This is a genomic window from Mesorhizobium amorphae (genome assembly GCF_014843845.1).
Classification (GTDB): Bacteria; Pseudomonadota; Alphaproteobacteria; order Rhizobiales; family Rhizobiaceae; genus Mesorhizobium; species Mesorhizobium amorphae_A.
Genome location: NZ_JHQS01000051.1, coordinates 229,457 through 285,813 on the forward strand (window position 1 = coordinate 229,457; position 56,357 = coordinate 285,813).

Annotated in this window: 50 protein-coding genes, 1 other RNA gene and 4 pseudogenes (2 of these 55 running past the window's edge); 27 read left to right on the forward strand and 28 right to left on the reverse strand. The window is 64.4% G+C overall.

Features of this window, described 5'->3' with window-relative positions:
- On the forward strand, positions 1–801 hold the 3' portion of the coding sequence (locus DH08_RS19470; RefSeq protein ID WP_192180873.1) for an ABC transporter permease. The gene continues 249 nt to the left of window position 1, outside the view; the window shows 801 of its 1,050 coding nt (coding positions 250–1,050); its start codon lies beyond the left edge, outside the window; it ends in the stop codon at positions 799–801.
- Between the two features lie 42 nt (positions 802–843).
- On the opposite strand, the pseudogene DH08_RS19475 reads toward DH08_RS19470, so the two are convergent.
- From DH08_RS19475 to DH08_RS19495, 4 genes and pseudogenes are all read right to left on the reverse strand, one after another.
- A pseudogene (locus DH08_RS19475) lies at positions 844–2,622 on the reverse strand (ATP-dependent helicase); the annotation flags it as partial.
- Between the two features lie 453 nt (positions 2,623–3,075).
- Positions 3,076–3,960: pseudogene (locus tag DH08_RS19485) on the reverse strand (ATP-dependent helicase); the annotation flags it as partial.
- A gap of 142 nt (positions 3,961–4,102) precedes the next feature.
- Positions 4,103–5,383, reverse strand: coding sequence for a flavin-containing monooxygenase (locus DH08_RS19490; protein WP_246800930.1), 1,281 nt, complete (start codon positions 5,381–5,383; stop codon positions 4,103–4,105).
- Between the two features lie 159 nt (positions 5,384–5,542).
- Positions 5,543–7,183: a response regulator transcription factor gene (locus DH08_RS19495; RefSeq protein WP_192180874.1), complete on the reverse strand. Its 1,641-nt coding sequence runs from the start codon at positions 7,181–7,183 to the stop codon at positions 5,543–5,545.
- A 265-nt stretch (positions 7,184–7,448) separates the two neighbouring features.
- Between DH08_RS19495 and DH08_RS19500 the strand changes: the two genes are divergently transcribed.
- Entirely contained in the window at positions 7,449–9,761 is a 2,313-nt protein-coding gene (locus tag DH08_RS19500; RefSeq protein ID WP_192180875.1) for a glucose/quinate/shikimate family membrane-bound PQQ-dependent dehydrogenase, read from the forward strand.
- Positions 9,762–9,974: 213 nt separating this feature from the next.
- Here the strand turns inward: DH08_RS19500 and DH08_RS19505 are convergent, their stop codons facing one another.
- Positions 9,975–10,772, reverse strand: coding sequence for an SAM-dependent methyltransferase (locus DH08_RS19505; RefSeq protein ID WP_192180876.1), 798 nt, complete (start codon positions 10,770–10,772; stop codon positions 9,975–9,977).
- Between the two features lie 9 nt (positions 10,773–10,781).
- Positions 10,782–12,140: a cytochrome P450 gene (locus DH08_RS19510; protein WP_210328790.1), complete on the reverse strand. Its 1,359-nt coding sequence runs from the start codon at positions 12,138–12,140 to the stop codon at positions 10,782–10,784.
- Positions 12,141–12,400: 260 nt separating this feature from the next.
- On the opposite strand from DH08_RS19510, the gene DH08_RS19515 reads away from it, so the two are divergent.
- Positions 12,401–13,303, forward strand: coding sequence for a dienelactone hydrolase family protein (locus DH08_RS19515; RefSeq protein ID WP_192180878.1), 903 nt, complete (start codon positions 12,401–12,403; stop codon positions 13,301–13,303).
- An 11-nt stretch (positions 13,304–13,314) separates the two neighbouring features.
- Here DH08_RS19515 and DH08_RS19520 read toward each other — a convergent pair whose 3' ends face one another.
- The gene (locus tag DH08_RS19520; protein WP_192180879.1) at positions 13,315–14,220 is read right to left on the reverse strand and encodes an EamA family transporter; all 906 of its coding nucleotides are present in this window, start codon (positions 14,218–14,220) and stop codon (positions 13,315–13,317) included.
- 89 nt (positions 14,221–14,309) lie between these two features.
- On the opposite strand from DH08_RS19520, the gene DH08_RS19525 reads away from it, so the two are divergent.
- On the forward strand, positions 14,310–14,789 hold the full coding sequence (locus DH08_RS19525; RefSeq protein WP_192180880.1) for an Lrp/AsnC family transcriptional regulator: 480 nt from the start codon (positions 14,310–14,312) through the stop codon (positions 14,787–14,789).
- 134 nt (positions 14,790–14,923) lie between these two features.
- On the opposite strand, the gene DH08_RS19530 is transcribed toward DH08_RS19525, so the two are convergent.
- Both DH08_RS19530 and DH08_RS19535 read right to left on the reverse strand, forming a co-directional pair.
- Positions 14,924–15,121, reverse strand: a complete 198-nt coding sequence (locus tag DH08_RS19530) for a hypothetical protein (protein WP_192180881.1) — start codon at positions 15,119–15,121, stop codon at positions 14,924–14,926.
- A 143-nt stretch (positions 15,122–15,264) separates the two neighbouring features.
- On the reverse strand, positions 15,265–15,750 hold the full coding sequence (locus DH08_RS19535; protein ID WP_192180882.1) for a thioesterase family protein: 486 nt from the start codon (positions 15,748–15,750) through the stop codon (positions 15,265–15,267).
- 101 nt (positions 15,751–15,851) lie between these two features.
- Between DH08_RS19535 and DH08_RS19540 the strand changes: the two genes are divergently transcribed.
- Both DH08_RS19540 and DH08_RS19545 read left to right on the forward strand, forming a co-directional pair.
- A complete protein-coding gene (locus DH08_RS19540; RefSeq protein ID WP_192180883.1) occupies positions 15,852–17,264 on the forward strand; it encodes an FAD-binding oxidoreductase in 1,413 nt (470 codons plus the stop codon).
- 90 nt (positions 17,265–17,354) lie between these two features.
- Positions 17,355–21,353, forward strand: a complete 3,999-nt coding sequence (locus DH08_RS19545; RefSeq protein WP_192180884.1) for an AsmA family protein — start codon at positions 17,355–17,357, stop codon at positions 21,351–21,353.
- Positions 21,354–21,440: 87 nt separating this feature from the next.
- Here DH08_RS19545 and DH08_RS19550 read toward each other — a convergent pair whose 3' ends face one another.
- From DH08_RS19550 to DH08_RS19565, 4 genes are all read right to left on the reverse strand, one after another.
- Positions 21,441–21,671, reverse strand: coding sequence for a ribbon-helix-helix domain-containing protein (locus DH08_RS19550; protein ID WP_192180885.1), 231 nt, complete (start codon positions 21,669–21,671; stop codon positions 21,441–21,443).
- Between the two features lie 10 nt (positions 21,672–21,681).
- Complete coding sequence (locus tag DH08_RS19555; RefSeq protein WP_192180886.1) at positions 21,682–21,879, reverse strand: DUF4169 family protein; 198 nt, start codon at positions 21,877–21,879, stop codon at positions 21,682–21,684.
- 18 nt (positions 21,880–21,897) lie between these two features.
- Positions 21,898–22,431, reverse strand: a complete 534-nt coding sequence (locus DH08_RS19560; protein WP_192180887.1) for an SspB family protein — start codon at positions 22,429–22,431, stop codon at positions 21,898–21,900.
- A gap of 118 nt (positions 22,432–22,549) precedes the next feature.
- Positions 22,550–23,239, reverse strand: coding sequence for a TetR/AcrR family transcriptional regulator (locus DH08_RS19565; protein ID WP_192180888.1), 690 nt, complete (start codon positions 23,237–23,239; stop codon positions 22,550–22,552).
- A gap of 208 nt (positions 23,240–23,447) precedes the next feature.
- On the opposite strand from DH08_RS19565, the gene DH08_RS19570 reads away from it, so the two are divergent.
- Positions 23,448–24,653: a multidrug effflux MFS transporter gene (locus DH08_RS19570; RefSeq protein WP_192180889.1), complete on the forward strand. Its 1,206-nt coding sequence runs from the start codon at positions 23,448–23,450 to the stop codon at positions 24,651–24,653.
- Between the two features lie 137 nt (positions 24,654–24,790).
- On the opposite strand, the gene ssrA is transcribed toward DH08_RS19570, so the two are convergent.
- Positions 24,791–25,150: a transfer-messenger RNA gene (ssrA, locus tag DH08_RS19575) on the reverse strand.
- 168 nt (positions 25,151–25,318) lie between these two features.
- Between ssrA and DH08_RS19580 the strand changes: the two genes are divergently transcribed.
- Both DH08_RS19580 and DH08_RS19585 read left to right on the forward strand, forming a co-directional pair.
- Positions 25,319–25,630, forward strand: coding sequence for a DUF2853 family protein (locus DH08_RS19580; protein WP_192180890.1), 312 nt, complete (start codon positions 25,319–25,321; stop codon positions 25,628–25,630).
- A gap of 251 nt (positions 25,631–25,881) precedes the next feature.
- A complete protein-coding gene (locus DH08_RS19585; RefSeq protein WP_192181045.1) occupies positions 25,882–26,676 on the forward strand; it encodes a thymidylate synthase in 795 nt (264 codons plus the stop codon).
- 211 nt (positions 26,677–26,887) lie between these two features.
- Here the strand turns inward: DH08_RS19585 and DH08_RS19590 are convergent, their stop codons facing one another.
- The gene (locus DH08_RS19590; RefSeq protein ID WP_006204920.1) at positions 26,888–27,094 is read right to left on the reverse strand and encodes a TOBE domain-containing protein; all 207 of its coding nucleotides are present in this window, start codon (positions 27,092–27,094) and stop codon (positions 26,888–26,890) included.
- A gap of 163 nt (positions 27,095–27,257) precedes the next feature.
- On the opposite strand from DH08_RS19590, the gene modA reads away from it, so the two are divergent.
- The 4 genes from modA to DH08_RS19610 all read left to right on the forward strand — a co-directional run bounded on the left by modA (position 27,258) and on the right by DH08_RS19610 (position 30,303).
- Positions 27,258–28,046, forward strand: coding sequence for a molybdate ABC transporter substrate-binding protein (gene modA / locus DH08_RS19595; protein ID WP_192180891.1), 789 nt, complete (start codon positions 27,258–27,260; stop codon positions 28,044–28,046).
- A gap of 16 nt (positions 28,047–28,062) precedes the next feature.
- Positions 28,063–28,767: a molybdate ABC transporter permease subunit gene (gene modB / locus DH08_RS19600; RefSeq protein WP_192180892.1), complete on the forward strand. Its 705-nt coding sequence runs from the start codon at positions 28,063–28,065 to the stop codon at positions 28,765–28,767.
- Entirely contained in the window at positions 28,764–29,876 is a 1,113-nt protein-coding gene (gene modC / locus DH08_RS19605; protein WP_192180893.1) for a molybdenum ABC transporter ATP-binding protein, read from the forward strand. The genes modB and modC overlap by 4 nt, the downstream gene beginning before the upstream one ends.
- 85 nt (positions 29,877–29,961) lie before the next feature.
- On the forward strand, positions 29,962–30,303 hold the full coding sequence (locus DH08_RS19610; RefSeq protein WP_006204924.1) for a winged helix-turn-helix domain-containing protein: 342 nt from the start codon (positions 29,962–29,964) through the stop codon (positions 30,301–30,303).
- An 87-nt stretch (positions 30,304–30,390) separates the two neighbouring features.
- Here DH08_RS19610 and DH08_RS19615 read toward each other — a convergent pair whose 3' ends face one another.
- From DH08_RS19615 to cobF, 8 genes and pseudogenes are all read right to left on the reverse strand, one after another.
- Positions 30,391–31,350 carry a D-ribose ABC transporter substrate-binding protein gene (locus tag DH08_RS19615; protein WP_120012648.1) on the reverse strand — a complete coding sequence of 320 codons (960 nt, stop codon included), beginning with the start codon at positions 31,348–31,350 and terminating at the stop codon, positions 30,391–30,393.
- 32 nt (positions 31,351–31,382) lie between these two features.
- Positions 31,383–32,485, reverse strand: a pseudogene (locus tag DH08_RS19620) (ABC transporter permease).
- Positions 32,472–34,052 (reverse strand): sugar ABC transporter ATP-binding protein, encoded by a 1,581-nt coding sequence (locus DH08_RS19625; protein ID WP_192180894.1) that lies wholly within the window; start codon positions 34,050–34,052, stop codon positions 32,472–32,474. Before DH08_RS19625 ends, DH08_RS19620 begins: the two are co-directional and overlap by 14 nt.
- Positions 34,049–34,708 (reverse strand): DUF2291 family protein, encoded by a 660-nt coding sequence (locus tag DH08_RS19630; RefSeq protein ID WP_192180895.1) that lies wholly within the window; start codon positions 34,706–34,708, stop codon positions 34,049–34,051. Before DH08_RS19630 ends, DH08_RS19625 begins: the two co-directional genes overlap by 4 nt.
- Positions 34,709–35,026: 318 nt before the next feature.
- Entirely contained in the window at positions 35,027–36,769 is a 1,743-nt protein-coding gene (locus DH08_RS19635) for a glycerol-3-phosphate dehydrogenase/oxidase (RefSeq protein WP_192180896.1), read from the reverse strand.
- Positions 36,766–37,542: a DeoR/GlpR family DNA-binding transcription regulator gene (locus DH08_RS19640; protein WP_192180897.1), complete on the reverse strand. Its 777-nt coding sequence runs from the start codon at positions 37,540–37,542 to the stop codon at positions 36,766–36,768. The genes DH08_RS19635 and DH08_RS19640 overlap by 4 nt, the downstream gene beginning before the upstream one ends.
- Complete coding sequence (locus DH08_RS19645) at positions 37,539–39,074, reverse strand: FGGY-family carbohydrate kinase (RefSeq protein ID WP_192180898.1); 1,536 nt, start codon at positions 39,072–39,074, stop codon at positions 37,539–37,541. Before DH08_RS19645 ends, DH08_RS19640 begins: the two co-directional genes overlap by 4 nt.
- A gap of 341 nt (positions 39,075–39,415) precedes the next feature.
- Entirely contained in the window at positions 39,416–40,192 is a 777-nt protein-coding gene (cobF, locus tag DH08_RS19650) for a precorrin-6A synthase (deacetylating) (RefSeq protein ID WP_192180899.1), read from the reverse strand.
- 151 nt (positions 40,193–40,343) lie between these two features.
- Here cobF and DH08_RS19655 point away from each other — a divergent pair, with 151 nt between their 5' ends.
- From DH08_RS19655 to DH08_RS19680, 6 genes are all read left to right on the forward strand, one after another.
- Entirely contained in the window at positions 40,344–40,487 is a 144-nt protein-coding gene (locus DH08_RS19655; RefSeq protein ID WP_192180900.1) for a hypothetical protein, read from the forward strand.
- Complete coding sequence (locus tag DH08_RS19660; RefSeq protein ID WP_192180901.1) at positions 40,487–40,999, forward strand: dihydrofolate reductase; 513 nt, start codon at positions 40,487–40,489, stop codon at positions 40,997–40,999. The genes DH08_RS19655 and DH08_RS19660 overlap by 1 nt, the downstream gene beginning before the upstream one ends.
- 155 nt (positions 41,000–41,154) lie before the next feature.
- Positions 41,155–42,273, forward strand: a complete 1,119-nt coding sequence (gene hflK / locus DH08_RS19665; protein ID WP_120013041.1) for an FtsH protease activity modulator HflK — start codon at positions 41,155–41,157, stop codon at positions 42,271–42,273.
- Complete coding sequence (gene hflC / locus DH08_RS19670; protein WP_192180902.1) at positions 42,273–43,214, forward strand: protease modulator HflC; 942 nt, start codon at positions 42,273–42,275, stop codon at positions 43,212–43,214. Before hflK ends, hflC begins: the two co-directional genes overlap by 1 nt.
- Before the next feature lie 6 nt (positions 43,215–43,220).
- Positions 43,221–43,406 carry a DUF2065 family protein gene (locus DH08_RS19675; protein WP_192180903.1) on the forward strand — a complete coding sequence of 62 codons (186 nt, stop codon included), beginning with the start codon at positions 43,221–43,223 and terminating at the stop codon, positions 43,404–43,406.
- Between the two features lie 170 nt (positions 43,407–43,576).
- Positions 43,577–45,094: a DegQ family serine endoprotease gene (locus tag DH08_RS19680; protein WP_192180904.1), complete on the forward strand. Its 1,518-nt coding sequence runs from the start codon at positions 43,577–43,579 to the stop codon at positions 45,092–45,094.
- A gap of 45 nt (positions 45,095–45,139) precedes the next feature.
- On the opposite strand, the gene DH08_RS19685 is transcribed toward DH08_RS19680, so the two are convergent.
- Together DH08_RS19685 and serB are read right to left on the reverse strand one after the other, a co-directional pair.
- Positions 45,140–45,712: a GNAT family N-acetyltransferase gene (locus DH08_RS19685; protein ID WP_192180905.1), complete on the reverse strand. Its 573-nt coding sequence runs from the start codon at positions 45,710–45,712 to the stop codon at positions 45,140–45,142.
- Positions 45,709–46,596: a phosphoserine phosphatase SerB gene (gene serB, locus DH08_RS19690; protein ID WP_192180906.1), complete on the reverse strand. Its 888-nt coding sequence runs from the start codon at positions 46,594–46,596 to the stop codon at positions 45,709–45,711. The genes DH08_RS19685 and serB overlap by 4 nt, the downstream gene beginning before the upstream one ends.
- Between serB and miaA the strand changes: the two genes are divergently transcribed.
- On the forward strand, positions 46,586–47,530 hold the full coding sequence (miaA, locus tag DH08_RS19695; RefSeq protein ID WP_192181047.1) for a tRNA (adenosine(37)-N6)-dimethylallyltransferase MiaA: 945 nt from the start codon (positions 46,586–46,588) through the stop codon (positions 47,528–47,530). The two genes, serB and miaA, sit on opposite strands and share 11 nt — an antisense overlap.
- 127 nt (positions 47,531–47,657) lie before the next feature.
- A complete protein-coding gene (locus DH08_RS19700; RefSeq protein ID WP_192180907.1) occupies positions 47,658–48,449 on the forward strand; it encodes a GGDEF domain-containing protein in 792 nt (263 codons plus the stop codon).
- A gap of 216 nt (positions 48,450–48,665) precedes the next feature.
- Here the strand turns inward: DH08_RS19700 and DH08_RS19705 are convergent, their stop codons facing one another.
- A complete protein-coding gene (locus tag DH08_RS19705; RefSeq protein WP_192180908.1) occupies positions 48,666–50,498 on the reverse strand; it encodes an ATP-binding protein in 1,833 nt (610 codons plus the stop codon).
- Between the two features lie 153 nt (positions 50,499–50,651).
- Between DH08_RS19705 and DH08_RS19710 the strand changes: the two are divergent.
- Positions 50,652–51,193 (forward strand): annotated as a pseudogene (locus DH08_RS19710) (helix-turn-helix domain-containing protein).
- Positions 51,194–51,197: 4 nt separating this feature from the next.
- The gene (locus DH08_RS19715) at positions 51,198–51,530 is read left to right on the forward strand and encodes a hypothetical protein (protein ID WP_192180909.1); all 333 of its coding nucleotides are present in this window, start codon (positions 51,198–51,200) and stop codon (positions 51,528–51,530) included.
- 45 nt (positions 51,531–51,575) lie between these two features.
- Here the strand turns inward: DH08_RS19715 and DH08_RS36500 are convergent, their stop codons facing one another.
- Positions 51,576–51,875, reverse strand: coding sequence for a hypothetical protein (locus tag DH08_RS36500; protein WP_246800941.1), 300 nt, complete (start codon positions 51,873–51,875; stop codon positions 51,576–51,578).
- On the opposite strand from DH08_RS36500, the gene DH08_RS36505 reads away from it, so the two are divergent.
- Positions 51,796–52,125 (forward strand): GNAT family N-acetyltransferase, encoded by a 330-nt coding sequence (locus DH08_RS36505; RefSeq protein ID WP_246800931.1) that lies wholly within the window; start codon positions 51,796–51,798, stop codon positions 52,123–52,125. The two genes, DH08_RS36500 and DH08_RS36505, sit on opposite strands and share 80 nt — an antisense overlap.
- 2 nt (positions 52,126–52,127) lie before the next feature.
- Here the strand turns inward: DH08_RS36505 and DH08_RS19725 are convergent, their stop codons facing one another.
- A complete protein-coding gene (locus DH08_RS19725; RefSeq protein WP_192180910.1) occupies positions 52,128–53,009 on the reverse strand; it encodes a LysR family transcriptional regulator in 882 nt (293 codons plus the stop codon).
- 106 nt (positions 53,010–53,115) lie between these two features.
- Here DH08_RS19725 and tmpA point away from each other — a divergent pair, with 106 nt between their 5' ends.
- The 3 genes from tmpA to DH08_RS19740 form a co-directional block, all read left to right on the forward strand.
- Positions 53,116–54,267 carry a 2-trimethylaminoethylphosphonate dioxygenase gene (gene tmpA / locus DH08_RS19730; protein WP_192180911.1) on the forward strand — a complete coding sequence of 384 codons (1,152 nt, stop codon included), beginning with the start codon at positions 53,116–53,118 and terminating at the stop codon, positions 54,265–54,267.
- On the forward strand, positions 54,264–54,848 hold the full coding sequence (tmpB, locus tag DH08_RS19735; protein WP_192180912.1) for a (R)-1-hydroxy-2-trimethylaminoethylphosphonate oxygenase: 585 nt from the start codon (positions 54,264–54,266) through the stop codon (positions 54,846–54,848). Before tmpA ends, tmpB begins: the two co-directional genes overlap by 4 nt.
- 709 nt (positions 54,849–55,557) lie before the next feature.
- Positions 55,558–56,357, forward strand: the 5' portion of a protein-coding gene (locus DH08_RS19740) for a PcfJ domain-containing protein (RefSeq protein WP_192180913.1). It continues 361 nt past the right edge of the window; only the first 800 of its 1,161 coding nucleotides appear in the window; it begins with the start codon at positions 55,558–55,560; its stop codon lies beyond the right edge, outside the window.

Here is a 56,357-nt window from a genome sequence, read left to right on the forward strand (position 1 = left end):
GTGGTTGTGCCGCTGGTCTTCGTCGTCACCTGCGGCGAGATCGACCTGTCGTTCCCGGCAACGATGGGCTTTGCCTCCTGGGTGTTCGCGCTGGTGGTGCAGGCCGGTTACGATCCGTTCCTCGGCATTGCCGCCGCAATCGTCACCGGCACGCTGCTCGGCTTCCTGGTCGGATCGCTGGTCGTCTATGGCGGGCTGTCGTCACTGATCGCCACGCTCGGCATGAATTTCCTGCTGCGCGGCCTGATCCAGATCATCAACGAGGGCAAGTCGATGGCGCTGACCGGCCTGGCCGACAGCTGGGCCTACAAGATCTTCTCCAGCCAGGTGTGGGGCATTCCGGTGCAGATCTTCTGGGCGATCGGCTTCGTCGTGCTGTCGGCGCTGCTCTACAACCGCCACCGCTTCGGCGCGCAGGTGAGGGTGGTCGGCGACAACCCCGACAGCGCCCAGCAGATGGGCATCGACGTCAAGCGGGTGCGGGTGAAAGTGTTCGTCTTCGTCGGCATTGGTGCGGCGATCGCCGGGACCTTCTCGGTGATGATCAACTTCACCTGGTGGCCGACGGCCGGTGACGGCTATCTCCTGCCTGTGCTGGCCTCGGTGTTCGTCGGCGGCACGCCGACCTGGGGCGGCATCGGCACCGTGGTCGGCGGTGCCATCGGCGCGGTCACCGTGTCCTTCATCCAGACAGGTGTCGTGGCGGCGGGCCTCAGCGGCTTCTACGTGCAGTTCTTCAACGGGCTGATCATCATCCTGTCGCTGCTCGGCCACAAGTGGAACCAGGCAAGGTATCGGTAAGGGGCTGCCTGTTCAGACAGCCGCCCGGTCAGAGGCGGCTGCTCACACCGCTGCGACGAACCCGTCCAGCACGCGTTTCTGGCCGGCCTTGTCGAAGTCGATGGTCAGCTTGTTGCCTTCGATGGCGGAAATGTTGCCGTTGCCGAACTTCTGGTGGAAGACGCGGTCGCCGACGCTGAAGGCGGACGGTGTGTCGGCGACGGATTTGGCGACCAGCTCGCCGTCTATGGTGCGGCCCTTGACCGAGGTGCGGCCGGCGCCGTAGCCGGAATCGGTTTCGCCATAGCCGATGCGCTCAACCTGATGGCCGGAGCGCGAGCCCCAGTTGCGGTCGGTGGCTTCGGTGCGGTTCGCTTGAGCGCGCTGCCAGCCGGGCGTCGCGTAGGTGTTGGAGAAGCTCCCCGTCTTTTCCTCGCCGATATTGTCGAAGCGCGAGGCGCCGTAGGGGTTCTGGCGTCCGCCCCGGCCCGAGGCGAACGAGCCGCCGCCATAGGAATTGCCGTAACCGCCATAGCTGTTGCCGCTTTCGGCGACGTCGACATGGGCTTCCGGCAGTTCCTCGAGGAAGCGTGACGGGATGGTCGATTGCCACAGGCCGTGGATGCGGCGGTTGGAGACGAACCACAGATGCAGATTCTTCTTGGCCCGGGTTAGCCCGACATAGGCCAGGCGGCGTTCTTCCTCCAGACCGGAGCGGCCGCCTTCATCCAGCGCGCGCTGATGCGGGAAAAGGCCTTCCTCCCAGCCGGGCAGAAAAACGGTCTCGAATTCGAGGCCCTTGGCCGAATGCAGCGTCATGATGTTGACGGCGTCGAGCTCGGCATTCTGCTCGGCGTCCATGACCAGCGCGACATGTTCGAGGAAGGAGCGCAGCGATTCATACTCCTCCATGGAGCGGATCAGCTCCTTCAGATTCTCCAACCGGCCCGGCGCTTCCGCCGAGCGGTCGTTCTTCCACATGTCGGTATAGCCGCTCTCTTCGAGGATGGTCTCGGCGAGTTCGGTGTGCGGCGTGGTTTCCAGCGCCTTCTGCCAGCGTTCGAAATTGGCGGCGACCTCGCGCAAGGCGGCGCGCGGCTTCGGCTTCAGTTCATCGCTCTCGGCGAGCTTGGCGGCAGCCTCCAGCATCGGGATGCGAAGCGCGCGCGCCGTGTCGTGGATCTGGCGGATGGTGGCTTCGCCGAGGCCGCGTTTGGGCACGTTGACGATGCGCTCGAAGGCGAGGTCGTCGGCGCCTTGCGCGACGACGCGGAAGAAGGCCATGGCGTCGCGGATTTCGAGGCGTTCGTAGAAGCGTGGGCCGCCGATGACGCGGTAGTTGAGGCCGAGCGTGACGAAGCGGTCCTCGAATTCGCGCATCTGGAAGGAGGCGCGGACAAGGATCGCCATGTCGTTGAGATTATGCCGATTCCCTTGCTTGTCGGGGCGCTGGTAGGCCTCGATGGTCTCGCCAACGGCGCGCGCCTCCTCCTCGGAATCCCAGGCGGCATGGACATGCACCTTGTCGTCCTCAGGCTCGTCGCGGTCGGTGAACAGCGTCTTGCCGAAGCGGCCCTCATTGTGGGCGATGAGGTGTGAGGCGGCGCCAAGGATGTGCGCGGTCGAGCGGTAGTTGCGCTCCAGCCTGATGATAGTGGCGCCGGGAAAATCCTTGTCGAAGCGCAGGATGTTGTCGACCTCGGCGCCGCGCCAGCCATAGATCGACTGGTCGTCGTCGCCGACGCAGCAGATGTTTACGGTGGCGCGGGTTTCGGCCGAAGAGCGCCCAATCTCCCCCCTTGTGGGGGAGATGTCGGCAGAGCCGACAGAGGGGGGCGCTGTCCCGCCGGCCTCTCCGCCACGAACATTGGAACCGCCGCGATCCTTCGCGCCCCCCCCCCCCCCCCCCCCCCCCCCCCCCCCCCCCCCCCGGGGGGGGGGGGGGGGGGGGGGGGGGGGGGGGGGGGGGGGGGGGGGGGGGGGGGGGGGGGGGGGGGGGGGGGGGGGGGGGGGGGGGGGGGGGGGGGGGGGGGGGGGGGGGGGGGGGGGGGGGGGGGGGGGGGGGGGGGGGGGGGGGGGGGGGGGGGGGGGGGGGGGGGGGGGGGGGGGGGGGGGGGGGGGGGGGGGGGGGGGGGGGGGGGGGGGGGGGGGGGGGGGGGGGGGGGGGGGGGGGGGGGGGGGGGGGGGGGGGGGGGGGGGGGGGGCCGCTGTCCCGCCGGCCTCTCCGCCACGAACATTGGAACCGCCGCGATCCTTCGCGCCCCCCTCTGTCCTGCCGGACATCTCCCCCACGTGGGGGGAGATCGGCTTGCCGCCGGCGTTCGCGCTTTTGCCCACACCTTCGGGCCGTTGCGCCAGCAGCCGCAGCCACATGTACTGCGCGGTGTTGGTGTCCTGGTACTCGTCGACGAGGATGTATTTGAAGCGCTTGTGGTATTCCTTCAGCACATCCGGATAGGCGCGGAAGATGCGGATCGGGTGGCAGAGCAGATCGCCGAAGTCGCAGGCGTTCAGCGTCTGCAGCCGCTCCTGATAGGCTTTGTAGAGTTCGCGGCCCTTGCCGTTGGCGAAGCTGCGCGCGTCGCCCTCAGGGATGTCGGCGGGGCCTAAGCCCTTGTTCTTCCAGCCGTCGATCATCTGGGCGAACTGCTTGGCCGGCCAGCGCTTGTCGTCCAGCCCTTCGGCCTGGATGATCTGCTTGATCAGGCGCACGACATCGTCGGTGTCGAGGATGGTGAAATCGGATTTGAGCCCGGCAAGCTCGGCATGGCGGCGCAGCAGTTTGACGCCGATCGAGTGGAAGGTGCCGAGCCAGGGCATGCCTTCGACATTGCCTTCGCCGATCAGGATGCCGATGCGCTGCTTCATCTCGCGCGCGGCCTTGTTGGTGAAGGTGACGGCAAGGATCTGCGAGGGGAAGGCTTTGCCGGTGGCTAGGATGTGGGCGATGCGGGTGGTGAGCACGCGGGTCTTGCCGGTGCCGGCGCCGGCCAGCACCAGGACCGGGCCTTCGGTGGTTTCCACCGCCAGCCGCTGCTCGTGGTTCAACCCTTTCAGATAGTCGGGTGCGTTGTTGTGGCCGCTGCGGGCGGCCATGGCGCGCGCGGCGATGCCGGACGGGGCCGTGGGCCGCGCATTCGGTTCGTCAAAAAAGGGCATGTCTTCCGAAAAGCCGGACATCGCCCCCGAATGTAGTGATTCGGCAGCGAAAGGCCAGAAGTGTCTCCGTTTTGTTCTCGTTTGTCAGCGCATTTGCCGGGCGCCGTGCGAATATTGTCGCCAAGGCGCCCGACAATGCGTTCAAAAGCCCGTCCGTCAGCCCTTACCGGGCGGCCGCCCGCATCCGCTCGCCGATCTTGTCCGCCACATAGCCGGCATCGCGTGCCGCACCATGGATCATGGTGGACGAGGTCGAATGCTGGAAATGCAGGCCGCAGACATAGAGGCCGGGCTCGCCCTCCACCGCGCCGCGATACTGCTTCACCCGGCCGCTGTCATCGAAGATCGGCAGCTTGATCCAATCCAGCCCGGCCCGGAAACCGGTGCACCAGATGACGTTCGAAACGTCGAGGAGCTGGCCGTCGTCGAACAGCGGCTTGCCGTCCCGGGCGCCGACAACGCGGGAGACCCGGCGGACGCCGGCGGCATCCAGATCTTGCGGCTTGACCCGGATCAGCGGCAGGCCATGCGACAGCTGCTGCGGCTTGGCCTTTCGGCCCATCGGTGTGTCGACCGTGAGCAGCCGATGGAAGACGATGCGGAGGACGACCGGCAACACCAGACGCATGGCGAAATAGCCATTGTAGGCGACGGGGATGTGGCCGGGATGCCGGCCAGCCAGCCAGACCTGATGCGTAGCCGCGAGATCCATAGCGATTTCCGCACCGGAATTGCTGGCACCAACCAGCAGCACGCTGCCCGGATTGAGCTGCCCAGGGTTCTTGTAGACGCCCGAGTGAAATTGCCGGATCGACGGATCGAGCGACGCCGCGAAATCCGGGATCTTCGGCTTCTGATAGCTAGATGCGGCGGCCACGACATGCCCGGCGACGTACCGGGCCTGGCCGGCAGTGACGATGTAGCGGTCGCCGGAACGGGTCACCTCGTCGACCTTGACGCCGGTGCGCACCGGCAGGGAAAACTTCTTCGCATAGGCTTCCAGATAGTCGGCCATGTCGTCCTTGGTCGGGAAGGAATAGCGGTCAGCGGGGAAGGGCATGCCGATCAGCGCGTCAAAGCGCGCCGGCGTGAACAGGCGCAGCGAATCCCAGCGCGAGCGCCAGTTGTCGCCGACGCGCTCGCGTGCCTCCAGGATGACGAACTTCACGCCCTTGCGGGCAAGGTGATAGCCGACGGACAGGCCATTCTGGCCGGCGCCGATGACGACGACGTCGACATGCTCTTCCCTGAGCGCGGGATGCCTTTCGTCGCCTGATGGCGCCTGGCTGCCCGGCGCCTGCAGCGTGCCAGCCTCCAGTTGCATGAACGCTGCTCCCGGTTCCAGCAAGGAACCGGCGCGCACCCTGGTCTCGGTGATGCCGACGCGGCCGTGCGGTTTCAGTGCGGGGCTTGAGGTCGGACGAGGTGTCGAAATCTGGTTCATGATCGCTCCATGCGGTTTTCGTCAGCCATGGAGCGAAAATAGCGATCCAGCGCGGCGGCGCTTCGGGGAGACACCCCACGACGGAAAAAAGCGGCATGGGGATTTTCCCCCATGCCCCGCACGCGATCTCGGATCGTCGTGCACGCGATCTTTCGGATGTCAGAGCAGGCCGTTCTGGAAGGCATAGGCAGTCGCGGCGGCGCGCGAGTTGACCGCCAGCTTGTCGAAGATGTTGCTGAGATGCCGGTCGACGGTCTTTTCGCTGAGACCGAGGTCGCTCGCGATCAGCCTGTTGGTCTTGCCGGTGGCGACAAGACCAAGGACTTCGATCTCGCGCCGCGTCAGGCCATGCGAAGGTGAAGTTGTCGGTTGGATCAGCAGATCGACGCGGGCGAGGTCGGGTGCGGCGCCGAGCGCGGTGAAGACCGACCGGGCAGCCTCGAATTCCAGTTCGGCGCCGTCCTCGTCGCCAAGCATGCGGCAGGCCTGACCGGCCAGCACGCGAAGCCGGGCTTCCAGATAGGGAGCGCCGGCGCGCTGCCAGGTCGTCAGTGCGGCGCGGAAATGGCCAAGCGCTGCCGCGGAATCACCTCCAGCCATCTCGATCTGGCCTTTCGCCTGCGCGGCCATTGCGGCCAGGATGTCGGTGGCGAAGCGGCCGGCGATCATCTCCAACTCTTCGCAGGCTTCATGCGCTTCGTCGGCAGCGCCCGCGGCCATCGTGATCTCGACCAGCGCCGGCAGCAGCCGGGCACGGCCGAGCGGCGCCTTGGTGCTGGCAAGCACGCGGCGAATGGTTGCCGCTGCCTGCTCGGCCCGGCCCTGGATGAGGCGCAGCAGCGCCATGCCGGGCTGCGGCTCGAGCCCGAGCCGGCTGGCGGCACGATAAAGATCCTCGGCGGCGGCGAACTCGCCGCGCAGCCGATGGATTTCGGCCTCCTGGTAAGCCGCGCCAGCTGCCGCTTCGTTGCCGCTGGAATGGGCAAGAAGGCGCGTGGCACGCCGCGCCTCGGCAATCGAATCCTGCCAGGCGCCGTTCAACTCCATAATCTCGGCACGGTGCAGCAGACAGACGCCGTTGAACTGAACCAGCTGCGGCTGGGCTCCGCACCAGTTCGAGAGCGCCTCGGTCCATTCGCGCGAGCGATCGAACGCATAGACTTGCCGGCATGCGGCGATCAGGTTGCAGTAGACGAGGCCGGTGACAATGGGTGACAGCTTGCCGTCGGCAGCCGGCAGCATGGCTTCGTCGAGCGAGGCGATGCCTTCCTCGACCCGGCCCTGCCGCACCAGCGCGCGGCCGAGATAGCATCTGGCGAAGGCGATCAGGTCGATGTCGCTGCAGCGTTCGCCGATCGCCAGCGCCTGTCTTGCCAGCGCCTCCGACGCCGGGTCGTTGCCCGTCATGAGTTCCTTTTGTGCCGACAGCAACAACAGATAGCCATGCGCCGCGCACTCGCGGCCAAAGCCATCCGCCAGGCGCTGCGCCTGCTGGATAATGGCAGTTGCGTGGCCTTCCTCGCCCAACGTCAGAAGCCGGAAGCCACGGAAGAACGCCCAATACGCCGCCTGGTCGTCACGGCCGGCTTCGATATGCATGTTGAAGAGACGCTCGCCGGCGGCGAAGATGTCCTGATCGCGGTCCAGCATGCCGGCCGTCCAGAGCAGCCGTTCGAGGTCTTCCGCGCCGAGAGACGTGATCTCGTCGGTCGCCCGCAGCAGCTCGAATGCGTCCGCCCATGCCCGCTGTCCATAGGCGTGGCGGGCCCGTTCGAGCAACGAGGCGGCATCGGCTTTCATAGGCAAAGCATAGCATCGCCCGATAACGGGCAGAAGAATGGCAACCGGCATCCCGGTCATTTCAACGTGAGCAGCAACAGGACCGAAGCACATGCCAGAACGATGCCCGCACTATCAAAGCATACTGTCCTGCTAATTTGACACCTCGCGCGAGCGGGCGGAAAACTGCGGCGGCGAGATGAAACAGAATCGAAAGCGGGCTGCGTTTCCATTTCGTGACGGCGGTTTTCGGCCGCTCGCCTGCTGCGCCTGAAGGAGTGTCGTTATGGCAACCGTCCTCACCGCCGTGGTCCTTGCTCTCATCGGTCTGGTTCTCGGCGGCGGCGGCATCTGGTTGGCGTCGCTCGGCGGCAGCTGGTACTACGTCATCACCGGCCTCGGCTTCCTGATCACCGCCTGGCTGCTTTACAGGCGCAAATCCATCGCGCTTTGGCTCTACGCTGCGATCGTCATCGGCACGCTGTGCTGGGCGGTCTGGGAGATCGGCTTCGACTGGTGGGAGCTCGGGCCGCGCGGCGGCGTCATCGTGCTTCTGGCGCTGTGGCTGCTGACGCCGTGGGCGAGGCGGGGGCTCGCCGGCCCCGACGGGCGGGCGCCGCTCATCCTCGCGGTGCTGGCCTCGCTTGCGGTGGCCGGTTACTCGATGACCGCCGATCCCAAGGACATCGCCGGTCAACTCAGCGCCGACAAGGTGACGCCGACGGCCGACCTCGGCGGCAATGTGCCCGAAGGCGAATGGCACTTTTACGGCCGCACGCAATATGGCCAGCGCTACTCGCCGCTCGACCAGATCACCACCGACAACGTCGCCAATCTGCAGCCGGCCTGGACTTACCGCACCGGCGACATAAAGGGGCCCGACGATGTCGGCGAAACCACCTATCAGGTGACACCGCTGAAAATCGGCGATGCGCTCTACATCTGCACGCCGCACAACTTCGCCATCGCCATCGATGCCGCGACCGGCAAGGAGACATGGCGCTACGATCCCAAGATCAAACTGGACAAGGACCGCCAGCACCAGACCTGCCGCGGCGTGTCCTACTATGCCGACGCCAAGATCGCCGCCGGCCAGCCCTGTGCGGCGCGCGTCTATCTGCCGACCTCCGACGCGCGGCTGATCGCCCTCGACGCCGCCAACGGTCAGATCTGCCCGTCCTTTGCCGAAGGCGGGACGCTGAACCTGCTGACCGGGATGCCCTATCCGAAGTCGGGCTATTACTACTCGACCTCGGCGCCGCTGATATCAGGCGGCAAGATCATCGTCGGCGGTGCGGTCAACGACAATTATTCGACCGAGGAACCATCCGGCGTCATCCGCGCCTTCGATGTCGACAGCGGCGCCTTGCTGTGGAACTGGGATTCCGGCAATCCCGACCAGACGACGCCGTTGCCGGCCGGCCAGACCTACGCCAACAACTCGCCCAACATGTGGTCGACGCCGAGTGCCGACGAGAAGCTCGGCCTGCTCTATGTGCCGCTCGGCAACCAGACGCCGGATCAGCTCGGCATGGGCCGCAGCGCCAATGTCGAGAAATTCTCCTCCTCGATCACCGCGCTCGACCTCAACACCGGGCAATTGCGCTGGGTGCGGCAGACCGTGCATCACGATCTGTGGGACATGGATGTTCCGGCACAGCCGACGCTGGTCGACATCACCACGCCTGGCGGCGTCGTGCCGGCGCTGGTCGTGCCGACCAAGCAGGGTGACCTCTATGTGCTCGACCGGCGCAGCGGCGAGCCGATCGTTCCGGTGAAGGAAGTGCCGGCGCCGGGCGGCGCGATCGAGGGCGACCACACATCACCGACGCAGCCGGAATCGGATCTCTCCTTCAATCCGAAGCCGCTGACCGGCGCCGACATGTGGGGTATCACCATGTTCGACCAGCTGGCGTGCCGCATCGAATTGCAGGGCCTGCGCTATGAAGGCCGCTATACGCCGCCGTCCGTGCAGGGCTCGCTGATCTATCCCGGCAATTTCGGCACCTTCAACTGGGGTGGCGTCGCCGTCGATCCGGTACGGCAGGTGATGTTCGGCATGCCGACCTATCTGGCGTTCAAGTCGCAGCTCATCTCGCGCGACCAGGTGCCGCCGCCGGATGAAGGGCGCGGCAGCGAGCAAGGGCTCAACCGCAACGAGGGCGCGCCCTATGCGGTGGTGATGGGACCGTTCCTGTCGCCGCTCGGCATCCCCTGCCAGGCGCCGCCCTGGGGTTATGTGGCTGGCGTCGACCTCAGGACCGGCAAGATCGCCTACAAACACCGCAACGGCACCGTCTACGACATGACGCCGCTGCCCTTGCCGTTGAAAGTCGGCGTGCCCGGCATTGGCGGGCCGATGATCACCGCCGGCGGTGTCGCCTTCCTTGGGGCGGCGGTCGACGACTATCTGCGCGCCTATGATCTGACATCAGGCAAGCAGCTCTGGAAAGCCAGGCTGCCGGCCGGCGGCCAGTCGACGCCGATGACCTATACGGTCGCCGACGGGCGCCAGTTCGTGGTCATCGTTGCCGGCGGCCACGGCTCGGTCGGCACCAAGCCGGGCGATTATGTAATGGCCTACACGCTGCCGAAATAGATGCTCGGACCGTGCTCAGGCGACGGCCTGGGCAGGCAGGGCCGGCAACATCCCGATGGCCACGGCGACGTCGTCGCGATGCGCGTCTCGGCGAATGGTTTCCAGAAAGTGAAGGGTAGTTTCTAATAATCAATAATATCGATATTTTCAGATTGAGATAAAGCGCGGCCGCACCTGCCGTTTTGAGGTGCCGCCGAAGCTTGGTTGTGCGCCTCAAGGCTTTCGTGCCGAAACCAGCAGATAGGACTTTGAGACCGCACCGAAATAACCTGCGATGAGCCGGCAGACAGCGGCGCTGGCAAGACTGGTGGTGAAGCTCATCGCACCTTTGCGGTATTCCGACCCTGGCCATGCGACGAGGCTGCGACGGAAGCCGCCGAGGCATTGATCGGTAGCGTCCTCGACGGCGATATCGATGAAACCCAAGGCGTCGAACTGCGCCTTGTAAGACGGGATGTCGGCGACGAGATTGGCTTTCGGCACGCCGAGGCGGTCGGAAATTCCGAACCCGAACAACGTTCGGAACAGGATGTCGGACAGGACAAGCGCGCCGCCGGGCTTGAGCACGCGATGGGCCTCGGCGAGGAAGGCCGCGCGGGTGTCGAAGTGGAAGGCCGCCTCGACGCAGATCACCGCGTCGAAACTTTCGTCGGCAAAGTCGAGCTTGACCGCATCCATCTGCAGCACCGTAGCGCCGGGAGCATTTTGGCGGGCTGTTGCGACTTGAGCGGCCGAGATGTTGATGGCGGTGACCGCCTGCGGCGGATAGGAGAGCAGCAAATGCCTGGTCGAGGCGCCGAGCCCGCAGGCGACGTCGAGGATGGCGCCGCTCTTGCCTGGCAGCCGCGCCAGCAGCGTGTCGACCAGTGCTTCGCTGGCCTCGCGCTGCGATGCCGCGCCGGTCGCCCAATAGCCGAAATTGTAGAAGCCGCTTCCGCCATAGTAGCGGCGCTGCTTGCTGCTTTTCATGACCCGGTCATAGATGCGGACCATGTTTTGCTGCGCGGTCATCGGCGGTTCCTATGTTAGCGCTGGAAGCGCGACCAGTTGGCGGAAGCGGCCGCGCGCCTGATCCGTACGGACAGGCTCAGCGCGCTCTCGCATGATCACGTCAATGTTGCCAGTTGGCGCCAGTGTTATCCTGGTGCGATAAGCGATCCGCGCGGCGGGCGATAACTCCACCGAGCGCTTCGACAGGATGGTCGCCAGGGCGATCTTCATCATCTGCAGGCCGAAGGTGATGCCAGGGCACATATGGCCGCCGGCGCCGAAGACGGGGTACTGGAACGGCGACGGCTTGATCGAGGCCCAGCGTTCCGGATGAAAGCTGTCGGGGTCCGGATAGAGCGAAGCATCGCGGTTGATGGTGAGCGCGCTGATCAGCACGCCTTCGTTCATGGCGATCGGCTCGCCGCCAAGCATCGTTGCCCGGGTCGCCTTGCGCATCATCAGCGGCACCGGCGGGAAAAGCCGCATCGCCTCCTTTATCGTTGCATCGAGCAATGGCAGGGTCCCGATCCGGTCCATCGTCGCAGGCCTGCCGCCGAGGGCGCCGTCTATCTCGGCCACCAGGCTTGCCATGGCGTTGGGGTGCTGGGTGAGCAGGATCAGCGTCCAGGCCAGCGCGTTCTGGCATGTGTCGTAGGCGGCGCCGAAGACGAAGCTGACGATGCCGCCGATCAGCGCGACGGAAGGCGGGTGGCCCGCCTCGTCGGTGTTGTTGACCAGGATCGACAGGATGTCCTGCGCGTCCTTGTCGCCGCGCTTTTCCTCAGCCCAGGCCAGGATGGCGCGTTCCTGCGCCTCTGCTTCCCTGATCCAGCTGAAGAAGGCCGGACCCGGAACGATCCAGCTCGCCCGAATCTGGCGTGCGATCATCTCGGCGATTGGCATGGCGCGTTCGTGGTCGTCGCCGAACAGCAGGCCGATCGCCAGATGCTTGGCCATCGTCTTGGCGGCTTCGGTGAGCGCGAAGGGCGTGCCGACCGGCCAGCTTGCGACCTGGTCGGCGGCGATGCGCGCCATTTCCGGGCTCATTGGCATGATTGCCGGGCGCTTGAGCGGTGGCGCGAACAGCTTGCGATAGTGCTCGTGACGTTCACCGCGCAGCCGCGTCATGCCATAGGAGAGCCGGTTCGAAGCGTGTCCGCGTTTGCCGCGGCCGTTGATCTGGATGTTGCGCCAGGTCACGGTGTCGGACAGCACGGTGCGATAGAGACCGGCGTCGGCGATCATGAAGATGCGGCGCGGCTTTGCCGCGGTCGAATGCGGGTAGTCGATCCGGATGAAAGGGCCGAAGGCGCTATGTGCGCTATGTGCAGCCATCAGCGGTTCGGCCGCGAAATGGGCCATCAGCCCAAGCGTGCGCCATTTCCCCACCCTGTTTGCCAGCATATCCCACCCAAGCTCGGCATAGCCGCAAGACTACGGCTGTTCCCCCACCTGCACCCTACAGCATCGTCTGCGAAAGTCGGAATCGATTTTCGCAGACGCAACGGGAGAACTGCCGGCCTTGGTCCAGGACAACCCAACTGACGTTGCGGTTTACTGCGACAACCGCCTCACTGATCCGGGACTGGACCATGCCGGCCCCGACCCTATCTTGCGCAGCGATGTCATCCCAAAATGAGGAGCACGCCATGACAAGATCAGCCACCGGCCCCGGAACCGCCAGGCCCGCCATCACCCAGGCGATGATCGATGCCTATGACGAATACACGCATCTGACGCTCGACCGCCGCCGTTTCATGGAACAGTTGACCAGGCTTGCCGGATCGGGCGCCGCGGCCGCCGCGATCGTGCCGCTGCTGGCGGCAAATTCCGCCCAGGCGGCGATCGTGGCCGAGGACGATCCGCGCGTGAAAGGGCAGGACATCACCTATCCCGGCAACGGCGGCGAGATGAAGGGTTATCTGGTCAAGCCGGCGGACCAGACCGGTAAGCTCGGCACCGTCATCGTGGTGCATGAGAACAGGGGGCTCAATCCGCATATCAGGGACGTGGCGCGTCGCGTGGCGCTGGAAGGGTTCGTGGCACTGGCGCCGGACTTTTTGTCGCCGCTCGGCGGCACGCCAGGCGACGAGGACAAGGCGCGCGACTTGTTCACCAAGCTCGATCCGGCGCAGACAGGAGCCAATGCCGTGGCAACGGTCGCCTTCCTCAAAGGCGACAAGGACGGCAACGGCAAGGTTGGCGCGGTCGGCTTCTGCTGGGGCGGCGGCACGGTGAACACGCTGGCTGTCAATGCGCCGGACCTCAGTGCCGGGGTCGCCTATTACGGCATGCAGCCGAAAGCCGAGGATGTGCCGAAGATCAAGGCGGCACTTTTGCTGCATTATGCGGGGCTGGACGAGCGCATCAATGCCGGGATCGATGCCTACAAGAAGGCGCTCGATGCGGCCCATGTCGAATACACGGTCTACGTCTATGACGGCGTCAACCATGCCTTCAACAACGACACTTCGGCGGCGCGCTACGACAAGAAGGCGGCGGACCTTGCCTGGGGAAGGACGGTAGCTTTCCTGAAGGAGAAACTGGCCTAGCCTCGCGGCGATCACTTTGGCGCTGGTCTGTGCACGGCGACGCCGGCGACCACCAGAGTGATGCCGAGGCAGTCGGTGAGGCTGGGGATCTGGCGAAGCACGACGACGCCGATCAGCGTCGCCGTGACCGGCAGCAGCGACAGCATCAGCGCGAAGCTCGCGCGCGGCAGCCGCGACATGGCGTGCTGGTCGCAGATATAGGGGATGACCGAAGAGCAGACGCCGACGCCGATGGCCGCGAGCAGCAGCGGTGGCGACGAAAAGGCCGGCAGTGCGTCGGTGAGGCCGATGGGCAGCACCATAAAGAAAGCAATCGCCATGGCCGCGCCAAGCGCGGCGATGCCGCCGCCGGCGCCTGAAGCGGCTATGCGGTGGCCGAGCACGATGTAGCAGACGAACAGCGCGCCGTTGAGGAAGGCCCAGAACAGGCCGACCGGATCATCCGACCATTTGACGTCGATCAAAAGCAAGGTGCCGGTGACGGCCACGGCAAGCGCGGCGAGATTGCGCGGGCTGCGCAGGCCGACGAGTGCTACGCCGATGGTGCCGACGAATTCGATCGCCGCCACCAGCGAGATCGGCAAGCGGTCCAGCGCCAGGTAGAACGAACAGTTCATCACCGCCAGACAGGCGCCGAAAGCCAGAAGCAGCAGCCATGCCGACCGGTCGGCGCGGGCGAAGACCGACCACGGCCGGGTCAGCGGCGCAAAGACGAGGGCGGCGGTGGCGATGCGCAGCCACGCCATGCCGAGCACGCCGATATGCGGGAAAAGCAGCACGGCAAAGGCCGGCCCCAGATAATGGAACACCGCACTGACGCCGAACCAGACATGTGGCGGCAGGGAGGCCGCCATCGTGCCGAAGGCAGGGCCGGCGAGGGCAGGGTGCGTGGCCGGGGCTTGCGTTTGATCTTCCATGCGATCAGTATCGCAGGCAGATTTCTCGATTTATATGGATGATGATCGATTTTCTCGATCATCATCTTTCTGGATGCAAGGAGTTTTCCTTGAAACGCCTTCGAAACGAAAATCCCGAACTAGACGCTGCGGACCTGAAAATCCTGCGCCTGCTGGAAAAGGATGCGCGCACCAGCACGGCCGAACTGGCGCGTGCCGTCGGCCTGTCGGCGCCGAGCGTGGCCGAGCGCATCAAGCGGCTGCAGGAAAACGGCGTCATCGAGACCTATACGGTCCGGATCAATCCGGCCGCCCTCGGCATGAAGCTGTCCGCCTGGCTGCGCATCAGGCCAGTGCCGGGACAATTGGCTGTTGTTGCCGACATCATCCGCGACCTGCCCGAGATCGCGCAATGCGACCGGGTGACCGGCGAGGACTGCTTCATTGCGCTGGCCCATGTCGGCTCGGTGGCCGAGCTCGAACGCGTGATCGACCGCATCATCCCCTACGCGATGACCAACACCGCGATCATCCAGTCGTCACCGGTGGTGACGCGTTCGCCTTTGGGGGCGCTCAAGCGCCAGCCTTAATGTTCAGAGAATGAAGTGCGCGCCTGCAGCAGCGGCGTTAGAGCGGTTCGGCTTCTGATAGGTGGCCCGCTCTAAGTATTTGTTTTTACGCAATTCCGGACGGAAAACCGCTGCGCACTTTTCCTGGAACTGCTCTAGATATGACCGCGTTTCATGCGCGCCTGCTTCAGGATGGCGCGCCAGCGGATCATGTCGAAGGGGATCGGCTCGTTGTTGTTGGCGATATGAAAGATCTCGTTGTTGACGTTCTTGAGCGAGCGCCAGAAATCATAGTCGGTGATGCGTGGATCGGCCGCCAGCCTGTCCACCTCGACCTTGATGTCGGTTTTCATGCACGTTCCTCGAACCGCCTTGCCCGCCGCCGGTACCGCAACCCGATGCGTACGTTTTCAAACGCCTCACTGAGTCGTTCAACGACTCAATTGGCTTGTTCACGTTAAAACCTCGGTAAGGTTAACGTGGGCGCCAGGCAGCTTCAAGCAGTCTTGCGGCGAATCCCGATCGAGCGGCCTGCGCGTTCCGGCATCGGCAGCGCGGCATGGGCTGATCGCATCGCTTCCACCTTTGCAAGGACGTCGGCGGGGAAGGGCGCCACCTTCGGCCCGGACATGTCGACATGCAGCGACAGCGATTCGGAGGTGGCGGCGAGCCAGCCGTCGACGTGGCGGATTTCCTGGTAGACGCGGAGCCGCTTGTCGTCATGGTCGATGAGCTGGAAGGAGACCACGACCTTGTGCTCCAGGTGCAGTTCCTGGACGTAGCAGACGTGGACTTCGGCCGTGTAGATGGTCAGCCGCCGCTCCTTGGCGTAGTTCGGCCCCATCCCCATCATCTCGAAGGCGTCGTCCGAGCAGCGGTCGAACAGCACGTTGTAATAGGCCATGTTGAGATGGCCGTTGTAGTCGATCCAGTCCTTCTCGATATCCATGGCGCGGGATAGGAAGGGGGCGGGGCTTGGCATCTTGTTTTCCTTCTGGATCGCTGGACAGGGTGCGGTTGGTGAGACTACGCATCCATAGCTGCACAACAAGAGTGGCCGCTGGTCCATTCGCGGAGGAATTCATGGCTCTGAGCGACCTCAATCCGGTCGAGCGCAACGAGGAGGGCATCGCCGCCGTGCTCGGCATCCTCAAGCAGGTGCTCGGCGAGCGCTTCCAGACCGGCGAGGCGATCCGCGCCCAGCATGCCCACACCACCACCTATATCCCGACGCAGGCACCCGATGGCGTCGCCTTTGTCGAGACAACGGCGGAAGTGCAGGAGATCGTGCGCGCCTGCGCCACGCACCGCGTGCCGGTGATCGCCTTCGGCGTCGGCTCGTCGCTCGAGGGACACACCAACGCGCCGGGCGGCGGCATTTCCATCGACACGTCGCGGATGAACCGCATCCTTTCGGTCAATCCGCAGGACCTCGATTGCACCGTCGAACCCGGCGTGACGCGCGAGGACCTCAACCGGCATCTGCGCGACACCGGCCTGTTCTTCCCGATCGACCCCGGCGCCAATGCCTCGCTCGGCGGCATGGCGGCGACACGCGCGTCCGGAACCAACGCCGTGCGCTACGGTACGATGCGCGAGAACGTGCTGTCGCTGACGGCGGTCATGGCCGATGGCGAAGCGGTGACGACAGGCAAGCGGGCCAAGAAGAGTTCTGCCGGCTACGACCTGACGCGGCTCCTGGTCGGCTCGGAAGGCACGCTTGGCATCATCACCGCGCTGACGCTGAAGCTGCAGGGCATTCCGCAGGCGATCTCCGGCGGCGTCTGCCCGTTTCCCAGCCTGGAGGCTGCCTGCAATGCGGTGATCGCCACCATCCAGATGGGCATTCCGGTGGCGCGCATCGAGCTGGTCAACGCGCTGCAGATGCGGGCGATGAAAAATTACTCCAAGCTCGGCTATCCGGAGAGCCCGTGCCTGTTCGTCGAATTCCACGGCAGCGATGCCGGCGTCGCCGAGCAGGCCGAGACCTTCGGCATGATCGCCGAGGAGAATGGCGGCGGGCCGTTCCTGTGGACCAGCGTCGCCGAGGAGCGGACGAAACTTTGGAAGGCCAGGCACGATGCCTATTGGTCGTCGCTGACGCTGCGGCCCGGCGCCAAGGGGCTGTCGACCGATGTCTGCGTGCCGATCTCGCGCTTTGCCGAATGCGTCACCGAGACAGAGGCCGATATCGCCGAGATGGGGCTGGTCGCGCCAATCGTCGGCCATGCCGGCGACGGCAACTTCCATGTGCTGGTGCTGATGGATGTCGACAACCCGCAAGAGATCGCGCTGGCGGAAAAATTTGTCGCCAGGCTCAACATGCGGGCGATCGCCATGGAAGGCACCTGCACCGGCGAGCACGGCATCGGGCAAGGCAAGATCGGCTTCCTGCGCCACGAACTTGGCCACGGCGTCGACATCATGCGCACGATCAAGCAGGCGCTCGATCCGCTTAACATCATGAACCCGGGCAAGATATTGCCTGGCAAATAGGCAGCAGCGGGTGGTAATCGAATTGCCTCTTTATAGACACGCGGATGCGGGTAGAGTGCGGCTGATTTTCAATCAACCCAATCGGAGCAGATGCTCGCACGCCTGTTCGTGATCTTCGGTGGCCTTTTCGTGCTGGTGCTGTGCGCGGCGCTGGTGGTGCCGCATTTCGTCGACTGGACAGGCTACCGTGCGGATTTCGAGCGCGAGGCGAGCGCCATTCTCGGCCGCAAGGTCACCGTGCAAGGTGACGCCACGGCGAGGCTGCTGCCGTTTCCTTCTGTGACCTTTTCCAATGTCGCGGTTGCCGGCGGCCCCGGCGGCCAACCGGCGATGACCGTCGAGACATTTTCGATGGATGCGGAGTTGGCGCCGTTCCTGAGCGGTGAGGTGCTGATCTTCGACATGCGGCTGGTGCGGCCGAAGGCGACGATCGATATCGCCGCCGACGGCACGGTCGACTGGGCGATGCGGCCGACCTCGCCCTTCGACATCAACCAGATTTCGATCGAGAAGCTGACGGTGACCGAGGGAGAGGTCGCGTTGCGCCATGCCGCCGGCGGGCGCGATCATCTGATTTCCGAGATCAACTCGACCATCTCGGCCAAGTCGCTCGCCGGGCCTTGGCGGATGGACGGCTCGCTGCGCTTCGACGGCCTGCGCACCGAGGTCATCGCGTCGACCGGCAAGGCGGAGGGCAATGGGCAGATGCGGCTTCGGCTCAAGGCCGATCCGGACGCCTATCCGCTGGTCATCGAGGCCGATGGCAATGCCGGCATCGTCAAGGGCGCCGCGGTGTATTCGGGTCAGTTCAAGATCTCGGCTGCCGACAAAAATGGCTCCGGCAAGAATGACGCCGACAAGAATTCGGCCGAGCTGCGCGGCACCGATGGCGAGCCGGTGAAGGTCTCGACCGGCAAGCCGGATCCCGGCTTCCGGCTCAACGGCAAGTTCTCGCTCGATCACCACAGACTTTCCTTCGATGAGTTCCGCTTCGAGACCGGGCCGCTCGACAATCCCTATACGGCCGACGGCAAGGCTTCGGTCGATCTCGGGATCGATCCGCGCTTCGCGATCGAAGCCAATGGTGCGCAGGTGCAGTTCGACGAGGCCGTGGGTGCCGCCGGCGCCGGGCTGACGCTGTCGCAGCGGGTCGACGCGCTGGAGCGGGCGCTGCTGCAAATGCCCAAGCCGACCATACCGGGCACCGTCGAGGTCAAGCTGCCAGCGGTGGTGGCTGGCGATACCACAGTGCGCGACGTGCACCTGTCGGCCGAGCCGACCGATGGCGGCTGGTCGGTCAAGTCGCTGGCCGCGACGCTGCCCGGCCGCGCCACGCTGGAAGCCAACGGCATGCTCAGCGTCCAGGATCACTTTGGCTTCACCGGCTCGCTGCTGCTCGCCGTGGCGCAGCCGTCCGGTTTCGCCGCCTGGCTGTCGAAAGATGTCGACGAGGCGATCCGCCGGCTGCCCGCCGCCGGCTTCAAGGCCAAGGTCGATCTCAGCGAGAAGCGCCAGGCGTTCAGCGATCTCGAACTGATCCTCGGCAAGGCGAAGTTTTCCGGCCGCATCGATTCCAGCCAGCCTGACGATGCCAGACCGTCGGTGCTGATGCGGCTGGAGGGCGGCGAGCTCGACGTCGACGGGCTGACGGCCTTCGCCTCGATCTTCGTCAGCGACAAGGGGGCCAACCGCTTTTCAGACCGCGATCTCGATTTCCAGATCAAGGCCGGGCCGGTCAGTGCCGGCGGCCTGACCGCCGACAAGGTCGACACGGCGCTGAGACTGCGCGAAGGCCTGCTTGAAATCGATAGGCTGTCGGTCGGCGGACTGGCCGGCGCCTCGATCAGCGCCACCGGCCGGATCAAGGATTTCCCGGCGAGCCCGACCGGCAAGCTCGACGCCTCGGTGGTCGCTGTCGATCTGAAGCCGCTGGTCGATGTCGCTAAGCAGCACTATCCTGGCAACGAGGTGCTGAAGGGCCTGGCGGCCCGCGCAGCCGCCTATCCCGAGCTGTTCCAGGACGCCCGCATCGATCTGGTGACGAGTGCGGCCGACAATGGCGACGGCACGACGGGGCTGGCGGTCAGCGCACAGGGCAAGGCCGGCGGCTCGGCCTTTTCGGCATCGCTTTCCGGCAAGGGGGCGGCCGACAGGCTTCTCGAGGCGCCGGTGATGCTGACCTTCAATGCCAGGAATGCCGACGCCACGGCGCTGCTCGCGCTTTATGGTTTGCCGGCGCTGCCGCTTGGCATGCTTGGCCAGGCAACCACCGAAATCTCGGCGAAAGGCACGTTTGGCGGTGGCCTTGCGACGAGCTTCGCCCTTACGGGCGACGATTTCCGGGCGGCGTTCGAGGGAACGGTTGCCGAGACGCCGCAAGGGGCGACCGCAAAGGGCAAGATCAGCCTCGACGCCGCCGACATCGAGCCGTGGCTGATGACGACCGGCGTCGGATTGCCCGGCATGGGCACCGGCATGTCGGCATCGCTCACGTCACAGGCCGACTATGGCAATGGTCTGCTGGTGCTGGACGAGTTCAGCGGCGCCCTCAACGAAGCGGCGGTTTCCGGCGACGTCAATGTCGACGTGAAGGACGGGGTGCCGCATCTGGCCGGGGCGCTGGCGCTCGACGAACTCGACCTCGACCCGATGGCGGTGGCGCTGTTCGGCGACCAGTCCTTCCTCGCCGGCAAAGGTCCCTGGCCGACGGCGCCGTTCAGCCAGAAGTCCAACCTGCCGTTCACCGCCGATCTCGACCTTACTACCGCGGCACTTGCCGCCGGCCAGTTCGCCACCGCCTATGACGCAGCGCTGTCGCTGAAGCTCGACCAGGAGGGCATGCGCGTTTCCGACCTCAAGGCCAAGCTCTTCGGCGGCGCGCTGACCGGCCTGTTCGAACTGAAGAACAATGACGGCACCGGGCTTTTCTCCGGCCAGATGAAACTTGCCGGCGGGGATCTCTCGGCCGTGCTGCCGGGGGCCGGCTTGAGCGGCAGCGGCGATGTCTCGACGACGCTGTCGACCAGCGGCAAATCGGTCGATGCCATGGTGGCGGCGCTGTCCGGCTCGGGCACGGCGGCGCTGAAGGGCCTCGCCATCGCCGGCGTCAATCCCGATGCCTTCGGCGCCTTCATCGCCAAGGCCGATACGATCGGGCGCGATATCGATGCGGCCAAGACCGCCGGCTTTGCGCCTGAGATCGCCGCCGACGGCGGTTTCGCCGCGGGTGACACCGACATTGCCTTCACACTTGCCGGCGGCATTCTGCGGGCGCCGCCGATCAGTTTCGAAAACTCGGCGGCAACGCTGTCTGCCGACATCTCTGCGGACCTGAACGCGAGCACCGTCGACGCAAGAGGGTCGATCACCTATCGGCCCGGCGACGAGGCGCTGGTCGGCTCCGACCCGGCGGTGAACTTCAGCGTCGAGGGCCCGCTCGGCGCTGCCATGCGCCAGTTCGACAGCGAACCGCTGGCGCAATTCCTGACGCAGCGCGCGCTGGAGAAGGAGCAGCAGCGGGTCGAAGCGATGCAGGCGGCGCTGCTGGAGAAGCAGCGGCTGCGGCGCGAGGTGCGCTACTACGCCGCCCTGCAGACCGAACGCGACAGGGCGGCCGAGGAATTGCGCCGGCAAGAGGAAGAGGCGCGGCTGCAGGCCGAGGCCAAGGCAAAAGCCGATGCCGAGGCAAAAGCCCGGGCCGAAGCCGAGGCAAAAGCCAAGGCGGAGGCTGACGCCAAGGCGCAAGCCGAAGCGGATGCCAAAGCCAAGGCCGATGCCGAAGCCCAAGCCGAGGCGGACGCGAAAGCCAAAGCCGATGCTGAAGCGAAGGCCAAGGCAGAGCAACAGGCGGCCGACGATGCGGCCAAGGCGCAGGCCGCCGAGCAGGAACGCCGGAAGGCGGAGGAGGCGGCGCGGATCGCGTCGGAAGAAAAGGCCAGGCTCGAGGCCAAACGCAAGGCCGCCGAGCAGGCGTCAAAGGTCGACCGCTCACTTCCCGGCGTCAATGACAGTTCAGCCCCAGCGCCGCTGAAGCCCAAGGCCAATCCGTTCACGATCGACAATCTGCTGAAGTCGCTGGACGGCGGCTAGCAATTCCAGGAAGAGTGCGTAGCGGTTTTCCGTCCGTAATTCTGTAAAACATAGGATTAGTGCGGTTTAATCAATCGTTGAACCGCTCTAAGGCGAACCGCTCATCCCACGCTTCGCCCAGTCCAGCACATGCAACCTGAGTGCGGAGGAGAGGTTGGCGTCGCGGGGGCGGGTCTCATCGATTTCGGCGACCAAAGCGGCAAGCGTCAGTTTGCGCGCCGCGGCGATGGCGACGAGATCGTCATAGAAGGGCTTTTCGAGCGAATAGCTGGTGCGGTGGCCGCTGATCGTCACCGAGCGTTTTTCGACCGGGCTCACGTCAACGCACTCACTGGTCGTCGCGACTGCCGGGCTTCTCGCGGCGATGGCCGGCGATGAATTTCTCGGCCTTGTCGGACGTCAGCCGGTCACGGTTCCGATCGGCCTTGGACCGGCCGTGCAGCACCCGGTTCTGTTCGGCCAGCCGTTCTTTCTCGCTCCGCGCCTTCTGCTTGCGGGCCTGGCGGAGATTGACGACGTCGCCCATGTCGCGCCGCCTTTCGGATCACTTCTTGCGGAAGGCGTCGAGGGATACGACGTCGGCGCCCTTGCCGGCTGCATCGGTCGCGGCAGGCTTCTTCTCGGCCTCGGCTGCAGCCTTCTTCTTCGACTCGGGCTTTTTCTCGACAACGGCGAGCGGTTCGGGAGCTGGTGCCGCCGGCTCGTCCTCTGCCGCGCCATCCGTCTTGACGTCGAATTCGAGCTCGAAATTGACGGAGGGATCGTAAAAGCCGCGCACGGCCGAGAAGGGGATCTCGAGTTTTTCCGGCACGTCGGAGAAGGACAGGCCGACCTCGAAGCCAGTGTCGGTCACTTTCAGGTCCCAGTACTGGAACTGGATGACGATGGTCATCTGCTCGGGATAGCGCTCGCGCAGCCGCGAAGACACGCGCACGCCCGGCGCGCCGGTGAGGAAGGTGATGAAGAAATGATGGTTGCCGGGAAGGCCGGTGCGCGCGACTTCGGCCAGAACCTTGCGCATGACGCCGCGCAACGCCTCCTGGGCCAGAATGTCGTAGCGGATGTGGTCGTCGGCCATGTGGCGATCAGGTTCCGTTGAATCGTCCGCCTAGCTGTAATCAAGCTTGAGCGCGGCGTAAACCGGATATAGATCGCAGCCGCCTCGAAGCGAAGGCCATTGGCGACGATTTAAAGACTCAGGCGCTGACGAGCGCGCTTCTCTTGGCCGCGTGGCTCGCGCTCTTTTGCCTGCCGAAGGCGTTGAGGAAGGTCCGCACGCCATTGGTGGCGGACTGAAGCACCTCATCGTCCGGCGGCGTGCCGCCGAGCATGAAGGTTATCTGCAACTCGGCGTTGATCAGCGCAAGAAACTGGCGTGCTGCCACATCGGGATCCTGGATCAACAGGTGACCGGCATAGGCAAGACGGGCGAAGCGGGCGGCAAGCGCCGACCAGGTTCGGCCCGGCCCCTGTTCGCGCCATTCGGCAAAGAGTTCGGGATAGCGCTCGCCCTCGGTCTGGATCAGCTTGCGCAGGAACCTGCCGTCGCGGTTGCAGATGCAGTTGCGGTTCATGCGCATGGCGAAGCCGATCAGATCCGCCTCAAGGTTGCTGGGCTGGTCGGGGAAGGTGGCGATGGTGGCGAATGTGCCGGCATTGCAACGCTCGGTGAGATCGCGGACGACGGCGACGAAGAGTTTTTCCTTGTCGCGATGGTGGTTGTAGACCGTCTGCCGCGACACGCCGGCCTCGGCCGCGATCAGGTCGATATTGGCGCCGGCAAAGCCCTCTCGGCAAAAGACCGAGGCGGCAGCCTCGACAACCGAAATGCGTTTCGCCTCGTGGCTGCGTGGCGGGAAAGTGTCAGGAGAAACGCCAGGCTTCATAAAAATCTATATAGCGGTGATTGACGAATTAGACAAGACTGTCTAATTTTGTGGACATAACATAAGGACATTTCGCGTCGGAGAGACGAATGGATTCGCTCTAGAGACGAACAAGTTCGCTCTGAGGTGTCGGAATGTCACGGGATGGAACGTCCTGGGGTTAGACGCCGGTTCTCGGCGGCAACCAGATTCGAAAGAAGCCTTTATCATGAGTCCCAAATTCCTCCGCATTGCGGTCGTGCTTGGCCTGTTGTCCGCCATCGGCCCGTTCGCCATCGACATGTATCTTCCGGCGCTGCCTTCGATCGGCGAGGATTTGCACGCCGGTACCTCGGCCGTGCAGATGAGCCTGCTGATCTTCTTCCTGTCGATGGGTTTTGGTCAGATCCTGGTCGGACCGATCTCCGACATGGTCGGGCGCAAGCTGCCGCTCTATGGTGGTCTGGTGCTGTTTATGGTCGGCGGCGTCGGCTCGGCGCTGGCGCCGACCATCGAATGGCTGATCGCCTTCCGCTTCCTGCAAGGGCTCGGCGCCAGCGCCGGCATGGCGGTGCCGCGCGCCATTGTGCGCGACCTGCACACCGGCAATGAGGCGGCGAAGCTTATGTCGCTGCTGATGCTGGTGTTTTCGGTGTCGCCAATTCTCGCGCCGCTGACCGGCAGCCAGATCATCGAGACGTTCGGTTGGCGCGCCGTGTTCTGGACGGTGACGGGTGCGGCAGCACTCGCCACCATCCTGCTCGCGACTTCGCTCAAGGAAACACGCCCGGTCGAAGAGCGCGCCGGCTCCTCTTTCGGCACGGCGCTGTCCGGTTACCGCTTCCTGATGGGCGACCGCAATTTCCTTGGCCTGGTGGCGATCGCCGGCTTCGGCATTGCGAGCTTCTTCGTCTATCTGTCGAGCTCGTCCTTCATCCTGATCGACCATTACGGACTGTCGCCTTCGGTCTACAGCGTGTTCTTCTCGATCAATGCGGTCGCCTTCATCGGCATGTCGCAGCTGACTGGAATGCTGGCCGAGCGGTTTGGTCTTAGGCGCGTCGTGCGTGTCGCGGTGACCGGCTATGCAACCACAATGGTGGTGCTGTTCGCCATCATGGCGACGGGTGTAGACCGGCTCGACGTGATGGCGGCGCTGCTGTTCGTCGGCTACGGCTTCCTCGGCCTGGTCATCCCGACGACGTCGGTGCTGGCTATGGAAGAGCATGGCGAGATCGCCGGCACGGCCTCGGCGCTGATGGGCACGCTGCACTTCGCCATCGGCGCGCTTGCCATGGGCGTCGCCGGCCTGTTCTTCGACGGCACGCCGCTGCCGATGGTTGCCGGCATCACGCTGTGCGCGGTGATTTCGTTCAGCCTGGCCAAGGTGACGCTCGGCCGTTCGCGCGAAGCAGTCGAAGCGCCGGCGGAATAACTGACATCCATAGAAGCAAAGAGGCCGGGTCATTGCCGGCCTTTTTTGCGCCTGCCGCGACCGTATCTCACCCCAGCGGCAAGCGAGCAACGCCGACCCGTGTCAGGCCTTGGCTAATGCATGCATTGAAAGGGAGAAGTGGAGGTTTCTGTTGCCAGGTACCTCCGAACCCCGCCTAGAAGTGCGAACCTCTAGGGCTTGATTTGAAGCGTTCGCACTGCATTAAGCAGCGAGACGAGCTTCCGCATAGTTGTCGTTGGCAACTATAAGTTTAGCCCGATGACGGTGGTACAATGCCGGGCAAAAGTACGATCTTTACACCTTCGTCGATCCTATTTCGCCCCCAGCAGAAGCCGCTCCTTTGAAAGAGCGGTTTTTGGTGGAGGCGCCGGGTACCGCCCCCGGGTCCGAACGGCTTATTTCATCGCCTATTTATCGCCATAGTCGGTCAAGCCGACAAAACGAATATAGGGGCCGATCATGGAAAATGAAAGGCCGCAATGTCCTTTCGTGCATGTGTCAAACTGGATCGTTGAGGATTGACTTGCTCGCGCGCTCAACCGAAGCTTCCGGGCGGTGAGGAGTTTCAGCCTAGCGCACAAGTTGCGTCAGCACGCCACAACCCTCATCGACCGGATCCGTGGCGCCGACGAGGGGAATTTTTCATGGCCGACTATCTCGCAGACGTGAAGAAGTACGACGCCGGCGCCAGCGCCGATGCGGTCGACAAGATCGTGAAGCATCTGGGCATTGCGCTGCGCAACCGGGATTCTTCGCTGGTGTCCTGCACCGATCCCAAGGAACTGGAGCGCGTCAGGGAGAATTGGGCCGCGAAGAAGCTCGGCGTCGCCGACGCCGGCAAAGCGGACGCGTCGATCGAAAAGACCTGCAAGGCGATGGCCGCCGACAACACCAAAAGCCGGGTGACCTTCTACTATCTGGTCGCGAAAGATCTGGGCAAGCTCGGCGCCCTCTGAGACCTTTTTGATAATTCTACTCTGGCGGCCGACTGACACGGTCTTCTGCGCTTCCGGTGCTCACGTACTTTAAGTACGCTCCGCTCCGGTTCTCGAAAACCACGCCATTCGACTCGCCAGAGCGAATTCTGAAAAAGGTCTCCACCGCATCGGCCCGAAACAGGGGCCAGGATGGGGAAGACTTTAGACAAGCGTGGCGTCAGCGCGTACTTGCGCTATGATTGGCGAAACCTCGAATCGAGCCGGAACCGATGCGCCAGTATCTCGACCTGTTGAAGCATGTGCTGGAAAACGGCGTCGATCGCGGCGACCGCACCGGCACGGGCACGCGTGGGGTGTTCGGCCACCAGATGCGCTTCGATCTGTCGCGCGGCTTTCCGGTCACCACCACCAAGAAGCTGCATATGAAGTCGATCATCCATGAGCTCCTGTGGTTCCTGGCTGGCGACACCAACATCAAATACCTCAACGATAACGGCGTCTCCATCTGGGACGAATGGGCGGACGAGAATGGCGATCTCGGCCCGGTCTACGGCAAGCAATGGCGCTCCTGGCCGGACGGCCATGGCGGCGGGATCGACCAGATTGCTGGCCTTCTGAAGGAGATACGCAAGAATCCCAATTCACGTCGGCTGATCGTTTCGGCGTGGAACCCGGCCGAGGTGGAGGCGATGGCGCTGCCGCCCTGCCACTGCCTGTTCCAGTTCTACGTTTCTGAGGGCAGGCTCTCCTGCCAGCTCTACCAGCGCTCGGCCGACATTTTCCTCGGCGTTCCCTTCAACATCGCCTCCTATGCGCTGCTGACCCTGATGGTGGCGCAGGTGACGGGGCTAAAGCCCGGCGATTTCGTCCATACGCTCGGTGACGCGCATCTCTATTCGAACCATTTCGAGCAGGCGCGCGAACAGTTGCAGCGCACGCCCAAGGCGCTGCCGACGATGTGGATCAATCCGGAGGTCAAGGACCTCTTCGCCTTCCGCTTCGAGGACTTCCGGCTGGAGAACTACTTCGCCGATGCGTCGATCAAGGCGCCGATCGCCGTTTAGGTGTGTCGATATTCAGGTGATGTCGGCCTGCAAATGGCGGCTTCCTGCGCTTCCGGTGCTCACGTACTTTAAGTACGCTCCGCTCCGGTTCTCGGAACCCACCTTGTTTGGTCGCTTCGCGCCCATCTTCGACTCCGACTCGGCCTGACCTGAATCTCAACGCACCTAAGCCGCCAATGTCGGACATAGGACGCTGGCTGGAACAATCGCCTCAATCGATGCCGACCATGACGTCGGACGCCTTGATCACGGCATAGGCTTGCTTGCCCCTTTCGAGCTTGAGGTCGTCCACCGCCTCATTGGTGATCGAAGCGGTGACGACGGCGCCGCCAATGTCGATGCGGACATGCGATGTGGTGGCTCCCTTGACGATCTCGATGATCGTTCCCTTGAGGGTGTTGCGGGCGCTGATCTTCATGGGAGGCTCCATCGCTCTATTCAGTAAAGGTCATCGTAGGCCGAGAAAACCCCGGCATACAATGCCGTAGCCCGCGAAAGGCCTTTCCTTGTTATATTCATCTGGATATATCGATTGCAGGCTTTGAGCCGAACGGATTTTCAAAACCCTGGGAGAATATTTCATGCTTGATTTCAGGTTGAACGCAATCGCCATCGGCGGGCTGACGGCAATTTTGATGGCGGCAGTGCCGGCCGCCCATGCCGAAGACAAGGTGGTGGTGTTTGCGGCAGCCAGCCTCAAGGACGGGCTCGACGCCGTCAACAAGGCCTGCGAGGCCGATGTCGGCGAAGCGGCGACCATCTCCTATGCGGCAAGCTCGGCGCTGGCCAAGCAGATCGAAGGCGGCGCGCCGGCCGATGTGTTCATCTCGGCCGACCTCGACTGGATGAAATATCTCTCCGACAAGAAGCTGACCAAGCCGGACACCGAGGTGAAGCTGCTCGGCAACCAGATCGTGCTGGTGGCGCCGAAGGATTCCAAGGTTGAGGCCAAGATCGAAAAGGGCTTCGACCTTGCCAAGCTGATCGGCGACGGCAAGCTCGCCATGGGCGATGTCAAGGCGGTGCCCGCCGGCAAATACGGCAAGGCGGCGCTGGAATCGCTGGGCGTGTGGTCCTCGGTGGAAGGCAAGGTGGCACAGGCCGAGAATGTGCGCGCGGCGCTGAAGCTGGTGTCGACCGGCGAAGCCGCGCTCGGCATCGTCTATGCCACCGACGCGCATGCCGAAAAGGGCGTCAAGGTGGTCGGCACCTTCCCGGAGGATTCGCATCCGCCGATCGTCTATCCGGTTGCCCAGACCGCGGATTCGAAGGACAAGGACACACCGGCCTTCCTGAAATGCCTTGAGTCCGCCAAGGCGGCCGAGCTTTTCAAGGCGCAGGGTTTCACCATCCTGGCGCCGAGCAACTGAGGCACGACACCAAGGCATGAACTGGCTGCTGGACCTCACTCCCGACGAATGGAATGCGGTCCGGCTGTCGATCAAGGTGGCGACGGTGGCGATGATCGCCAGCCTGCCGCCCGGCATATTGATCGCGCTGGTGCTGGCGCGCGGCCAGTTCTGGGGCAAGACCCTGCTCAACGGATTGGTGCATCTGCCACTGATCCTGCCGCCGGTGGTGACCGGCTATCTGCTGCTGCTGACCTTCGGCAGGCGCGGTCCGGCTGGCGCGTTCCTGGCCGAACATTTCGGCATTGTCTTTTCCTTTCGCTGGACGGGCGCAGCACTGGCCTGCGGCATCATGGGATTTCCCTTGATGGTGCGGGCGATCCGGCTGTCCGTCGAGGCGGTCGATCGCAAGATGGAAGCGGCGGCCGGAACGCTCGGCGCCAATCCGCCCTGGGTGTTTGCCACTATCACGTTGCCGCTGATCCTGCCCGGGCTGATCGCAGGCGCGATCCTGTCCTTCGCCAAGGCGATGGGCGAATTCGGCGCCACGATCACATTCGTCTCCAACATCCCGAACGAGACGCAGACGCTGCCCTCAGCGATCTACACCTTTACGCAGGTGCCGGGCGGCGATGAAGGCGCGCTCAGGCTGACGCTGATCTCGATCGTCATCTCGATGGCGGCGCTTGTCGCCTCGGAGGTGCTGGCGCGGCGTGTCGGCCGACGGATGGACATCGAATGACGGTCCTGGTCGACATCAGCCACCGGTTCGGCGATTTCGCGGTCGACGCCAGCTTCGAGAGCGCCGGGCGGCTGACGGCACTGTTCGGGCCTTCGGGCTCGGGCAAGACGACGCTGATCAACCTGATCGCCGGGCTGATCCGCCCCGACAGGGGCCGGATCGCGGTAGATGGCCGTGTGCTGGTCGATACCGATGCCGGTCTCTTTGTGCCCAAGCACAGACGCCGCATCGGCATGGTGTTCCAGGATGCGCGGCTGTTCCCGCATATGAGCGTCGCCGGCAATCTGCGCTACGGCCGCTGGTTCACGCCGGCAGCGGAACGCTATGCGGATTTCGATGCGGTCGTCGAGCTGCTCGGCATCGGCCATCTGCTCGACCGGCGGCCGGCAAAACTTTCCGGCGGCGAGAAGCAGCGCGTGGCGATCGGCCGGGCGTTGCTTGCCAGCCCGAAACTGCTGTTGATGGACGAGCCGCTGGCTTCGCTGGATGAAGCCCGCAAGGCCGAGATCCTGCCCTATATCGAGCGGCTGCGCGACGAGACGAAGATCCCGATCGTCTATGTCAGCCATTCCGTCGCCGAGGTGGCGCGGCTGGCCAGCGACGTCGTCGTGCTGGCGCAAGGCCATGTCGTTGCCTCAGGAGCGACCGGAGCAATCATGCAGCGGCTCGACCTTTTGCCCGCCGAAGAGCGCGGCGAGGGCGGCGCGGTGCTGGACACCAAGGTGCTGCGCCACGATGAGGCCTTCGGCATGAGCGTGCTTGGCTCGGCGGCGGGCGATATCCGCGTGCCGCGTCTGGCGGCACCGGTCGGGGCGCCGGTCCGCATCCGCATTCGTGCCCGCGACGTGATGATCGCCACCGAACCGCCGGTTGGCCTCAGCGCGCTCAACATACTGCCGGGAACGATTGTGGCCGTCAGGCCGGGGATGGGGCCCACGGTGGAAATCGCCATCGACTGCAATGGCGCAATCGTGCTGGCGCGCATCACCGAGCAGTCGAAACACACGCTGCGGCTCAGGCTTGGCGGCAAGGTCTTTGCCGTGATCAAGACGGTGAGCTTTGACAGCGCGACCACCGGCGCCGGGCTGCCGGTCGAGGCCGATGGGTGACCAAAGCACAATACCGCTATGTTGCTTTGGAATAGCGATATGGCCGCGGAAGCGCTAGTCTGGACGTGACAGCGGAGAACAGGACATGCCGTCGCTGAGTTTGCGCATAAACCTCGATCCGGATGGGCGCGTCGGGCCTGGCAAGATCGAACTTCTGGAGCAGATCGCCGCCTTCGGCTCGATCTCGGCCGCGGCGCGCCGCATGGAGATGTCCTACAAGCATGCCTGGGATCTGGTCGAGGATATGAACCGGGTTTTCGGCAAGCCGCTGGTTGCGGCGCAGACCGGCGGCAGGAAGGGCGGTGGCGCCCAGCTGACCGCGGTGGGCCTGGCGGTCGTCAGCCGCTTCCGGGCGATAGAGCGCGCTGCGACATCGGCTGCGGCGACGCATATGGAGGCCCTGCAGGCGGAAATCGACGCAGGATAAGCGGCGTACAGTCGAGAAACTGTTCAGGCCCAGTCGTTTGCTGCAGGGCAGGAGAGGGGTGACCCGAAGGGCACCCCTCGTCCGACATCACTCCGAAAGGGTGAACGGAGCGGTGTACTTGTCGACATTGTCCTTGGTGATGAGCAGGCAGTCGAACAGCTGCTTTTCGGTCGCGGCTCCGGTCTTGCCGGTCTTGATGAAGGAATCTGCCTGCTGCACGGCCTTGGCCGAGTAGACGGCCACCGGCTGCAGCACCGTGTATTGGAGTTCGCCCGCCTTGATGGCGGCGACGGCGTCCGGCGAACCGTCGAAGCCGCCGACCTTGATGCTCGACAGCTTTCCGGCTTCCTTCAGCGCGGCGATCGCGCCGAGCGCCATCTCGTCATTGCCGCTGGTCACACCGATGATGTCGGGATGGGCCTGTAGCAGGCTCTGCATCTTGTCGTGGCCCTGGGTGCGGTCCCAATTGGCGACTTCCGAGCCGACCTTCTTGAGATCTGGATACTGGCTGATCACGGTCTCGTAGCCGTTCGAGCGCGTGGCGGCGTTGTTGTCGGAAGGGGCGCCGAGCAGTTCGACATAGTTGCCCTTTTCGCCGATGTCGGTCACCCATTGCTGGCCGCCGAGTGCCGCACCCTGTGCATTGTTCGAGACGAGCTGTGCCTTGGCCAGACCCTCCTGGTTGATCTCGGCATTGACCAGGAAGACCGGGATGTTGGCGGCAATCGCCTTCTTCACCGCGCCGATCGAGCCGCTGGCATCAGCGGGGTCGAGGATGATCGCCACGGATTTGTTGGTGATCGCGGTGTCGATCAGCTTGCTCTCGGTGTTGGTGTCGGCCTTCGAGGCGCCGACCGTCGCGGTGTAGCCCAGCTTCTCGGCTTCGGCCTTGGCGACGTTGCCTTCGGTGAGCCAGTAGGGGTTGGCGGGATCGATGACGATGATCGAGATGAGGCCTTCGGCCGATGCCGCGGTTACCGATCCGGCGAGGATCGGGGCGGCGAGGGCGAGCGTCGAGAGCATCAGAATTCTGGCACTGCGATACATGGAGTTCCTCCTTTGGTTGGCAATCGTGCCGGTCAACCGGCAGTCTTCTCGAGAGCGGGATCGGCCGTTTGGGCCTTGTCCTTTTGCGGAGAAGTCGGGGGGCTGCCGGCCGAGCTCGGGAGCTTGACGCGGCGGCGATACTGGATGGCGTTGAGCAGCACCGCCAACACGATGACCGCGCCGGTGAACACTGTCTGCCAGTAGGCGGAGACGCCGATGATGACGAGGCCGTCGGACAGGAAGCCGATGACGAAGGCGCCGACCAGCGTGCCGCGGATATTGCCGCGGCCGCCGGTGAGCGCGGCGCCACCGATAACGACCGCGGCAATGGCGGTGAGCTCGTATGAGGTGCCTGCGGTCGGTCCGGCCGAGGTCAGTTCGGAAGACAGGATGAGGCCCGCCACCGAGGCGCAGATGCCGGAGAGCATGTAGACCGAGACCTGCACTCGCTTGACCGGCACGCCGGAGAGTTCGGCGGCGCGCTCATTGCCGCCGGAGGCATAGAGCCAGCGGCCGAAAGCGGTGCGGTTGAGGATGATGCTGCCGATGAGGGCGATGACCGCCATGACAAGCACGCCGACGGGGATGTCGAGCAGGCGGTTGAAGCCCAGCCACTCGAAGCCCGTGTTGCCGAGTTCCGGCTTGCCGCCGAGGTCGTTGTAGGTGAGGCCGTTGGTCATCAGCAGCGCCGCGCCGCGCACCACATAAAGCATGCCGAGCGTGGCGACGAAGGCCGGCACCTTCAGCCAGGCGATGAGCACGCCGTTGACGAGACCGACCAGCGCGCCGAGCACGCAGACCAGCACCGCGACGACCCAGACCGGCGGGTAGAGGATGACGCCGAGCGCGGTCAACTGCACGCCCTGTATCAGGAAGCCGGCGATCACGCCGGAGAAGCCGAGCGTGGAACCGACCGAGAGGTCGATGCCGCCATTGAGGATGACCAGCAGCATGCCGACCGCCAGGATGCCGAAGATGGCGACATGCGAGGCCATGGTCAGGAAATTGGCGACCGAGAAGTAATAGGGAGACAGCAGCGAGAAGACGATGATGATGGCGATCAGCGCGAAAGGCTGAAGCCGCCGCCCGATGCCCTCGGACGGGAGCGGCTGCGATCGGGGCTAGCGTCGGTCACGGTGATGGCTCCTGTGTTCTTCCTGGTCGGAGAGCACGGCTTCGCCGGAAGCGGCCATGATCTCCTCCTTCGTGGCATCGGCGCCGAATTCGGCCGAGATCCTGCCGCGACGCATGACGATGATGCGGTGCGCGATGCTCAGGCACTCGGTGACTTCCGAGGTCGAGAACACGACGGCGAGACCACGTGCCGCGCGCTCGCTGAGCAGCCGGAACACTTCCGCCTTGGCGCCGATGTCGATGCCGCGGCTGGGTTCGTCCAGCAGCATGACCTTAGGGCTGGTGGTCAGCATCTTGCCGATGACGACCTTCTGCTGGTTGCCGCCGGACAGCGATCCGATCGGCGCACCGCCGCCCGCGGTCTTGACGCGCACGTCGCGGATGGACCCATCGACCAGCGAGCGCTCCTGCGACCGCGACAAGAACATCCCCTTGACGAAGGCGCCGATGCTGGCGAGCGACAGGTTCGCACCGACCGACATCGTCTGGACAAGGCCATCGCGCTGGCGGTCCTCGGGTACCAGCACGAGGCCCCTTGCGATGCGCTCGGCAATGCTGAGGCGGGAGATGTCATTGCCTTCAAGCAGGATGCGCCCGCCGGCCGCCGACAGGCGCCCGGCGATGCATTCGAGCAATTCCGTGCGTCCGGCGCCCATCAGACCGTAGATGCAGACGATCTCGCCGCTGCGGACGTCGAGCGACAGCCTGTCGACGACCAAGCGCTCCGAACTCGTGACATCGGCGACGCTGACCTCGTCGACCGACAAGGCAATTTCGCCGAAGGTATGGCCGGTGGGTGGCGTACCGAGGTCGAAATTCTCGCCCACCATGTTGCGGACGATCCATTCGAGATTGATGTGCTTGGCATTGGCGGTCGCGGTGATCGCGCCGTCCCTGAGCACCACGGCGTAGTCGGTGATTTGCAGCGCCTCTTCGAGGTGGTGCGAGATGTAGACGATCGAGACGCCACGGGCCGTCAGGTCGCGGATCACCTTGAACAGCACCTCCACCTCGGTCGCGCTCAGCGCCGAGGTCGGCTCGTCCATGATCAGGATGCGGGAGTCGACCGAGAGCGCGCGGGCGATCTCGACGATCTGTTGCTGCCCCAGGCGCAGGTCCTGCACCAGCGTCATCGGGTCGATGTCTTCCTCGAGGTCTGCCATCAGCAGTCGTGTCTGGCGGGCCTCCTCGGCGAAATCGACGCCGGTCGCGCCGGGTATTTCCCGGCCCATGAAGATGTTGTCGCGCACGCTCAGATTGGGGGCGAGGCTGAGCTCCTGATGGATGATCGAGATGCCGCGGTCGCGGGCATCGGAAGACGAGGAGAAGGTGACGGACTGGCCGTCGAGTTCGATGCTTCCCGATGTCGGCGTGGTCACGCCGGACAGGATCTTCATCAATGTCGATTTGCCGGCGCCGTTTTCGCCGAACAGCGTCGTCACCTTGCCGCGGTGGATGTCGAAATTGACCCCTTTCAGGGCGTGCGTGCCGCCATAGGTCTTTACGATGTTGCGGGCCGCAAGCACTGTGTCGCCGGCCGCAGGCTCGAATTCGGGCGCCGCATTCATTGGACGCTCAGCTTCACGGGCGTGACCAGCCAGCCCTTGGGATTGATCAGCTTGAAGACGCCGACGACCGAGATGGTCTTGCCGGTGAGCTTGGTGTTGTCGATGACCGACAGAACCTGCTTCTTCATCTCGTTGTTCAGGGCCGAGCCCGCGTTCTGATACTCGATCTGGTTGATGAACTGGCCGAATGTGATGGCGCCGGTGGCGTCGCGCAGGTCGGTGCCGTTGATCGCCGGGCCGGTCTGGACGCGAACGACCAGGGTGTCGGGCACGTCGGCGACCTTGACGGTGTAGATGCCGGATTTTCCCTCGCCGACAACGCCTGCGAATTTGACCGAGAATTCAGTGCCGACATTGGCAGGCACGCCATACTGCTTCTCCGCCGCCGCCTTGTCCTTGGCGATGGCCGAAGCAAGGGTGGGGGCATCCACGGCGCGCTGCTCGACGGCGGCTTGGACGTTCGGGAATTCAGCCTTGCCGAACGCCTCCGGGGAAAAGGCGGCCTTCCGGGTGTCTTCGTCCGAGCCGATCGTGACGATTTTGGTGTCGAGGATCATCGCGGCGAGCACGACCAGCACCCCGGCCGCAAGCACAATCCAGCTCACATTCGAGGCCGGTCGCCGGTTCATCGTTGGGGTGGCAGGCTGGGAACTCATGATGTGACGACCCGTTCTGTCGCGGCGATCAGGGATGGCATTTCGTTGCTGTGGCGCGATGCGCCGCTGTGCGGGCAGCCCGCTTGCACATCGAAAACCTCCCGCGCTGCGCTCCCAACACGCAATCGACCATACCGTGATGTGAAATTACCGTCAATAACTGTGATACTTTCCCCATATTGTAACATGTGCGTGAGCAATCTTTGATTGTGATCTAGGTCAACATACTGTTTTTGTTTGATTTTTATAGACCGGCGCAATATCTCACCAAGGCTGTGATGCTGCGAGCTTTGTGGTCGTGATGAGGCCATATCGTCCTCAGGCCTGTTTGGCGCGGTCGCCCACGCCTCGCGCGTGGCGGTCGGGTTGCAGTCGCATCAAATTGCTGCCGCTGAGCTGAGCGACGACGGCGTCAATCTCCTCATCCATGCGCTGCCGACTCCAGCCGAGCGCCTGGCCTGCAACCGAGGCGATCTGCTGCAGGTCGCTCGTCGTCAGGGAACCGCTGATTGCCAGGGTCGTGCGCCGCATGACGATGTCGGCGAGATGTTCGACGAATTCGTTGCGGACGATGTAGTCGATCTCGAACAGGCTGTAGTCGTTCGCATCCGGCAAGCGGTCTTCATTGCCGGATGCGCTCCGGTGGCGCGCAATCAGGGCTGCGCTGGCTCCGTAGCGCGACAGCAACTGGTCGAGGCGAGCCACGTCGATGCCGCTGGCCGATGCGGCATCGGCCAGCCAGGTTGCGCGCGCGGCTGCGTCCATGGGAAAACCCTTGCCGCCACCGATCGGCATCGATTGCGTGCTCGCCTTGCGCTTGCTGCCGAGCCGATCGAGCACGGTGTCGGCGACTTCCTCGGCGAAACCGCGAAACGTCGTCCATTTGCCGCCGATCAGCGAGATGATCGGGAAGGGCCGTGAGGGATCCGGCTCGGCGACGGGCGCTGAATGATCCCGGCTGATCAGGCCGGGGATCGAGGCGTCGGATGACGGCAAGGGCCTGATGCCGCTATAGGCATAGACGATCTGGTCGCGTCCGAAGCTCATGCCCGGCAGGAGCGTGCGCACGCTTTCGAGCAGATAGTCGATCTCCTCCGGCTCGCAACGGACCGTGTCTGGGTTGTCGGCCGGAAGGTCCGTAGAACCGACAAGCGCCTTGCCGAGATAGTCGTAGACGAGACAGATACGGCCGTCGTCGGCCTCGAAATAGAGCATGCGCCCAGCCAGGCATTGCACCAGCGCATCGTGCTTCAGGAGGATGTGCGAGCCCTTGGTTCCACCGATCATTTTCGACGGTGCGCCGAGCGCGGCGTTGACATGGTCGATCCATGGACCGGTGGCGTTGACGACCAGCTTCGGCCGCAGCGAAAACGCGCCGCCATTGTCCCGCTTGAACGTCAGCACCCCGTTCGAGGCGGAGATCAGCGACGTGTAGTTGGCCGCGCTGGAGCCTGCATTGGCCTCAAGTCCGTCGGCGACCAGCTCGACCACCAGCCGTTCGGGGTGGCTGATCTTGGCGTCGTAATAGGTGCCGGTGGCGACGATCGATCCGGTCAGCGCCGGCATGTCGCGCAGCGCCTTGCTTCGCCCGACCAGCCGGTGGCGCGGCATGACCCGGTGCCGCGAGCCGTAGAAATCGTAGATCATCAGGCCGATCTTGATGAGGATGGCGCCTCGGCTGCGCGGTGCGCTGGTCGAGCCGAGCAGCGTGCGCAGCGCCGCCCACATGCCCTTGCCCCAGGAAAAGATCGGGATGACTGTCGGCAGCGGGCTGACATAGTGCGGCGCGTTCTTGAGCAGCAGGTTGCGCTCCAGCGTCGACTGCGCCACCAGCCCGAACTCGCCGGTCTCCAGGTATTTCAGCCCGCCATGGATCAGGCGTGAGGGCGCGGCACTGGTGCCCGAGCCGAAATCCGCTTTGTCGACGATAAAGCAGTTGACACCTTGCGCGCAGAGATCGCGAAACAGGCCGGCCCCGTTGATGCCGGCACCGAGAATGACGACCTCGACATCGCCGGCTTTGCCGGCCAGAGCGTCCTCCCGGGTTTCGTCGGGCTTCATGGCGTCTTTGTCTTGACGATGCGCAGCCTGACGCCCGCCTGCTCAAGCGTTTGCGCATGCCTGTCGCTGATGCCATCGGTGACCAGGACCGCCTCGAAGCTTGTCAGCTCGTCGAGCACATGCAAGGCGACCTTGTCGAACTTGGAATGGTCGACAAGCAGCACGCGCTTGATCGCAGCGGCCATCATCGCCTGCTTGACCCGCACGACATGCTGATCCTGGATAAAGGCCGTGGTGCCGCTGATCGCCGACGCAGAACAGATCAAAAGGTTGGCGCGCAGCCGCGAGATCGCATTCTCGCAGACGATGCCGATATAGGCATTGTAGGTGCGATGGTACTGGCCGCCGAGGCAGATGAAGTCGATGTCGTCGACATTGGTCAGGAGTGCGGCGGTCGAGACGCTGTTGGTGATGACGGTCAGCGGTTTGACCTCGAGCAGCAGCGGCGCGACGGCATTTGCCGTGGTGGAATCGTCCAGGATCACCGCTTGCCCGGGCTCGACATAGTCCATGGCGGCGCGGGCCAGCGCGTCCTTTTCGGCCCTGCCCACCGTCACCCGGTAACGGAAGGCGCTTTCATAGAGACCCGACGGCTGCACGGTGACGGCGCCATGCAGCTTTCTGAGCACGCCCTGATGCGCCAGCTGGTCGATGTGGCGGTGGATTGTCATGCGCGACACGCCGAAATGCTCGACCAGATCGTCGATGCGCACCTGGCCGAGCTTGATGACATACTCGGCGATCTCTTCGCGCCGTTCGTCGGCCTTGATCATTCCGTGACCCCCATGCTTTGCCCCGCAAGGCTTTCGATCTCCGCCCATTTCGGCCTGAGCTGCTCGGCGATGCGGCCATAAAGAGAATACCGCTCGTCGAAAACGGCGCTGCGCTCCGGGTCCGGCAGATACTGCCGGCTCACCGTGCAGGTTGCGTGCGCGCCCTCCTGCGGCGAGGCGAACAGGCCGACCGCCGCGCCGGCGCAAAGTGCGGCGCCGAAGGCCGCCGCCTCATCGGTCGAGGTCACGCTGACCGGGACCTTGAGCACGTCGGCGAACATCTGCGCGAGGGCCGGATTGCGCGAGCCGCCGCCGGTCAGCCGTACCTCGCGAACGGCAAAGCCGTCGCGGAGGGCTTCGACGTGGGTGCGGTGGTTGAAGACGATGCCTTCCAGCACCGCCTTCAACATGTCGCCGCGGTCGTGCCAGCCGCGCAGGCCAACGAAGCTGGCGCTGGCGGCATTGCCGTAGGGCGAGCCGAACAGATAGGGGTGGAAGAGCAGGGTCGACGGCTTCTTCAGCGCCGCATCGATTTCCGCCGCCAGCCTTTCGTGGATCGAGCCGCCGGTCCGTTTGGCTTCCTCCTGCTCGGCGCGGCAGAGCGTGTCGAGGAACCAGTCGTAGTTGGCCGTCGAGGCCGGCGAGATCGACATGTTGTTCCAGCGCCCGGGATCGATGGCGTTGCGGCAGAACCAGCGGGCGTCGACGCGCGGTTCGCTGGAAACCACTTCGTTGATCGAATAGGTGCCGGCGACGATGCTGACCACACCGTCTTCATGGCCGCCAATGCCGAGCGCCGAGGCCGTGACGTCATGCAGGCCGCAGGCGACCGGCGTGCCTTCGGCTAGCCCGGTCAGTGCTGACGCCTCGGCGGTGACGTAGCCGGCGATGTCGGCTGGATGCAGAGCCGGCGGCAAGGCCGCGAACAGCTCGTCCAGGCCGAAGACGCGCATCGCCTCGGGCGCGTAGTTTTGCGTGCGCACATCAGTGAAGGAGGTGCTCGCCTCGGTGAGGTCGGTGGCAATAGTGCCGGTCAGGCAGAAGCGCAGCCAGTCCTTGCAGCCGACGATATGGCCGATGCGGTCGAAACGCTCCGGCGCGTGCTTTTTCAGCCAGGCGAGCAGCGCCGAGGGGGCGGAGGCATGCGGGACCTGGCCGGTGAGGGCAAGCGCCTCGGAGAAAACCGGGCCTTTTGCCCAGTCATCGACGATTTCGCCGGCGCGGCTGTCGAGCGACAATATGCCGGGGCCGAGCGGTCGGCGCTCCTTGTCGAGCAGATAGAGGCCATCGCCATGCGCGGTCGCCGCCACCGCCTTGATGTCGCGAGCAGGCCGGCCGCTGAGCGCGATCGCTTCGCCGATCGCTTCGGCGGTCGCTTGCCAGAGGCCCGCTATGTCGCGCTCGACCCGGCGCGGCTGCGGCATCGACTGCGGCACGCGCCGCCGCGCCACCGAAAGCTGCGAACCGTCGGCGTCGAAGACCACCGCCTTCGTCACCGTCAGGCCGTTGTCGATCCCAAGCAGGCTGGCCATGATTTTTCTCGGTCAGCGCCTGCCGGCAGGCATTGCGAATTGATGCCGAACGATGGTGGCGCTGAACATCATGGAAATTATCCTCGCCTGGATTCGCGGCTGCGATCGCGACCGCCGGATAGACAGCGGCGGGATTCGAAGCAGCACAACTGACCATACAATTCTGTGAATTTAACGTCAATATGTGTGATATCTGCCGGAAGACTGCACTCCGCGAGGCAAGGATATGATTATCAGACTGGTATAAAACGCTGTTTTTCTAGCTCTTGCGCGTTGCCGGCCCATCTCGCCGATCATGTTACCCCGCGCGAGACCACGAACTGCGCAAGGGAGGCCCCTCGCTAGTTGTCCTCCGGCTCGCCGGGTTTGCGCAGCAAATAGGTGTCCATGATCCAGCCCTTTTCCATTCGGGCCTTTTCCCGGACTTCGGCGATTTCCTTGCCGACATCGCCGAGGCGGCCGGACATGACGATCTCGTCGGGCGTGCCGAGATAGGCTCCCCAGTGGATGACCAGGTCCTCGTCATCAAGCGTGTTGAAGGCGCATTTGCCGTCGAGCATGACCACGGTACTGCCTGCGTTCTCCGGCATGCCTTCCTGCGTCAGGCGGCGGCCGGTGGTGATCAGGACGGGGTCGCCGATGCGATTCAGCGCCATTCTGTGGCTGGCAGCCAGCGCCTGGACGGCGGTGATGCCGGGAATGACCTCGAGTGCGAATTCGACATTGCCCCGCAAACGCACACGTTCGAGGATGCGCAGCGCGCTGTCGTAGAGCGAGGGATCGCCCCAGATCAGGAAGGCGCCGCAGCCGTCTTCGGCAAGCTCGTCGCGGATCAGGCCCTCGTAGATCGCGGCGATGGCTTCGTGCCAGTCATCGACGGTGGCGCGATAGGAGGGTGACGGCTCGGCCCGCACCGGCACGTCGAACTCCACCCGGCGCGAGTCGGGGTTGGCGACGAAGCGGTCGCAGATCTGGCGGCGCAGTTCGGCGAGATCGTTCTTCTTGGCGCCCTTGTCGGGAATGAACAGCACCTCGGCGCGGTTCAGGCCGTTGATGGCCTGGACCGTCATATGCTCCGGATTGCCGGCGCCGATGCCGATGACGAGAAGCTTGCGCATGGCGAAGTCCTGCCCGATCGGGACGCCGGTGTCCAGACTGCGTGGGACAAGCGTCCGCGGCTGCGCGAATGGCTTTGAAACGCCACATTGAAACGGCTAGATGTGATGCGCATCCGGGGTCATGCCTTGGATTGTTGCCGAAGGGGGGTCCATGTTTCGCACTATCCTGACCGCAGCGCTGGCGGTTTCGGCCGCGCCGGCCTTCGCCTTCCCGATGCCCGAGCATGACATCGACATATTGCTGCTCGAGCCGTCGGACGACAGTGGCGCCGGAGAAGTCGGGAACGGCGGCTGATGGACATCGCGATCTACGTTGCCATCGCCGAAAACGGTGTGATCGGCCGAGACGGCGGGCTGCCATGGCGGCTTTCCACCGATCTCAAGCGCTTCAAGGCCGACACGATGGGCAAGCCCATCATCATGGGCCGCAAGACCTTTGAAGGCATCGGCCGGCCGTTGCCGGGCCGGCTCAACATCGTGGTGACACGCGACAAGGCCTGGCGGGCCGAGGGTGTCGAAACCGCCAACTCACTGGACGAGGCGATCAAGCTGGCGACCGTGCGCGGGCGCTGCATGGCCGGCGCCGATGAGATCTGCGTGGTCGGCGGCGGCGAGATCTACGCCCAGGCGTTGCCACTGGCCGACCGCCTGCATGTCACCCATGTGCTGGCTTCGGTAGATGGCGACGCGCATTTCCCTTTGATCGGCCCCGAGACATGGCGCGTTGTCAGTGCTGACGACATTCCGGCCGGCGAGAAAGACAGCCACGCGACACGCTATACAGTCTATGAACGGCGCCGCGACTAGGCATTGAAGACGATAAAGGGTCGCGAACCGCCCAAAACGGATGGCCGGGCAGCAGATCGCGTTGAAAGCGAGGCTTGGCGTCCCTATAGAAGAACAACATTGGATTTTGCGCCATCAGGCTGGCGCCGAGGGAATTTCCAAGCGAAAGGATATTCATGCCCTGGAACGACAAGAGCGGCGGCGGCGGCCCATGGGGTGGCGGCGGCAATCAGGGACCCTGGGGGCAGGGACCCAAGGGACCGAGCGGCCCGCAGGGGTCACCTCCCGATCTGGAAGACATCATCCGGCGCGGCCAGGACAGATTGCGGCGGGCCTTGCCGGGCGGCGGCGGCGCCAGTCCGGCCGTATTCGCGCTGATCGCAGCGGCACTTGTGGTGCTGTGGGCGTTCAAGGCGGTCTATACCGTGCAGCCAGATGAGGTCGCGGTCGAACTGCGCTTCGGCAAGCCGAAGGCTGAGCTTTCCCAGCCCGGCCTGCATTTCCATTGGTGGCCTGTCGAAACGGTCGAGACCGCCAACATCGCCGAACAGCTCGTCGATATCGGCGGCGGCGGCGCGACGAGTGGCAACACGTCCGGGCTGATGCTTACCGGCGACCAGAACATCGTCAACGTCCAGTTTTCGGTGGCCTATCAGGTCTCGGATCCGAGGGCGTATCTGTTCGACGTCTCCGATCCGGACGGCATGCTGCGCCAGGTGGCCGAAAGCGCCATGCGCGAGGCTGTCGGCCGCCGGCCGGCCCAGGACATTTTCCGCGACGACCGCCAGGGCATTGCCGCGTCGGTGCGCGAGATCATCCAGACGACGCTGGACGGCTACAAGGCCGGCCTCAACGTCAACGCCATTTCGATCGAGGATGCCGCGCCGCCGCGCGAGGTGGCCGATGCCTTTGACGAGGTGCAGCGCGCCGAGCAGGACGAGGACAAGTTCGTCGAGCAGGCCAACCAGTATTCCAACCAGAAGCTCGGCCAGGCGCGCGGCGAGGCGGCCCAGATCCGCGAAGACGCGGCCGCCTACAAGAACCGAGTCGTGCAGGAGGCCGAAGGCGAGGCGCAGCGCTTCATCTCGGTCTATGACGAATATGCCAAGGCGCCAGAGGTGACGCGCAAGCGGCTCTACCTGGAAACGATGGAGAGGGTGCTGAAGGATTCGAACAAGGTCATCGTCGAGCAGGGCAACGGGCAGGGAGTCGTTCCCTACCTGCCGCTGCCGGCACTGCAGCAGAAGGCGCCGCCGCCGGCGCCCCTGGGCGCCACGACGGGAGGAACCCAGTGATGGCCAACCGTCTCCCCATCATCGCCGTCGTCGCGGCGGTCATCCTGTTCCTGATCTATTCGTCGGTCTTCGTGGTCAATGCACGCCAGCAGGCGCTCGTGCTCAGGTTCGGCGAGATCGTCGAAGTCAAGAATGAACCCGGCATCTATTTCAAGGCGCCGTTCGCCTTCTTCGATGCCGACAGCGTGCAACTGATCGAGAACCGCGTGCTGCGCTTCGACCTCGACAACATCCGCGTCCAGGTGTCGGGCGGCAAGTTTTACGAGGTCGACGCCTTCATCGCCTATCGCATCTCGGACCCGCGCGTATTCCGTGCGGCGGTCTCCGGTCAGATCGAACTGGCCGAGGCACGGCTGCGGACGCGTCTCGACGCGGCACTGCGCCGTGTCTACGGTCTGCGCGATTTCGAAGCGGCGCTCTCGGAAGAGCGCGCCGTGATGATGCGCGAAGTGCGCGATCAGCTGCGGCCCGACGCCACGTCGCTCGGCCTGCAGATCGAGGATGTGCGCATTCGCCGGACCGATCTGACCGCCGAGGTTTCGCAGCAGACCTTCGACCGCATGAAGGCCGAACGCCTGGCCGAAGCCGAGCGGCTGAGGGCGCGAGGCAATGAGGCGGCACAGCGCATCAAGGCCCGCGCCGACCGCGAAGTGGTGGAGATTGTCGCCGAGGCGCAGAAGGAATCGGAAATCCTGCGCGGCGAGGGCGAAGCCCAGCGCAGCGCGACCTTCGCGGCAGCCTACCAGCGTGATCCGGCCTTCTTCGATTTCTACCGCTCGATGAATGCCTACGGCACAGCGCTGGACAACACCGGCACGACGATGGTGTTGTCGCCGGAATCCGAGTTCTTCCGCTACTTCCGCGATCCAAGCAGCAAGGAAGCACCGGTGACGCCAACAGCGCCCGCCGCACCGGCGGCGCAGCCGGGCACCGGCCAGTAACGGCCGGTGCAGGATTTTCTGGCAGCCATAGGTCTGGTCCTCGTTGTCGAGGGCCTGATCTATGGCGGCTTTCCGAACCTCGCCAAGAGACTGGCAGGTGAGGTGCTGTCGATGCCGGAGAATGCACTGCGCATAGCCGGGCTGGTGGCGATCGCCATCGGCGTCGGCATCGTTTGGCTGGTGCGCGGCTGACGATGGCGACGATGGTCATGGGTGTCAGGGAAATGAGTCCCGGCGTAAACGGAGGATTTATCCTCAGCCGATAGTCATAGCCGCAAACGTGCCGTATTTTTTGCCAACATGACGCAACGCGGCGTTTTTGCGAAAGCGCTCTTCTTTTCAGAAACATCCGGAGGCCCTCGATGACAACCAAGACCGTTCTGCGCGCTGCGAGGCGGACATTTGTCGCCGGCGCCGCCGCGCTTCTCGTCGGTTCGCTTGCGGTCCCGTCTTTCGTCACGCCGACGATCGCCGCCGACGGACCGGCTTCGGTCGCCGACCTTGCCCAGGGGCTGCTTGGCGCCGTGGTCAACATCTCGACGTCGCAGACGGTGAAAGGCTCGGAGGGACCGGGCGCGGTGCCGATGCCGCAACTACCGGAAGGCTCGCCCTTCCAGGATTTCTTCGACGATTTCTTCAAGAACCGTGGCGGCGACAAGGATGGTGGCGCCCAGAAGGTCCAGTCGCTGGGCTCAGGCTTCGTCATCGACGCCGAGCAGGGCATCGTCGTGACCAACAACCACGTCATCGCCGATGCCGACGATATCGAGGTGAATTTCTCAGACGGCGTGACGCTGAAGGCGACGCTGGTCGGCACCGACACCAAGACCGACGTCGCGGTGCTGAAGGTCGATCCGAAGGGTCACAAGCTGACGGCGGTGAAGTTCGGCGATTCCACCAAAATGCGGGTCGGCGATTGGGTGATGGCGATCGGCAATCCGTTCGGCCTCGGCGGCACGGTGACGGTCGGCATCGTCTCGGCGCGCAACCGCGACATCAATTCCGGCCCCTATGACGACTTCATCCAGACCGACGCGGCCATCAATCGCGGCAATTCCGGCGGACCGCTGTTCAACAGCGTCGGGGAAGTCATCGGCATCAACACGGCGATCATCTCGCCGTCGGGGGGCTCGATCGGCATCGGTTTCTCCATTCCCGCGCAGCTCGCCTCGGGCGTCGTCGACCAGCTTCGCCAGTTCGGCGAGACGCGGCGCGGCTGGCTCGGCGTGCGCATCCAGCCGGTGACCGACGACATTGCCGAGAGCCTCGGCATGGCGACCGCCAAGGGCGCGCTGGTGGCAGGCGTGATCAAGGGCGGACCGGTCGACAACGGCACCATCCTGGCCGGTGACGTCATCATCAAATTCGACGGCAAGGACATCAACGAGATGCGCGACCTGCCGCGCGTCGTCGCCGAAAGCCCGGTCGGCAAGGCGGTGGACGTTATCATCGTGCGCAAGGGCGTCGAGCAGACCGTGAAGGTCACGCTCGGCCGGCTCGAGGACGGCGAGAAGCTGGCCAGCGGCGAGGACGGCAGCAATACTGACCAGGACAATGGCGACAAGGCGCCTGCGGTTTCGACGGCATCCGTGCTTGGCATGACGATCGGCGAGCTCAACGACGAGACGCGGACCAAATTCGGCATTGCCGCCGACGTGTCGGGTGTCGTCATCACCGACGTCACCAAGGATTCGGCCGCGGCCGAGCGCGGCATCCAGCCCGGCGAAGTGATCACGGAGATCGCGCAGGAATCGGTTGCCACGCCGAAGGACGTCATGGACCGGATCGGCGCGCTGAAGGAGCAGGGCCGCAAGAACGCGCTCTTGATGCTGGCGTCGAAGACCGGTGAGTTGCGGTTCGTGACGATCCGGATGGATTGAGTCCGGAAAAGCCAGCAATAGTCTGATTGAAAAAGAAAAGGGCGGCTAACGGGCCGCCCTTTTCCTTGTCTGCCAGTCTTGGCGCGACAGCCGGTAAAAGACATGCCGCTTGAGCGAAGGGTGGCTGTCGGGAATATCGGGATGGTCGAAGTCGCTTGATGGGTCGGCGCTCATGCCGAGGCGTTTCATGACGGCGGTAGAGCGATGGTTATCGGCCACGGCGAAGGAAACGATCTCCTCGAGATCAAGCGTTTCGAAACCAAAGGCCAGCCAGGCGTCCGCCGCCTCGGTCACATAGCCCTTGCCCCAGAATTCGGGCGCCAGCCGCCAGCCGATCTCGATCGTGCCGGCCGGCAGGGAGGGCACATGATCGGTGACGAGGAGGCCGACAAAGCCGATGCACTCGCCGGTGGCCGCGATCTCGGCTGCGGCGAAACCGTAACCATCCTCCGCGATCCAGTCCCTGAATTCGTCCATTTTGGCGTCGGCTGCGGTACGGTCGCGGCGAAACGGAAAGAATTCCATGACGCGTTCGTCGGAGTTGATGCGGTGGAAAAGCGCGCGATCGCGATCCTCCCAATTGCGCAGGATCAGGCGCTCGGTGCGCATCGGCTTCATTCGGCAAAGTCCTCCCGACGGTAGCCCTGCAGATAGAGCAGCGCGGTGAGGTCGGCATGATCGATGCGGACCTTTGCCTCGGCTGCTACGGTGGGCTTGGCGTGCAGGGCGACGCCGGTGCCGGCGAGGCGGATCATGTCGAGGTCGTTGGCGCCGTCACCGACGGCAATGGCATCGGCCGGCGTCAGGTCGAGACGGGCAGCAATTTCGAGCAGCGCTTCAGCCTTGGCGGCGCGGCCAAGGATCGGCTCGGCGACGAGCCCGGTGAAGAGATCGTTCTCCTCGATCAGCCGGTTGGCACGGTTTTCCTGGAAGCCGAGCTTGGCGGCGATGCGACTGGTGAAGACATCGAAGCCGCCGGAGACGAGTGCCGTCCAGGCACCGTTGGCCCTCATGGTCTGGACAAGCGCGCGCCCGCCGGAGGCCAACGTCAGCCGGTTGGCGATGATGCGGTCGACGACAGCCGTGTCGAGGCCCTTCAGCAGGCTGACACGCTCGCGCAAGGCCGGCTCGAAGGCGATCTCGCCGTTCATCGACCGCGCCGTGATCGCCGCGACGCGATCCTTGACGCCGATCTCGTCGGCCAGTTCGTCGATACATTCCTGGTCGATCATCGTCGAATCCATGTCGGCCAGCAGGATCTTCTTTCGCCTGCCGTCGGCCGGCTGCACGATGATGTCGACCGGTTCGGAGGCCAGTGCCGTGCGTAGCCTGGCGGTCATTTCGCCGGCTTCGGCTTGCTCGGGCAAAACGAGATCGCAGGCGATGTCTTCGGCCAGCCAATGAACAGCGCTTGCACCGACCGACCGTGAGGCCATATTCGCAAGCGCGGCCGACACTGCGCGGCCTTCGGGATGGGACACAAGCGTGGCGATCAGGGGCATCGAAAATTCCGGTGGGCAGGCGAGTGAGGGCCGCGTGAAGAACGCGATCCTGATAGCCGGGCCGACCGCCAGCGGCAAGTCGGCGCTTGCGCTCGATCTCGCCGAACGTAGCGGCGGCATCATCGTCAACACGGATTCGATGCAGGGCTATTCGGTGCTCGATGTGCTGACGGCGCGCCCGAGTGCCGCCGAACTCGGCCGCGTGCCGCATTTTCTCTACGGCCATGTCCATCCGTCCGTCGCCTATTCCACCGGCGCCTGGCTGCGCGACGTGACGAAGCTGATCGACGACGGCACGTTCTCCGAACGGCCTGTGATTTTCGTCGGCGGCACCGGGCTTTACTTCAGGGCGCTTGCGGAAGGGATTTCGGACATGCCCGAGATTCCGCAATCGATCCGCGACCGCTGGCGCCATGAACTCAAGGAGCAGGGCGCGGCCAGGCTGCACAGCATCCTGCTGCGCGAGGATTCGGCGGTCGCAATGCAGCTGAAACCGACCGACAGCCAGCGCATCGTGCGGGCGCTGGAAGTGCTCGACGCCTCGGGCCGCTCCATTGCGGACTGGCAGGCGGCGCGCGGCCGGCCGCTGATCGACCGCGACAGCGCGCGCTTCCTGGTGATCGAGCCGGACCGGGCGGAACTGGTCGAGCGGATCGAGGCGCGGTTCGACCGGATGCTGGACAAGGGAGCGCTGGACGAGGTCAAGCGGCTGGTGGCTCTCGGCCTCGATCCGGATCTCCCGGCGATGAAGGCGATCGGCGTTCGCGAGCTGCAGGCGGCAATGGCCGAGCAAATGGGTTTTCCCGAGGCGATCGAGCGCGCCAAGATCGCGACGCGGCAATATGCCAAGCGCCAGGCGACGTGGTTTCGGCATCAGCTGGGGCCAGAATGGCAACGATTGCATCCGTCCGCCGGCGCGGCGCTCCCGGTTTGATGCCCGTTCCCAATGCAATTAGAAAACTGGAAATAAACCGAGCTTCCCGCTCAGGTTGTCCCGATTAACCCTCCGTAAGGCGGCAGCATGTCATAAAGTCGATGGGCAGTTTTGCTACGGGGAGCAAATGCGTTTCCATAAAGCGGAATCCGCATTTTTCGTGTTTATTTTCGTGATCCTGGCCGCCGGCCTGGTGACGCTGCACGCCTATGGTCTTCTGCAAGGCATCGCGACCGACCTGGATACGGCCTCGCGCATCGAAAAGATCGTCTATCTCAACAAGTTGTTGTTTGCGACCGGCGTGCTTCTGGCAACGGCGCTGTTCTTCGGCGTCTTCTTCATTTACCCGATGATCCGCGGTCAGGCGACGGAAGAGGGCAAGCTGCGCGCCATGACCGTCTCGCTCAGCGCGCGCTCGGAGACACTGGAGCACGCAGCGCTGACCGACGGCCTGACCGGCATGCAGAACCGCCGCTATTTCGACGATGCGCTGAAGGAATATCTCGAGGAATTCCGCCGCATCGAAAAGCCGGTTGGGCTGATGATCCTCGACCTCGACCATTTCAAACAGGTCAACGACACGCATGGCCACGATGTCGGCGACGAGGTGCTGAGGGCGGTCGCCGGCTGCCTGAAGGGCATGACCCGCTATCACGACGTGGTGGCGAGGCTCGGCGGCGAGGAGTTCGCCGTGGTGACGCCGAACATGGACGCCGAACTGCTCTCCAAATTCGCCGAACGCATCCGCAAGGCGATCGCCAACATGTCGGTTCTGTCGGGCAATGTCCGGCTGAAGATCACCACCAGCGTCGGCCTCGCCGTCTGGGACCGCAAGGAAACGGCCGAGGATTTCTACCGACGCGCCGACCGCCAGCTTTATGAAGCCAAGAGGCAGGGACGCAATCGCGTCTGCGCCTAAAATCCCATCATTGAATTCGCGATGCTGGCCGTATGCTGCCGTTTTCTGTGCTTCCGGTGCTCACGGACTTAAATGTCCGCTCCGCTCCGGTTCTCGAAAACGGCACCATCCGACTCAGCCTGACGAATTCACTGATGGGATTTACCCACGCTGGCCAACGAAGCTGAGCCCCTGGAAGCTCAAATATCGTTGGCAGGAGGATCCAGTGCCAGGGACTCAATCGTTCTGCGGGCGCAGCCCGAAAGTGGAAGGCTTGAGGCCGTAGCGCAGGTCGAAATCGTCGTCCGGTTGCATGCGCGGGGTTGTGGCCGGCTTGCGATAGTCGGGGTCGCCGGCCTGCCGGCCGCTATCGACGACCTCGGCGAATGCCATCTGCTGCTGCGGTTTCGGCACATTGCGCAGCCGTTCGACGATCGCCGCGAGATCGACGTCGTCGCCGGTCTCGGACGACGAGGCCTGCTCGCGCTTGCCCGTGCCGGGGATCAGATCCTGTGGCAGTTTTTCGAATTTCAGCCGCATGGTCGTCGCCACGCCCTCGCCGAAGGCGATGGCCTCGCGCTGGCCCATGGAAGACAGGAAGGCGAGCGTCGAGGCCGAGGAGTCGGCGATCGCCGAACGGATGATCGCCTGGTCCTGCTCATTGGCGAGCCGCATGGCGAAGAAGGTCGAGCATTGCGACAGGATGGTCGGATCGAGTTCCCCCGGGCGCTGGGTGACGACGCCGAGATAGCAGCCATATTTGCGGCCTTCCTTGGCGATGCGCGACAGCGCGTGCCTGGTCGGCGCAAAGCCGAGGCGCGGATCGGCCGGCATGTAGCGGTGCGCTTCCTCGCACAGCAGCAGCAGTTGCAGCTTCCCTTCGCTCCACAAAGCGAGGTCGAAGGCCAGGCGCGCCAGTACCGAGCAGACGGAGTTGACGACTTCGGACGGCATGCCGGCCATCTCGAAGCAGGTGACCGGACGACCGTGGTGCGGCACACGGAAGATGTTGCCGATCGTCTCGTGGATCGTGTCCTCGATCAGGCGCGAGTTGAACATGAAGCGGTAGCGCGGATCGGACGCCGCCGATTCGATGCGGGTCTTCAGCGATTTGAGGATGGGGCGGTCGTTCTTGCTTTCCAGCATACCAATGCGCTCGTCGATCTGCTTGATGAGATCGGCGATGCGGTAGGGCACCGGCGTATCGGCCGTCAGCGCGTCGCTGCCACGCCTCAGGTAGGTACCGGAACCAGGGTTGCGATAGAGGTTCTTGGCGGCGGGGATGAGATCGCGCAAGGCATCGACTTCTTCCGCCACCGTCTCGCGGCCGCGAAACAGCACCTCGGCGAATTCCTCGAGCCTGAACATCCAGAAGGGCAGGTCCAGCGTCTTCGAATCGACCCTGACGCAATGTTCGGGCAGCGAGGCGGCAAACTCGTTGTGCGGGTCGAGGATGAGGATGCGCAAATCGGGCCGCGCGGCGATCGACTTGCGCAGGAGTAGCGAGACGGCAGTCGACTTGCCGACGCCGGTGGTTCCGACAATGGCGAAGTGACGCGCCAGCGTGTCGTCGATGGCGATGTTGGCGTCGATTGCCTCGTCCTGCGACAGCGTACCGATGGTGATCGAATGACGCCCGGCGAGATCGTAGACCGCCTGCAGGTCGCGGCTGCGGATGCGGTGGGCGATGGCGCCGATATGCGGATAGGTGGTGATGCCGCGATCGAAGACCGGCTTGGCGCCGGGCTCGGTGGCATCGCGCACTTCACCGATGAGCTCGATGCTGACCTCGATCGGGTTCTGGCCTTCATTGCTCCAGGCGCGGTCCGACTTGCCGATCTCATAGACAAGGCCGACGGTTCGCGTGGAGCCGAGATTGATCGAGATCATCTTGCCGACCGTCCACAGGCCGGTGATCGCACCTTCAATGTCGTCGGCATAGGCGCTGATGGTGGCGCGCGCGCCGTCGCATTGCACGACATTGCCCAGGATGCGCTTGTCGTTCTGTTCCGCGTGGCGGCGCTCCTGCGAGGTCGGTTCTCCGACGGAGGCTTCGCGTTCGACAAACATAAGCGGTCTGATCCCCATTCCCAGCAACGTCCACCCTACACAAATGGGGTTAAAGCCGGGTGAGGTCGGATGGTGTAGGCGGCGTTAAGGTTGGCACGAAAATACAATCTATCGGCCTCTTCTCCTCGCCGTTGATTTCGGTATATTGAACGAATGAACGACATAGCGAACGTATCTTCTTCCAGCATCGGCAAGAAGATACGCTCCGAAAGGGCGCTGCGGGACTGGTCCCTGGCGGAACTTGCGGAACGGTCGGACGTCTCAAGGCCATGCTCAGCACGATAGAGCGCGGCAAGACCAGCCCGACCGCGGCACTGCTGGTGCGCATCGCCGCGGCCTTCGGTATGACGCTTTCCACACTCATTGCGCGGGCGGAACTGCAAGGCGGCGGCCTGTTGCGCGAAAGCGAGCAGCCGGTGTGGCGCGACCCAGCTACGGGTTATGTCCGGCGCCACCTCTCGCCAGCCTCGGACATGCCGCTCGAACTGATCAAGGTGCGGCTGCCGGCGGGTGCCAGGGTCAGCTTCCCGGCAGCGTCCTATGCCTTCATCAAGCAGCAGATCTGGCTGATCGGCGGGCGGCTCGATTTCACCGAAGGCGACGTCGTGCACTATCTGCGGCCCGGCGACTGCCTGGCGCTCGGCGCACCGTCCGACTGCACTTTCCACGCCCCGGGACCGGAGGCAGCCGACTAGGTGGTTGCGCTGGTCAGAGGGTGATCGCGTTGCGAGACGTCCCAAGCGCTCCGACAATGGCGGGCCGCCGCTCGACGACTATGACGGCCCACCCTGGGGAAAGGGCGACGCCTTTATCTTCTTCGCCTGGCAGGCAGCCCATGCGAAAGCCTGGAAAGCGCCAAACCGCGAAATCATGCTGATGCGGCTGGACAAGGCCGAGCGGCTCGGCCTGACCTATGAGGAGTACACGCTCGAAATCCTCGAGCGCGGCCGGCACCTGCAGGAGGAAGACACCGAACGCATCGCCGAAATCCGCCGGGCGCGGAAGCGAAGGCGCTTCAACCACTTCGAATGACGCCGACCTCGAACTGCTCCCACCGCACCACCGATAGTCACTGCTTCAAAGGACACACGGCAAAGCATGAGTTCCATCGAAATCAAGGTTTTGAGCCACGATGCGGAAACCGAGAAAATGCTGGCCGACCTGCTGGTCGAAACGGTTGCTGCCGGCGGATCGGTCAGCTTCATGCATCCGCTGGCGCGAGAAGCGGCGGAGGCATTCTGGGGCCAGTCCCTCGCGGCGGCGGCGCGCGGCGAGAGGGTTGTGCTGGGTGCTTGGGATGGCGAGGCTCTGGTCGGCACCGTCACCTTGCTGCTCGACTTTCCTCCCAACCAGCCGCACCGGGCCCGAGATCGCCAAGCTGATGACCCGGCTCGCCCATCGTGGCAAGGGCGTGGCGACCCGGCTGATGCGGGCCGCGGAGGATCTTGCCGTCGAGATGGACCGGACCCTGCTGGTGTTGGACACGGCGACAGAGGAGGGCGCTTGCGGCCTCTACGAAAAACTCGGGTTCACGCTCGCCGGCGAAATCCCGGACTTTGCGTTGAAGCCGCATGGCGGACTGACCGGCACGCTCATCTACTGGAAGCGCATCGGTCGGCGTCGCTGACTTTACGTCGACGCCGCGCCGGCGAGGCGCGACAGAAGCCACTGACGGAAGTCTTGTTCGGCGCGCGTCAGCGGTGCGGCCGACGCCCGTGTCAGGAAATGCCCGGAGCTGCTCGAGAGTTCGAAGTCGGAGAGCCTGACCAGATGTTTGCCGGCGAGCGCGGCGTCGATCATCGGCCGTGAACCCAGCAGCACGCCGGCGCCGGCCTTGGCCGCTTCCATGGCGGCAACGAAACTGTCGAAGCGGTGCGAGCGCCTCGGGTGTCCCGGCACGCCGGCGGCGGCGAACCATTCCGCCCACATTTCACGCGCTCCGGCGACCAGAAGCAAAGGCAGCGAGGTCCAGTCGGGATTGCCGGCGAGGGTCGGGGAGGCCACCGGCACAAGCCGCTCGATGGTCAGCCTGTCGGCTTCGCGGCCGGGAAAGGCTCCGTTGCCGAAGCGAATGTCGAGCGCCAGGCCAGGCTGATCGTAATCCGTCGGCCGATGGATCGTCACCATGTCGAGCTGGATCTGCGGAAGAGCCTTCGCGAGATCGGGTAGCGAAGGCACCAACACCAGCAGCGCAAAGGAGATCGGTACTCGAATGGTGACGGTCTGGATGGCGCGCGGCTCGAACAATTCCGTGGTGCTGTTGCCGATGGTGGCGAACGCCGACTGGATGTGAGGCAGGTAAGCAGCGCCCTCCGGCGATAGCGCGACGCCGCGCGCCAGCCGTGAAAACAGCCGGACCTTCAACCGTTCCTCGAGAGACCGGATGTGCTGGCTGACGGCCGCCTGTGTCAGGCCGAGCTCGGTCGCCGCGGCCGTGAAATTCGATAGTCGCGCCGCCGCCTCGAAACTGCGCAGCCAATCGAGAGGGGGCAAAGCCGGAATCCGAGCCATTAGCTCTCTTTGGTCATTGGCCGAAAAATCATAATTTGAATTATGCCTGTCAGGCGGCCAGCATGCAATCGAACCCTGCGGACCAAGGCAACAGGAACGGATCTCCATGCTGACTCACGCGCTCATCGGCGACGAAGGAAGAACGATCGAACTTGGCTGGGAGAATGGGACGCGCACCCGCTTTCACGCAATGTGGCTGCGCGACAATGCGCTCGACGACAAGACGCGCAGCGCCGGCAACGGCCAACGTCTGATCACCATTCTCGACGTTCCCGCCGATACGCGCATCGGCGCGGCCCTGATCAAGCCCGGTGCCCTGGAGCTTACCTTTATGCCGGAAGGAAAGACGGTCAGCTTTCCAGCGGAATGGCTTGGCGCGCACGCCTACGACCGCGTCGAGTTGCGCAAAGGAGGCTGGACGAGCGATGCGGTCGAGCGCTGGACCAGGGCGACGATGCAGAATTCGGTGCCGCGCGCCGGCTACGCCGCCGCCAGTCATGATCGCGAAACGCTGCGCGAATGGCTCTCGGCTGTGAGGCGCTTCGGTTTTGCGGTGATGGATGGCCTGCCGGCCGAATCCGGCGCGCTTTGCAAGGTGTCCGACCTGTTCGGCTATATCAGGGAGACCAATTACGGGCGCTGGTTCGAGGTGCGCGCCGAGGTCAATCCGAGCAATCTCGCCTACACCAATCTCGGCCTGCAGGCGCACACCGACAATCCCTATCGCGATCCGGTGCCGACGCTGCAGATCCTGTCCTGCATCGAGAATACGGTGGAGGGCGGCGAGTCCAGTGTCGTCGACGGGTTCGCGGTCGCCGAGGCGCTGCAGACCGAGAACCCGGAAGGGTTCCGTCTGCTGAGCTCCTATCCGGCGCGCTTCGAATATGCCGGCTCGTCGGGCGTGCGGCTGCAGGCCAAGCGGCCGATGATCGAGCTTGGGCCGGATGGCGAACTCATCTGCATTCGTTTCAACAACCGCTCGCTGGCGCCTGCCGTCGACGTGCCATTCGCCGAGATGGGCAAATACTATGCGGCCTATCGCCGGTTCGCCGAACTGATCGAGGATCCCCGTTTCGAAGTGACGTTCAAGCTCGAGGCCGGGCAGGCCTTCATCGTCGACAACACCCGCGTCATGCATGCGCGCAAGGCGTTTTCCGGAACCGGCAAGCGCTGGCTGCAAGGCTGCTACGCCGACAAGGACGGCCTGCTGTCGACGCTTGCGGCGATCGAGCACGGTTTCCGGGAGGCGGCGGAATGAGCGGCCAGGATCTGAACGCGGACAACATCGTCGAGTTCATCGCCGACATCTTCGAACGCCGGGGTGCCGAGTCCTATCTCGGCGAGCCGGTGACGATGTCCGAGCATATGCTGCAGGGCGCCTGGCTCGCCGAGCAGGACGGCGCGCCCGACGTGCTGGTGGCGGCCGCGCTGCTGCACGATATCGGCCACTACACCAGCGAGTTCGGCACCTACTCGCCCGACGATGTCGAGGACAAGCACCATGACGAGGCCGGCGGCGAAGTACTGGCGCCGTTCTTTCCGCCGGTGATCGTCGAATGCGTCAGGCTGCACGTCTCGGCCAAGCGCTATCTGTGCGCCACCGATCCGACCTATTTCGGCAAGCTCTCGCAGGCCTCGGTCCATACGCTGTCGTTGCAAGGCGGCCCCATGAGCGCCGAAGAGGTGGCGGAGTTTCGCAAGAACCCGTTCCACGAAGAAGCGGTACGCGTCCGCATCTGGGACGAGGGCGGCAAGATCGCCAACATGAAGACGCGGACTTTTCGCGACTACGTGCCGCTGCTGCAGCGCGTCGTTCGCGAGTTTCGCGATCGCGCCTGACGCAACCCTCACTGGAGGAGACGGACCATGTGTTTTTGCTTCGACGGCGAAAGCGTGGTGACTGCATCCCGGCCGTATGACTGCCGCGAGCGCCTGCCTGCCGCAAGTGCTCCCGTATCGCTGCCGACCGCTTCCCGCGGCGAGCCCAGCGCCGCTGCCGGCTCGTTCGAACCCGCCGATGCCAGGCACGTTCGCGGTCTTGCTGCTGCGCTTGTTCCGATGTATTAGCCGCGCCCGGCATGCGGCCTTCCTTTTCATTAGCCGCACCGTGTCAACCACGCTTTTGATGGAGGCGACGATGAGATCTTGTTCACGCATTTTGCGCCTCCGCGGCGGAGAGTCGGGCTGATCCGCGCCCACAGCGGGTTCCCACTTCCTGACAATCTGAGGACCGCCGCGCTGCGACGCGTGGTTGTCGTCTGGTTCGCGATGCATCGACGTTCAAAACGGTGGGAGCCGAGAGCTCCCTGCCGACGTTGACGGCTGCCCGAAGGGCTGAGATGCGGCTTTGCAACACCTCGCCAGACCATTGTAATCATTGAAGAATAGGCCTTGTGTCGAGCTCGTCGTGGGCGTAGAGACGCTGCCCATTCCTAACCCGTCTTCCTGAAAGGAGACCTGTCAATGTCCCGGCAATCCAGATCGACACAGTCCGTGCCGACGCTGGAATTGCGTGCGGCTGACAGGGTTCCAATCAGGAAGAACGGCCATGGCAAAGTCCATGATCCAGCGCAGGCAGGACGCCGAGCGCGAACGCATTGAAGCATATGCCGCAACGCTGCGGCGGGTTTCCCACGTCCCGCGTCCCGCTCCGGATTTCGAGCGGGCGCTTGATGAGGCACGCCGGGGCTTTGCCGGCGTCGCGATCCGCGACGGCGCGCTGTGGCGTCCGAAGCTGAAGACGCGCGACCGCGCGCGCTTGCGGCTGGCCGCGGCGCGCCATCTCTATGCGCGCTACCCGGTCTCAGTCGCGCTCGAGGCCATCTGGCTGGACGGTTCGGGGCTGGATGCCAATGAGGTGGCGCTCCGCAAGGCCTGGTACATCGCGGTCGCGCGTGGCGACTCGCTGTACAAGGCGGGCGCCAATGCATGGCTGTCGCGCAAGGAGGTGCATTGCTTCCTGAACGTGGCCGGCGATTTCACCTTCGACGAGGCGTTCTGGTTGGCGATCGCGCGGTCCTACACGGATGATCCCGGGTTGGCCGCCCGCCTTGCGCGGACGAAGATCGCGCGCACGCCGCGCGGCGAGTTGGCCTTCTGGCGTGAGGTGACGCGGTTCTTCTGCGGGCATCCTGCCTCGAAGGAGGAGATCGACGATCTCTGCGACTATATCGGCGCCATGCACCAGCGCGACGCGGCGTACAGCCTGAAGGGCCGCACGCTCGCCTCGCTGCGCCGGCAGATGCTGGAATGGCACCGCGACATTGCCGCGATCGAACGCATCGAGGCAATACGCCGCCGCGCCGCCGGGCGGGCTCCACGTACTGCCGGACCGCAGTCGGAGAGCCG

Coding starts and splice junctions, on each gene's coding strand:
- DH08_RS36505 (WP_246800931.1), top strand. CDS start 51,796: ATGGCGAGGCTCTGGTCGGCACCGTCACCTTGCTGCTCGACTTTCCTC.
- DH08_RS19700 (WP_192180907.1), top strand. CDS start 47,658: ATGCGTTTCCATAAAGCGGAATCCGCATTTTTCGTGTTTATTTTCGTG.
- DH08_RS19580 (WP_192180890.1), top strand. CDS start 25,319: ATGGCCGACTATCTCGCAGACGTGAAGAAGTACGACGCCGGCGCCAGC.
- DH08_RS19645 (WP_192180898.1), bottom strand. CDS start 39,074: ATGGCCAGCCTGCTTGGGATCGACAACGGCCTGACGGTGACGAAGGCG.
- DH08_RS19640 (WP_192180897.1), bottom strand. CDS start 37,542: ATGATCAAGGCCGACGAACGGCGCGAAGAGATCGCCGAGTATGTCATC.
- DH08_RS19625 (WP_192180894.1), bottom strand. CDS start 34,052: ATGAATGCGGCGCCCGAATTCGAGCCTGCGGCCGGCGACACAGTGCTT.
- tmpA (WP_192180911.1), top strand. CDS start 53,116: ATGCTGACTCACGCGCTCATCGGCGACGAAGGAAGAACGATCGAACTT.
- DH08_RS19505 (WP_192180876.1), bottom strand. CDS start 10,772: ATGACCGCGCAGCAAAACATGGTCCGCATCTATGACCGGGTCATGAAA.
- DH08_RS19685 (WP_192180905.1), bottom strand. CDS start 45,712: ATGAAGCCGATGCGCACCGAGCGCCTGATCCTGCGCAATTGGGAGGAT.
- DH08_RS19585 (WP_192181045.1), top strand. CDS start 25,882: ATGCGCCAGTATCTCGACCTGTTGAAGCATGTGCTGGAAAACGGCGTC.
- serB (WP_192180906.1), bottom strand. CDS start 46,596: ATGCCCCTGATCGCCACGCTTGTGTCCCATCCCGAAGGCCGCGCAGTG.
- DH08_RS19570 (WP_192180889.1), top strand. CDS start 23,448: ATGAGTCCCAAATTCCTCCGCATTGCGGTCGTGCTTGGCCTGTTGTCC.
- tmpB (WP_192180912.1), top strand. CDS start 54,264: ATGAGCGGCCAGGATCTGAACGCGGACAACATCGTCGAGTTCATCGCC.
- DH08_RS19615 (WP_120012648.1), bottom strand. CDS start 31,350: ATGTATCGCAGTGCCAGAATTCTGATGCTCTCGACGCTCGCCCTCGCC.
- DH08_RS19655 (WP_192180900.1), top strand. CDS start 40,344: ATGTTTCGCACTATCCTGACCGCAGCGCTGGCGGTTTCGGCCGCGCCG.
- DH08_RS19560 (WP_192180887.1), bottom strand. CDS start 22,431: ATGGCCGACGACCACATCCGCTACGACATTCTGGCCCAGGAGGCGTTG.
- DH08_RS19540 (WP_192180883.1), top strand. CDS start 15,852: ATGGCTCTGAGCGACCTCAATCCGGTCGAGCGCAACGAGGAGGGCATC.
- hflC (WP_192180902.1), top strand. CDS start 42,273: ATGGCCAACCGTCTCCCCATCATCGCCGTCGTCGCGGCGGTCATCCTG.
- DH08_RS19495 (WP_192180874.1), bottom strand. CDS start 7,183: ATGAAAGCCGATGCCGCCTCGTTGCTCGAACGGGCCCGCCACGCCTAT.
- DH08_RS19705 (WP_192180908.1), bottom strand. CDS start 50,498: ATGTTTGTCGAACGCGAAGCCTCCGTCGGAGAACCGACCTCGCAGGAG.
- DH08_RS19515 (WP_192180878.1), top strand. CDS start 12,401: ATGACAAGATCAGCCACCGGCCCCGGAACCGCCAGGCCCGCCATCACC.
- modC (WP_192180893.1), top strand. CDS start 28,764: ATGACGGTCCTGGTCGACATCAGCCACCGGTTCGGCGATTTCGCGGTC.
- DH08_RS19725 (WP_192180910.1), bottom strand. CDS start 53,009: ATGGCTCGGATTCCGGCTTTGCCCCCTCTCGATTGGCTGCGCAGTTTC.
- DH08_RS19565 (WP_192180888.1), bottom strand. CDS start 23,239: ATGAAGCCTGGCGTTTCTCCTGACACTTTCCCGCCACGCAGCCACGAG.
- DH08_RS19610 (WP_006204924.1), top strand. CDS start 29,962: ATGCCGTCGCTGAGTTTGCGCATAAACCTCGATCCGGATGGGCGCGTC.
- cobF (WP_192180899.1), bottom strand. CDS start 40,192: ATGCGCAAGCTTCTCGTCATCGGCATCGGCGCCGGCAATCCGGAGCAT.
- hflK (WP_120013041.1), top strand. CDS start 41,155: ATGCCCTGGAACGACAAGAGCGGCGGCGGCGGCCCATGGGGTGGCGGC.
- DH08_RS19500 (WP_192180875.1), top strand. CDS start 7,449: ATGGCAACCGTCCTCACCGCCGTGGTCCTTGCTCTCATCGGTCTGGTT.
- DH08_RS19680 (WP_192180904.1), top strand. CDS start 43,577: ATGACAACCAAGACCGTTCTGCGCGCTGCGAGGCGGACATTTGTCGCC.
- DH08_RS19490 (WP_246800930.1), bottom strand. CDS start 5,383: ATGAACCAGATTTCGACACCTCGTCCGACCTCAAGCCCCGCACTGAAA.
- DH08_RS19590 (WP_006204920.1), bottom strand. CDS start 27,094: ATGAAGATCAGCGCCCGCAACACCCTCAAGGGAACGATCATCGAGATC.
- DH08_RS19555 (WP_192180886.1), bottom strand. CDS start 21,879: ATGGGCGACGTCGTCAATCTCCGCCAGGCCCGCAAGCAGAAGGCGCGG.
- DH08_RS19630 (WP_192180895.1), bottom strand. CDS start 34,708: ATGAGTTCCCAGCCTGCCACCCCAACGATGAACCGGCGACCGGCCTCG.
- DH08_RS19545 (WP_192180884.1), top strand. CDS start 17,355: ATGCTCGCACGCCTGTTCGTGATCTTCGGTGGCCTTTTCGTGCTGGTG.
- modB (WP_192180892.1), top strand. CDS start 28,063: ATGAACTGGCTGCTGGACCTCACTCCCGACGAATGGAATGCGGTCCGG.
- DH08_RS19520 (WP_192180879.1), bottom strand. CDS start 14,220: ATGGAAGATCAAACGCAAGCCCCGGCCACGCACCCTGCCCTCGCCGGC.
- DH08_RS19635 (WP_192180896.1), bottom strand. CDS start 36,769: ATGAAGCCCGACGAAACCCGGGAGGACGCTCTGGCCGGCAAAGCCGGC.
- DH08_RS19530 (WP_192180881.1), bottom strand. CDS start 15,121: ATGAAAACCGACATCAAGGTCGAGGTGGACAGGCTGGCGGCCGATCCA.
- modA (WP_192180891.1), top strand. CDS start 27,258: ATGCTTGATTTCAGGTTGAACGCAATCGCCATCGGCGGGCTGACGGCA.
- DH08_RS19660 (WP_192180901.1), top strand. CDS start 40,487: ATGGACATCGCGATCTACGTTGCCATCGCCGAAAACGGTGTGATCGGC.
- DH08_RS19535 (WP_192180882.1), bottom strand. CDS start 15,750: ATGCCAAGCCCCGCCCCCTTCCTATCCCGCGCCATGGATATCGAGAAG.